The organism is Flavobacterium sp. HJ-32-4 (genome assembly GCF_022532105.1).
In the GTDB taxonomy this organism is placed as follows: Bacteria; Bacteroidota; Bacteroidia; order Flavobacteriales; family Flavobacteriaceae; genus Flavobacterium.
On sequence record NZ_CP092832.1, the window covers coordinates 1 to 57,671 of the forward strand.

Below are 57,671 nucleotides of genomic sequence, written 5' to 3' on the forward strand. Positions count from 1 at the left end.
ATGGAGAAAACTGCTCAATCGGTATGGGAAAACTGTCTTCTTTTCATAAAGGACAATATCCAGGAACAGGCCTACAAAACCTGGTTCGAGCCCATCAAATCGGTTGAGCTGACTGACAATGCATTATACATCCAGGTTCCGAGCAAATTCTTTTACGAATGGCTGGAGGAACACTATGTAAAATTGCTCAAGGTCGCGCTTACCAAAGAACTCGGGAAAAGCGCGAAGTTACTCTATAAAATCAAGATGGAAAACACCTACGGCAACAAACAGCCCTTCACCGAGCAGTTGCCGTCGGCCCACCGTCCACCCGTTAAAGCCCAGGAGGTCGATGCCCCGTTCCGTAACCTCAACCCAGAGGTCAAGAACCCTTTCGTCATCCCAGGCATCCGAAACCTGAAAATCGAATCGCAACTCAACGCCAATTACAGCTTTGAGAACTTCCTCGAAGGCGACTCAAATCGATTGGCGCGTTCCGCCGGTATGGCCGTCGCTAACAAACCGGGCGGCACCTCTTTCAACCCACTGCTGATCTTCGGCGGTGTCGGACTCGGAAAGACGCACCTCGCGCACGCGATCGGCGTCGAAATCAAAGACAAATACCCGGAGAAGACCGTCCTCTACATTTCAGCGGAAGTCTTCACCCAGCAATACATCGATTCGGTTAAGAAAAACAACCGTAACGATTTCATCCACTTTTACCAGCTTATCGACGTCCTGATCATCGATGACGTACAATTCCTGTCGGGCAAAACCGGCACACAGGATGTGTTTTTCCACATCTTCAACTACCTGCACCAGAATGGCAAACAGGTCATCCTGACGTCTGACAAAGCACCCGTCGACATGCAGGACATCGAACAACGCCTGCTGTCGCGTTTCAAATGGGGACTCTCCGCCGAGTTGCACCAACCCGACTATGAGACCCGGATTTCCATCCTGAAGAACATCCTCTACCGTGACGGCGTCGACATGCCCGATGAAATCGTCGAATATGTAGCACGCAACATCAAAACCAACGTGCGCGAACTCGAAGGAGCCATTATCTCCCTCATCGCGCAATCGTCGTTCAATAAAAAGGAAGTCACGCTCGACCTCGCCAAAACGGTGGTCGAAAAGTTTGTCAAGAACGTCAAACGCGAGATTTCAATCGAGTATATCCAGAAGGTCGTATCCGACTACTTCCAACTCGATATCGACACCTTGCAGTCGAAAACCCGCAAGCGCCACGTCGTGCAGGCACGCCAACTCGCCATGTTCTTCGCCAAGAAGTTCACCAAAGCGTCACTCGCCAACATCGGATCGCAAATCGGTGACCGCGACCACGCGACAGTGCTGCACGCCTGTAAAACGGTCGATAACCTCGTCTCTACCGACAAACAATTCAAGAAGTTTGTCGATGACATCCACAAGAAACTGTCGCTCTAATGCCCACCAGGATCTTAATGGTCTGTCTCGGTAATATCTGTCGGTCTCCGCTGGCAGAAGGTATTCTCGCATCCAAGTTACCCCGCGACGAATTCAAAGTCGACTCCGCCGGAACCGGAAGCTACCACGTAGGAAGCCAACCCGACAAACGCTCGATCAATATCGCCCAACAACGCGGACTCGACATCTCGGCCCAACGCGCGCGACAATTCACCGTGGATGATTTCCACCGCTACGACCACATTTTCGTAATGGACCAAAGCAACCTCCGCGATGTGCTGCGCCTGGCCCCGAACGACGAAATGAAACAGAAAGTACGGCTCATTCTCGATGCTATCTTTCCGGGCGAGAACGTGGATGTGCCCGATCCGTATTTCGGACTCGACAACGGCTTCGCGACCGTTTACGATATGCTCGACGAAGCATGTGACGTGATCGCGCAACGACTCCAATCCGGGTCCTGATGAAACCGACCGGACACCTTTACCTCATCCCTACCCTCCTCGGCGACACCCCGCCCGACGATGTGCTGCCCCACACCGTGCGCCGTTCCGTCGAAACCATCGACACCTACATCGTTGAAAACGAGAAGACCGCCCGAAAGTTCATCAAGTCACTGGTACCCGATAAACCACAGCCTTCGCTTCGGTTGTCGACCCTGAACAAACATACCGCCGCCACCGAACACCGCGAAATGCTCGCGCCATGCAGAGAGGGTATCCACGTCGGACTCATGAGCGAAGCGGGCTGCCCCGGGGTAGCTGATCCCGGCGCCGACATCGTCCGGATTGCCCACGAAACGGGTATTAAAGTAGTGCCGCTCGTAGGCCCCTCCTCCCTTCTCATGGCCATCATGGCCTCCGGAATGAACGGTCAGCGGTTCGCCTTCAACGGCTACCTGCCCATCGACAAAGCCGAAAAGAAAGCCGCCCTGCGCCAACTCGAACGCTTGTCGGCCGAAAGAGACCAATCGCAACTCTTCATCGAAACGCCGTACCGCAACAATAAAATGCTCGAAGATATACTCGAAGCCATCCAGCCCTCGACCTACCTTTGCATCGCAGCCGACATCACCCTTCCTACCGAGTACATCCGCACACTCCGCGCCTCCGAATGGCGCCGCGAAAAAGTCGACCTCAACAAACGACCGGCGATCTTCATCCTCCATAAAATGTAAAAACCCGCCCGAAAAGGCAGGTTTTATAGTGTTTGGGCGCGTCCCAACGCGGGACGTACGTCGTTTCGTCAAATGATAAACAGCGTTGGGTCGGGCTTTCCGCTACAAGTCCTCGCGTTACCGATTGCCATCGGCACCGCTGTGGGCTTTCCGCTGCAATCCCTCGCGCGGATCCCCGCAGGGAAACTTATCGGATCACCGGATTTTCCTGGGGCACGATGTGCGAGGTATCGTAACCACCATATCGTTTCAGATAACTCCTTAGTGACGTTCCAAATCCGTCAACAATCCGGCGCTTGCCGTTTGAGCGCAGGTATTTCTTAACTGCTCCCGCACCTACAAGGTGCGCCGCCGCCAACATGCCCGATTCCGTAATGCGAACACCTCCGACAATCTTGCCTTCATAGGCCATGATCTCGTCGCGAAGCAGCCATTTGTTCTTGGCACACAAAGCCGAAAAAGCTTTCTCCTGCAACACCGGATCTTTCAGGAACGAACTCCGGTCGGTAATCCCAATCGACTGCAAAGCGCTCGTACCGAACTGGTATTTGCCCATGAAGCCGTAGCGGTTCACCAGCTTATACTGACCCTGCGATTCCTTATAGGCCAGACTCTCCTTATACCCCACGAACGTACGTCCGGTGGCCAGAAGTGTCGAATTGGAAAGTGGATAATCAGATTGGTCTTCCGACGGGAAATTGCCGCCTAAGCGGTCGCCATCGGTAAAGTAAAACCAGGAAAGGTCGCCCCTGTCGAGAGGCTTAAATCCAGACGCGATGAACGCGACAATGAGGGTAAGGCTTGCGTAATAAATCCATTTCTTCAGCATACTTTGGTTTTCTCCAGGTCTGTCACCCCATGGAATTACTGCGGGGGCAAAGATACAACTATTTCTGAAAACCTGTATACCAGCGAGTTAAGGGAATCCTAAAAATACACCCAATGCCAGTAAGCCCCTTGCGAGCCCTTTATTTCCAAGGCCGGAGCCGGAACCTTAAGCGTGTTGAACAACGAAAAAAGCGTCTTAAGTGTATGCGAACGGGTCGGTATCCGGGTCAAATCGACATCGAGACTTAGGTAAAATTGCCGCATTCGCTGCTTATCCGGAAAAAAGACGGTATTCACCAATCGGTCTTCTCCCGTAATCATCCCCGTCGCGCCATATCCTACCGCCACATTCAGCCAGGCAGGCAGCGCCTCGATCTTCGTAAACGACTTCAGGTTCAAGGATAACCAATAGGTTTGCCCGTTGTAGTCTTTTAGCACCTGCTCTGGCAACGTACTACCCAAGGCATCGGGTCGCGCCCCAGCATAGACTGTTGTATGGAACGAAAACTTCGGGACGATGCGTTGCTCCTTCCACATCAATTCCTGCGACACATAAAGGGCCGTGCCAGCAGCATTCGCCACCACGTCACCCCATGAAGCACCCCATTTGGCCGAGTAGCCATCCATTACCTCAACGGCGGAAAGAAATACAAAACCCAGGGTCGCGCCATAGAGCAACTGGCTTTTCCGGCTCGCCCCACTCCATTGCAACACATCCGAACCGATACGCCCCAAATGGTAGGCTGAGAACACGTGTCCGGCCTTATCCATCTGCAGCCACTCTGCATTATCGTCTATAAAGTGAAAATCCGATCGCGGGTAGTCGGCATACCACACCTGGTTCAGGGCCGCCAAGGTCGCAGCGGCACCCACGGCCTCGGTAATGACAACCGTATTCCGTCGGCCGCTATCGAGACTATCGGCGGGTGTAAGAAACCGCTCGACGGTTCCCTGTCCGAAAAATGGCAACGCCCATAAAGCAATGAGCCATCGACCCCATTTTCCCATTACCGCTTGATGCCCTGGCTATTGATCCAGGCTACGTATTTCCGGCGGTTGACCTCGTGTTGGGCGGGTGTCACCGCAAATTCATGGTACCCAAAACGCTCGACGGAGGCACAGAAATAGAGGTAGTTGTGCTTCTCCGGATGCAATACCGCTTCGATAGCCGAAATGTCGGGCATGGCGATAGGCCCTGGCGGCAACCCGCCGTACATATACATATTATAGGGTGAATCAACGGCCAGATCTTTGTTTAACACCCGTTTGATCACCTGGGCAAAATCCCCTGATTTGCGTTTTACAGCATAGATGACCGTAGGATCCGCCTCGAGTTTCATCCCGATTTTCAGTCGGTTCAGGTAAACACCCGCTACACGAGGCCTTTCGTCCGACTTCACCGTTTCCTTATGTACGATGGCAGCCAAAGCCGATACCTGCAATGGCGTCAGATTCTGCGCCTCGGCAGCCGCCTTGCGGTCGGGCGTCCAGAATTTCTGATACTCCGACAACATGCGGTCGCGGAAGGTGACGGCATCGGTGTTCCAGAAAATCTCATACGAATTGGGCACGAACATACTCAACACATTATCAGGCGTAAACCCGTTCGTATCCAAAAAGGCCGGATCGGTAAACGCCGTCATTAGCGAGGTGCTGTCTGCTTCAATCTGGCCCGCGATGCGTCCGGCAAGGTCTTCGAGCCGCTCCTGGTTGTTGAATGCCAGATGCAGCGGTTTGTTTTGACGGAGCGCCACGACGATTTCGTTGTTGTTCATCCCTTTCGTCAGCAGGAAACGACCGGGTTTGACGTTCCGGTCATATTTCTTAAGCTCGGCTACCGAACGGAATTTATCGAGGTTGTCTACATAAGGTGTCAGCAATTTCACGACGCTTTCAAAATTGCTGCCAGTCGGGATTTCGACGTATAGCTCTTTTTCGTCGAACTTCGTATTGGACGTAAAAATCCGGACATAAAATATACCGGCCACAACGAGCAGCGCCAACAAGAGCACGCCGCCACCGATCAGTAGTTTCTTTTTCATTGGGTATGAATCAATTGGTAAAGTGCCTCATCGCGGTACCGTCCGTTGCGGAGGTTCCACTCGCGCTTCAGGCCGCAGGAGGCGAAGCCAAAAGTAGTAAAAAGCCGAATGCTCGCTTCGTTTTCCGGATCGATATTTGCGTAAAGCTGGTGCAGATGCAGGGTACGGAATGCATAATCGACCAATAACCCAAGCGCTTCCGTCCCGATTCCTTTTCCGCGTCCAGTCGCATCGCTAATCAAAATCCCGACGCCGGCCCGACGGTGCTGCGGATCGAAATCGAACAAATCGATAAGACCGAGCGGTCGTTGTGTCGCTACCTCTTCTATTAAAAGCCGTAGTTGTTTCGCTTCATAAATATCCTGGTGGGCGTTCTCGAGGTACTGCCGGATCAGGAAACGGCTGTAAGGTGTTTGGGTATGGCTGGCTTCCCAGATAGCCGTGTCGTTTTCGACCCGGTAGATGTAGTCAAGGTCTTCAGGCTCCAACGCCCGCAAATGGCAATGCGATCCGGTTAGCATCAGATGTCAATTTGGCCCGAGAATACGAACTTCGCCGGACCGATCAGAAATACATCCTTAAACCCCTTCCCTTCCGGGCGGAATGAAACTTCCAATTGCCCGCCTTCCACCTCAAGCCCCACGCGGTGTGCCGTCGTCTGGCCCGTAGCGTACATGGCAAGTGCCACAGCTGTCGCCCCGGTGCCACATGACAGGGTTTCGTCTTCCACACCCCGCTCGTAGGTGCGGACGGCAAAACGTCCGTCGCCCAAAGCGGCTACAAAGTTGACGTTGCTGCCTTTGGCGCCGTACAGGTCCGAATAGCGGATCGCGGCCCCTTTCGATTTCACATCCAGGTGACGGAGATCGTCGACCATTTCGACATGATGGGGCGAGCCCGTGTCAAGAAATACGTAGTCTTTATTCACTGAAACATCCGCCACATCCTTCATCTGCAGTGACACGATACCGTCGCTGGATCGCCGGGCGTGATGCGGGCCATCCGTCGCGATGAAATAGGCCGTGTCGGTGATGAGTCCGAGTTGTGCGGCGAACGCCACCAGGCAACGTCCTCCGTTTCCGCACATACTGCTTTCGTTTCCATCGGAGTTGTAATATACCATACGGAAATCCGCAGCACCCATTCCTTCCAGCAGGATCAAGCCATCCGCCCCAATTCCGAAACGCCGGTCACACAGTCGGGCGACCGTTGCGACGTCGTCTTTTGGGAAAAAACCCGACCGGTTGTCGATCATGACAAAGTCGTTGCCGGTGCCCTGGTATTTATGGAATTCAATCAGCATAGGAAGGTGGAATCTACCGACAAATTTAATGAAAAGTTAATCCTTGTTAACCACGCGTTAAGTAGCGTTGCGAGAAATCCAAAACTTTATAATTTTAGCTGCGTTTTTAACCCATAACTTATGAAAAGAGTATCTGATTTGTTTTTGGTCGCTCTTTTGAGCGGCGGCGTCACGCTCGGCGCTTATAAACTGCTTTTTGAAAACGGGAACGACCGGAAATCGATCGTGACCACAGCTACTGAAAGCCCGTATCGAGCGGTAGGCCTTTCATCGGAAGCCGTTGATTTTACGGATGCGGCTGACAAGGCGGTTCATACCGTCGTACACGTGAAGAACGTGTCGTATCGCACGGTCACCAACCCGATTATGGAATTCTTCTACGGCTATGGCGGTAACCAGACACAGGAGCAGGTCGGCACCGGCTCGGGTGTTATCATCTCGGAGGACGGCTACATCGTGACGAACAACCACGTCGTGAAGGACGCATCCGACTTGGAGATCACGCTGAATAACAAGAAAGTATACAAAGCGAAACTCATCGGCACCGATTCCAAAATGGATATCGCCCTGTTGAAAATCGACGCCGATGAAAAACTGCCGTATGCGGTGTTTGCCGATTCGGATAACGTGAAAGTGGGCGAATGGGTGCTGGCGGTCGGAAACCCGTACAACCTGAATTCGACCGTGACGGCGGGGATCATCTCGGCAAAAGCCCGTAATCTCGACACCAATGGCATCCAGTCGTTCATCCAGACGGATGCAGCGGTCAACCCGGGCAACAGCGGTGGTGCACTGGTAAATACACACGGCGAACTGATTGGCATTAACACCATGATTTCGTCGATGACGGGTTCATATATCGGTTATTCGTTTGCCGTGCCCTCCAACATCGCCCGTAAGATTATCGAAGACCTGATGGAGTACGGCAATGTCCAACGCGGCGTATTGGGCGTAAACGGTGCTGAAGTCAATGGCCCGTTCTCGAAAGAATACAAACTGAATGTCAGCGAGGGCTTCTACATCGGAAGTGTCGAGAAAAATTCGGGTGCTGAAAAAGCAGGATTGAAAGAAGGGGATGTCATCACGAAAATCGACAACCGCGCCATTACGTCGTTTGCTGACCTTTCGGGTTACATTAACACCAAACGTCCGGATGATAAAGTACAGGTGACCTTCGTCCGCGGAAGCGACACCAAGACCGTGACCGTTGCCCTGACGAAAAACGAGTTCATCAGCAAGCAGTATAAAGGCATCGAATTCGAGAACATCACCGCCACCGATAAAAAGCGTTTCAACATCGGCTATGGCGTGAAGATCACGGATGTTACCAACGCCCGACTGGCCCCGTATGCGCAGGACCTTAAGGGTGGTGTCATCCTACGGATCAACAATACGAAGATCATGGACGTCGAAACCGCTACGAAAATGCTATCAGGCGTCGACGACAATGAAAGCGTGCAAATTGAAATGTTAACGGCAAACGGACAGGTGGTACGTTTTATTCTCTAAATACCTCCTCTCTCCAAAAACAAACCGGCTCGAAAGGGCCGGTTTTTATTTGCAGAAATCGCAACGATAAAAGAATTTTATTGATAAATAAATTTTACGAAAACGTTTGAAATCGATAATTTTGCCGCAAATTGACAACACGGCAACATTATGAGCAACACTTCCGTTTACGAAAGGGAACTTTCCTTACAGGCTGACCGGCGCAGGGCTGGCGTCGAACTCATCAAACTCATCAGCGACGCCTGGTATGACAAGGCCATCGAGATGGTGCTTTTCCGCAACCAGCTAATCGATCGCAGCGTGGGCGACATCATCAACCTGCACGAATATGCCGGTGAATTCGTCGGAAAGCCACTTTCTGTTTTTGACACGGTAGAAATCGCCAAGGCCATTTACGCACTTGACCTGGCTCCTTCCCGACTCGATATCGGTAAATTGACGTATGAGTTCCGTATGGACGAAGACCGCTACAGCAATCCGATGGCGTTCATCATCGACCGCCTTCGTGATTCGAAACAAGGCGGTGACATACAGCCAAAAGACGTGGTGTTGTATGGCTTTGGCCGTATCGGACGGTTGTTGGCGCGCGAACTCATGTCGAAAATGGGGAAAGGGACGCAGTTGCGCCTTCGTGCTATCGTGACACGCGACAAAAACGACGCCGTCACGCTTGAAAAACGTGCCTCCTTACTTCGCAACGACTCGATCCACGGGGATTTTGACGGTTCGGTTGTCGCTGACGCTAAAAACAACGCCCTGATCATAAACGGCACGACCGTTCACATCATTACCGCCGACGCGCCGGAGGAAATCGACTATACGAAATACGGCATCCAGGACGCCTTACTGATTGATAACACCGGTGCCTTTACGACAAAAGAAGCGCTCGAACGCCATATGGCCTCACCTGGCATTTCGAAGGTGCTGTTGACGGCTCCCGGAAAAGGCGTTCCGAATATCGTATACGGCGTGAACCACAACGATTACAAGCCAGACGAAACGGACATTTATTCGGCCGCGTCATGCACGACCAACGCCATTACACCCATCCTGAAAGCGGTTGAGGACACGCTTGGGGTGAAGAAAGGCCACCTTGAAACCATCCATGCCTATACCAACGACCAAAACCTGGTCGATAACATGCACAAGAAATACCGTCGCGGACGTGCTGCGGCGCTGAATATGGTCATCACCGAAACGGGGGCCGGTAGCGCGGTGGCGAAAGCGCTTCCTTCCCTAACCGGAAAACTCACCTCAAATGCGATTCGCGTGCCGGTGCCGAACGGCTCCCTGGTCGTACTCAATCTGGAAGTCGGTAAGAAAACCAGTGTAGAAGAAGTGAATTCCATCATCAAGCGCTATGCACTGGAAGGCGAACTGGTCGAGCAAATCAAATACTCGCTTAGCAATGAGCTCGTGTCGTCGGATATCGTGGGCACCTCGGCGCCGTCGATCTTTGACAGCAACGCGACAATCGTATCGGCCGACGGTAAAAACATCGTGCTGTATGTGTGGTACGACAACGAATACGGCTATAGCCACCAGGTAATGCGTTTGGCGAAGTATATCGCGAAGGTGCGTCGATACACGTATTATTAATGGAGAATTGATAATTGACAATTGATAATCCGTTCTTTAGGGGACGGATTTTTTGTTATAGCGGGAAACCTAAAAGTGTAGAGTAAACGTAAAAAGAAAGGGCCGCCCCAACTGGGACAGCCCTTTTTTATTTCAGTATGAGGATTTATGCCTCTCCTGCCTGTGCAATCAGGTTCAGTGCCGAACCGGCTACAAACCAGCCGATTTGGCCCTCATTGTACGTATGGTTCGCGAGGATGATGTCTTTCGAACCATCCTGGTGCACGAACTCAAGTGTCAACGGTTTGCCCGGTGCGAATTCGGTCAGGTCGAGGAAGTTGATGGTGTCATCTTCCTGGATCTTATCGTAATCCGCTTCGTTGGCGAACGTCAGTGCCAGCATACCCTGTTTCTTCAGGTTGGTTTCGTGGATACGGGCGAACGACTTCACCAATACCGCCTTAACCCCAAGGAAACGCGGTTCCATGGCCGCATGCTCACGTGACGATCCTTCTCCATAGTTGTGGTCGCCCACTACAATCGACGGGATACCCTGTGCTTTGTAGGCACGCTGCACCGCCGGTACCGCTTCATATTGACCTGTCAGTTGGTTCTTCACGCTATTCGCCTTTTGGTTGAATGCATTGACGGCACCAATCAGCATGTTGTTCGAGATATTGTCGAGGTGACCGCGGAAACGCAACCACGGCCCTGCCATTGAGATGTGATCGGTAGTACATTTACCAAACGCCTTGATAAGCAGTTTGGCCCCACTGATGTTCTTGCCGTCCCACGCATCGAAGGGCGCCAGCAGTTGAAGACGTTCAGACGTTGGACTAACCGCTACCTGTACCTTCGATCCGTCTTCCGCCGGAGCCTGATAACCTGGATCGTCTACAGCGAAACCACGTGGCGGCAATTCAGCGCCGGTCGGTTCGTCGAGGCGCACTTCTTCGCCATCTTCGTTGATAAGCGTGTCGGTAAGCGGGTTAAAGGAAAGGTCGCCGGCGATGGCCAGGGCTGTCACCAACTCAGGTGAACCTACGAACGCCAGGGTGTTGGGGTTACCGTCGGCACGCTTCGAAAAGTTCCGGTTGAACGAGTGCACAATCGTGTTGCGCTGCTCCTTCTCGGCTCCTTCACGATCCCACATACCGATACACGGTCCGCAGGCATTGGCAAATACCGTTGCGTTGATTTTGTCGAAGATATCGATGAAACCATCGCGTTCGATTGTATAACGCACTTGCTCAGAACCCGGTGTAATGGTGAACTGCGCTTTTGTTTTCAGTTTTTTATCGGCTACCTGCTGCGCCAATGACGCGGCGCGGGCGATGTCTTCGTAGGACGAGTTCGTACACGACCCGATCAGACCCACTTCAATGCGAAGCGGCCAGTCGTTTTTGATCGCTTCCTCTTTCATTTTGGAAATCGGCGTTGCCAAATCCGGTGTGAAAGGGCCGTTCAGGTGCGGCTCTAGTTCCGACAGGTTGATTTCGATTACCTGGTCGAAGTATTGTTCAGGGTTGGCATATACTTCCGGATCGGCTGTGAGGTAAGGCGCGATGGCGTTGGCCGCATCTGCCACATCCGCACGTCCGGTCGAACGCAGGTAGCGGTCCATCGATTCGTCGTACCCGAACGTTGACGTCGTGGCACCGATTTCAGCGCCCATGTTACAAATCGTTCCTTTTCCGGTACATGACATCGCCGTGGCCCCTTCCCCGAAATATTCTACAACGGCACCTGTCCCCCCTTTTACGGTCAGGATACCGGCTACTTTCAGGATGACGTCTTTAGGAGCGGTCCAGCCTGAGAGTTTACCCGTCAGTTTTACCCCGATCAGTTTCGGAAATTTCAGTTCCCACGCCATACCCGACATCACGTCGACAGCGTCAGCACCGCCAACACCGATTGCGATCATCCCGAGTCCGCCGGCGTTTACCGTATGCGAATCCGTACCAATCATCATCCCGCCCGGAAACGCGTAGTTCTCGAGCACGACCTGGTGGATGATACCAGCACCCGGCTTCCAGAAACCGATACCGTATTTATTGGAGATAGAGGAAAGGAAGTCAAATACTTCGTTGCTTTGTTGTTTTGCCACCGCCAAATCGGTCTTGGCATCGACTTTCGCCTGGATCAGGTGGTCGCAGTGTACGGTTGTAGGTACGGCCACTTTCGGTTTTCCGGCGTGCATAAACTGCAACAACGCCATCTGGGCCGTTGCATCCTGGCAGGCCACACGGTCAGGTGCGAAATCAACGTAGTCTTTGCCGCGTGTGAAGGCGGAAGACGGCATTCCGTCCCACAGGTGGTTATACAGGATTTTCTCAGTAAGGGTGAGCGGACGCCCCACGATTTCACGCGCTTTGTTCACGCGATCCGGCATGTTGGCATACACTTTTCGGATCATTTCAATATCAAATGCCATATAACAGAGTAATTGTTTGTTTGGTAGCGCAAATTTACGGATAATCCACCAACGTTGCACTATTTACAATAAATTACCCCTTCCAGACGATAATTAATGTGAAATCCTTAATTTTGATAGGTATTTTTAAATAAACTCCGCCATTATCTGAAATTATTGCCTAATTGTTAATTTCAGGCTCTTTTTTTGTCGATTTCGGAAAGCGCTATCGATAGAGAGGATGTAGAATTGTTCTAAATTAGCCTTTTAGATGAAAAAGCGATTGATTCGGATTATACTGGCGGTAGCCCTTTTGGGGATGCTCGGAGCGGGTATCTGGTATGCCCAACTCACCAATCGCCACAAGGCTATTGTCAAAACGTGGCTGCTGCAGCACACCGGTATTGCAGATGCTTCCTGGAAGACATCAAATGCCAGCGGCCACTACCGGATGGTGTCGCCCACGTTTCTGGTAGACGGCATCTACAAGTCGATGGAAGGACCGAAAGCGTCCAATTACGTGCAATTGACGCCCGACAGTTCCCTGATCTGGATCACGCGATTCGATGTGAAAGCATTCGATGCCGATTCGGGCGAACGCTTGTCGAATGACTTCATCTGCCACACGAATATTGACTTCAATGATGCGGCGTATTTCTCGTCATTCGGACTCAACGACCGGGTCGGACAGCAGTACCCGCGTATGACGTCATTGTCGCACGGGCTCGAGGACTTTGCATTACCCAAAGGGTTTGGTATTCCGATGAAAGGAAATGAATTGCTGTATGTGACCACGGAAACCCTCAACCACAACGATCCCGACATCCGGAAATGGGTACGGCATGAAATCGACATCGATTACACCCGCGAACGATTGAAGCCTTTGATGAGCCGGACAGTTTTCATCCAGCTACCTTATGACAAAGCCGATCCGTTCAAAGGGCCCCTCGATCCGGGTGCGACGCAGTGCCTTCCGGTCGAAACGAAAAACCACAGCTACACTGATCCAAGCGGACAAACGTACTCTGGGCATTGGGTAATTCCGCCGGGAAAACGCATGTACCGTGCTTCGATTGACGATATGCTACGGTTGAAAGACAGTGCACGTCTTCACGCGGCGGCGCTGCACGTGCATCCGTTTGCGACCCACATGACGCTGCGCGATGTGACAACGGGTAAGACCGTATTCGAGAGTACGATCCGCAACCATCGGAACCGAATTGGGATCGACCGTATTGGAGACTACGTTTCAGAAGCCGGCACGATGCTATATGCCAACCACTCGTATGAACTGGTGTTGGAAACCCATAACACTACGGCTGTCAACCAGGATATGATGGGCAGTGCGTTCCTGTTCTTTTACGATGCGGAACTAGATGGGAAAATCAATACAAAGAAGCGATGATCTTTTCGATCGACATGCCCTCTGCATCGGCCTTGTAATTTTTCACCACCCGGTGACGCAGGATGCCGATGGCCACCGCACGCACATCTTCGATATCGGGCGAAAACTTTCCATTAAAGGCCGCGTTTGCTTTGGCAGCGAGTATAAGATTTTGCGATGCGCGAGGCCCGGCGCCCCAATCAACGTAGTTCCGAACGATATCGGTCGCCATTTTGTTGTCGGGACGGGTCTTACTCACCAATGACACGGCATACTCAATCACATTATCCGCCACCGGGATGCGACGGATCAGGTGTTGGAAGTCGATGATTTCCTGGGCCGAAAACAACGGCTGGATGGATTGGCTTTTGTCGGATGTCGTGCTCTTCACTACCTGCACTTCCTCTTCGAAGGTAGGATAATCGAGTTTTATGGAGAACATGAAACGGTCAAGCTGGGCTTCCGGAAGGGGATACGTTCCTTCCTGCTCGATCGGGTTTTGGGTCGCCAATACGAAGTAGGGCAAATCGAGCTTGTAGTTATGTCCGGCGATGGTTACCGCACGTTCCTGCATCGCCTCCAAAAGGGCCGCCTGTGTTTTAGGTGGCGTACGGTTGATCTCATCCGCTAGGATGATGTTGGCAAAAACAGGGCCCTTGATGAATTTAAACTGGCGGTTTTCGTCGAGTATCTCACTACCGAGGATATCTGACGGCATCAGGTCGGGCGTAAACTGTATCCGCTTGAAATCGAGGCCAAGTGCCTGCGAAATCGTGTTGACCATCAGCGTCTTCGCCAATCCGGGCACACCGACCAACAGCGCGTGTCCACCCGAAAAAATACTGGTCAGGATCTGGTCGACGACCTCCTCCTGCCCTACAATGACTTTTGCGATTTCTTTCTTCAGCGCATTGCGCTTGTCTACCAACTGTTGTATAGCCGTAACGTCAGACATGTCGTTTGGTTTGATTATTTCTTGAGCCAGTTATTCGTGAAGGGGCAATCGCGGAAGTCGCCGTTGACTTTCACGTAAGTGTCCTTTATTTTCTCTGCCATCCACTTCCCTACTTCACGAATCTGTTTCTCCTTAAGGGCGAGTTCTTTGATTTTGAGGTAATCTTTTGCGTAATCCGCCGTATGCGACGGAATGCGGTTGGTGACCATGATCAGTTTCCAGATACGTTGGGTGGTTTCGTCCTGATCCTGGATGGGTTGGGACACCTCACCCGTCTGCAGGCCGGATACCTGACTGTAAAGGGACGGGTCCATTTTCGTCAGTTCGAACTTGGTATCCAGTGTACGTGGGTTTACCAATTGTCCGCCATTCGCACGGGTTTCTTTCTCATCCGATTCACTGCGTGCCGCATCGGCGAAAGAAATCTCGCCCCCGACTATTTTGTTGCGGATGTTGATGGCTTTCTCCTTAGCCTCCTGCATCGCCGCATCGGTGATTTTAGGTGTCAGGAGGATATGGCGAAGGTCGACTTCCTGTCCGCGTATTTTTTCTACCAGGATGATATGGAATCCGTAAATAGTCTCAAACGGTTCCGATATCTCCCCTTCTCCCAAACTGAACGCCACATCCTTAAATTCCTTGATGAAAGGGGTTTTACGGGTCATTTTGTAAAAACCACCATTCGATTTCGAACCTGGATCCTGTGAGTAGAGTACCGCTTTACTGAAAAAGCTTGACTCACCCGCCAGCACCTGTCGTTTGAACTCTTTAAGTCGTTCAATTACTTTCTGTTTTTCGTCTTCCGACACTTTTGGTTTGATGACGATTTGCGCCACCTCGATTTCGTCATTGAAGACCGGCAACTCGTCTTTTGGAATCCGTTTGAAGAAATTACGCACTTCTTCCGGCGTGATCTCGATCTTATCGATGATTTTCTTTGTCATCTCGCTGCTGAGGCGGTTGAGCTTCAGGATTTCGAGAAATTCGGAACGGAAATCGGCCTCAGAGTCTTTTTTGTACAGTTTCACCAGTTTATCGACGGTCGAACCGGGGCCGAGTTGTTCAAGCATGGCCGCGATACGCTCTTCCATTTGGGCGTTGAGTTCGGCGTCACTGACCGTGATACTGTCCTGCGTAGCCTGGTGGGCATACAAACGGTCCTCCATCAGCTTCCCGAGTAACTGGCAATCGGTAATGTCTTTTGCGGATTCGCCGGAAGCGGTGATTTCCACACGTGCCTTATCGATGTCCGAATAGAGAATCAGGTAGCTTCCTACCGTAGCCACGATGCCATCCACTTTCTGGCGTTGCCCGGTCTTTTTGGCTGCCGGCACGGTGTCGCGGATAATCTCCTGCGCCGATACGGTCAAGGATGACAGTACCAGAAAGGCAACCAGCAGTTTAGGGCTTTTTATAAATTTCATACGTTTCATTTTTGATGGCATCATCTGTAATATCCTTTTCTATTTTCTTGATCATATCGAGCTTGCGACGGTTCAATATGACTTCTTTCAATGTGGGTTTCAGGAAGGAATAAGGCGCGATCTCATTCCGATCGACCACATCCCGCACCTTCACCAGGTACACCCCTGTTCCTTCCGCCCGTTGGTAGGAAATGCCCGGCGCGATGAACTCGTTCCGGTTTTCCGGCGTAATGAACGGCAATCGGCGGTAAATTTCGTTCATCTCGACCCAAACGGAATCATTTAACGCCGAATTCTGGAACTGCAACTGATACGTATCCCAGAACTTTTTATCCGATTTCCGAAAATCCAGGAACTTCGAACGGATCTGCCCGAACTTCGGATGGTCCTTCGGCACGTTGATGTACCGCAGCCGCACCAGCATTCCGGTTGCCCGGAAATTATCCCGATTTTCATCGTAATAGGCCTTCAGTTCCGTCTCCGTTACCAGTGTATCTACACTTTGTTGTACCAATTGCTCGAGGTACGCTTTCGTGTAAAGGTCGACTTTATAATCCCGGATCAACCGATTGAACTCCTCTTTCTTCTCCTTACCGACGTTTCGTTCTGCCGCCTCCATCAACAACTTCCCCGCGGCCCAACGGTCGATAAATGCCTTTACCATGGCGACGCTGTCTTTGGGGGATGTACCGGCGGGCATGAGGCCCACAAGGTCCGACGGATACAAATAGGATTTGCCGACACGCGCAATCGCTCCTTTTTTTGCTTCGGGCTTACTACAGGCACAAAACAGCAACAGGAACCCTATAACGGCGGCACGCGTCACTTACGGTTTGATTTCTTTTTTGACACGCGCAAATGCGGCCTGGTCTACCTGTATCGAAAACTCCTTTTTCAGGTTGGTAACCCAATTCTCCTCAAGAAACTGCTGGTAGTCGTTGATGACTTTTCCTTTTGCTTCCTCCAATGTACGGGGTCCGGCCGGAATCGTATCAAGCACCTTCGCGGCAAAGAAGTACGATCCTTTTTTGACCGGTTCCGTTACCTCTTTCTTCATGGTGACATTAGATGGCAACACGTCGCTACCTTCTTCAAACGTACCTTCTGTTACCATGACATTCACCGCCTCTTTCGTGTTCAACGCCGCTTTGATGGCAGCCGCATCTTTCCCTTCCTTAAGCATCTTCTGCGCCTTCTTCAGCACGTCTTCCTTGGTAGAGGAAACCATCATGACTTTCACACGGTTCTTCCACTGGTAGCGGTCTTTGTGAAGGTTATAGAAATCCTTCAGCCCGACTGTGTCCGTTTTCGATTTTTCCCAGATTTCCTTTTCCATAAGGTCGAAAAGCAGCAATCCGTCACGGTACTCGGTCATAACGTCAGCAAACTCGGGGAACTCATTCTCGAGGTTGTCGTTATAATACTTATTCAACTCGCTATCGAGGAAACTTTGGTAATAGGCATCGATTTGACGTGCCAGCGGCTTGATTTCCGCTTTTTCACGTTGTTCGGTTGCAATATGATTGAGGAAGTCGGTTCCGGTCAGTTTGCGGTCGGCAATCGTTACCAACGTTTTGTCATAGGGTTTTGTATCGGTTGGAAGCGCCCATTTGCTTTCATAGATTGCATCCGACACGGCTTTAGCTGTTGCGGTATACACTTTATCGTCACGCTTGATGGCATACTTTTTCCGCAGTTTTTCGTTCATCGATTCGACGATGAGGCGCGAACGGTCGTCGCGTTTGATTTTAGACTCAAGGTCGGTCTTCATCTCGTCAAACGTCTTGACCGGAAAGTTCTCGAGTAATTTAACGATGTGCCATCCGAACGCGGTTTGGAACGGTTCTGACACAGGATGGTCTTTGGTAAGCGAGAAAGCGACGTCTTCAAATTCCTCCGAACTCAATTCACCGGAAGCAAAACGTCCAATCTGGCCGCCTTTGGAAGCCGAAGTCTTGTCGTCGGAAAACTGCTGTGCAAGGGCTTCGAAGTTCTCACCCTGCTTCAATTTCTGGTAGATTTCGTCAATAGTCGTTTTTGCCTTCGCAGCCGCATCTTTGTCGTCGGTAGACGGCTTGCTGATCATGATGTGGGCTACGGAAACCTCTCCCCGGTTATCGCGGATGTCTTCTACTTTGATCAAATGGTAACCGAAGCGCGTCCGGATAATGCCCGAAACCTGTCCTTTTGGCGTTTTATAGGCGCCGGTTTCAAAGGGATATACCATACGGAAGGCAGAGAAATAGCCCAGTTCCCCTTTGTTTTCTTTTGCGCTGGGATCCTGGGAGGATTCCTGTGCCAGTTTTCCGAAGTCTTCGCCGGCGAGCGCGCGTTTACGGATATCCTGAATTTGCTTGTACGCCTTGAGCGTATCGGCCGGTGTGGCGTTCTCATCCACCAGGATAAGTATGTGTGCTGCCTTGATTTCCTTCAGATAGCGATCGTACGCCTCCTGCATCAACTCGTTGGTCACCTTGGAATCGGTAAGGTAGTTTTTGGCGAGTTGGTTTCGATAGGTCTTGAGCTCCGCCTGGTACTTCGGATTGTCCTGGAGGTTCTGGCGATACGCTTTCGTGATCTTCAGTTTGTATCCGATGAAAAGCTCGAGATACTGGTCAAGGTCTTTTTGAGATTCGTCCTTGACGAGATCGAGGTTCTTTTTGTATACCCGGGCGAACTCATCGGTATAGAACGGCTTGCCATCGATGGTAAAGAGCACCTCTTTCTTTACGGACTGTCCGTACGCGGCGAGGCCTGCGCAGAACAGCAATCCTAAGAACAGTTTTTTCATTTCAGGATGCGGGATAAATCAGTTTTGTCAGGCTTTTTGGGCGCGGTGGCATCGGCCGTCCGGACCCGGAAAAGCCGAACAAAATTAACAATTCGGCCCGGCTGTGCAAGATTCCTGCTTAGTATTAACACAATATTAAAAAGATTGACAAAGCGACGGTCGACGCGTCACATTTTTGTCACGATAAACTCGCTCCGTCGGTTCTGCTGGTGTTCGGCTTCGGTACAGTCGACACCGTCGGCGCATCGGTTGACCAGACGGCTTTCGCCAAAGCCTTTCGCGGCCAATCGGAAGGAGGCGATACCGCGTTTTTGCAGCCAGGCCATGGTCGACTTCGCGCGCCGATCCGAAAGTTGCTGGTTGTAGGTTTTGGGCGCACGGCTGTCGGTATGCGACCGGATTTCGATACGCATCAGCGGATATTGCTGCATGAGGTTGTATACTTTCTCCAGTTCCAACGCGGCATCAGGCCGGATATCGGACTTGTCGGTATCGAACTTGATTTCCGGGATATTAAGGACTTTCGCGACGTCGTCGCCCTCTTTAAATCGGCGCTTGCGTTTCTCGAGTTCGAGATTGGCGTCGGTTTTACCCACTTCTTCCGGAATGCTGATTTCGATTTCCTTGGTCTCGAAATGGAGTTTAGTGGCGCGGAGGTAATACTTCTTCCCACATTTCACCTGGAAACTAAAAGCCCCGAACTCGGCGGCGTATTGCTGCGTAATCATGGTAAAATTCTCATCGAACAGCGTGACCTGTGCGTCTACCAGGAAATCACCCGTTTCTGCATCCACCACGTGGCCAGCCAATGCTTGCTCGCAGACAATTTTACGGGTTTCGGTAAACCGGTAAATATCATCCGACCCCATGCCCTTCGGACGATTGGAACTCAGGAAACCGTTTCGGCTTTTGCTGTCGATCATGAACGCGAAATCATCGAAAGGGGTATTCGCCGGTTCGCCGATATTTTCTACTGTGAAATGCCCCTTCTCGTCGGGTGTCGCTACGAAAATATCGAGTCCGCCCAGTCCCGGATGCCCTTCCGAAGCAAAATACAACTCCCCGTCATCTGAAACAAAAGGAAAGGTTTCACGGGCTTCGGTGTTGATGTCCTCTCCTAAATTAATCGGCTCTCCGAACGTTCCATCGCGGTTGATGGCTACCTTGAAAATGTCCGAATCACCTCGCGTGCCCGGTCGGTCGGACGCGAAATAGAGTGTGCGGTCATCAGGCGACAATGCGGGGTGTGCACAACTGAAATCATCACTGTTGAAGGGCAGTTCCTCTATGTCGGTCCACCCAACCCCATCAAACGTCGCTTTGTAAATCTTCAAGAGTGTCGTCTTCTCTTTACTGGTGCCTTTTTCACCGTCCGCAAAATTATTTCGGGTGAAGTACATAGTTTTCTTATCCTTGGCAAAGGCTGCGGTCGACTCGTTGAACTTGGTATTGACGTCCTTGGAGAAGGGTTCGGGCTTAGAGAAACCGCCGTCTACCTTTGCTTTCGCAGAATATAGTTGACTGAAGGCCTCGCCGGTCCATTTCATCTTCCGACTGGCAGGACCGCCGGTGTCGCGTGCAGTCGCGAAAACCAGTTCCTCCCCGAAAAAGGCGGTGCCATAATCCGAGTAGGGCGAGTTGATGCCGGCATTGACGATATTGAACCGACCCGAGTTTCGGGCAATCCGTTTGAGATAGTCTTTCTGTGTAGCGAAAAGTTCGGCGCGTCGGTCGCCATTGACTTTCTGCGAAAACAGCGTCATGATGGAATCGGAGCTGGCATACCGTCCGATCGATTTCAGCGACTGTGCATATCGGAAATAGTACTTCGCGTCGGGTGCGACACCTAAAACGAACAATTGCCGGTACCACTGTGCAGCCTTCGTAAAATCGGCGTTGAAGTAGTAGGAATCGGCCAATTTCTCGAACAATTCAGGCGATTTATAGCCTTTTGCCGCCACTTTCTCATAGAGTTCGATGGCATCGAAATACGAATAATCGTTGTACTTTTTATCCGCTGCGTCGAGGCGCGCGTTTTGGGCGCTCACCACCCCCGACACCAAAACGATCCAAACGAGAAAATGCTTTATCATAATCAAGGACGGAAAAGAAAACCTGGTTTCCGACGTTTCTTTCGTCAAAAACCAGGCCTCTCTATTTCATGTTGTAATTAAAATTCGACGACAATGAACTGACTACGACGGTTCATCTGGTGTTCTGCCTCCGTACATTTTACGCCATCGGCACACTTGTTGACCAATTGGGTCTCGCCGTAACCACGACCTGTAAGGCGTTTCGGGTCGATACCGTTACGCACCAACCAGGCGATGGTTGATTTTGCACGGCGATCGGAAAGGCGTTGGTTGTATTCGTGCGTCTGGCGGCTGTCGGTGTGTGAACGGACATCGATACGCATGGTAGGATATTGGTTCAACACGGCCAGGATTTTCTCCAACTGGAACGCGGCATCCTTCCGGATGTTCCACTTATCGAGGTCGAAGTAAATCGTTGGGATATCGAGTACATCAGGCTGTGCCAAATCCGTTCCTTCTTCGATCTTCACGAAACGTTTCTTGATAGTAAGCGGAAGATAGGTATTTCCGCCATTCTTTGGCAGTTCGAACGGCATTTCGGTGGTTTCGTAATCCACTTTGTCTGCACGCACATAGACTTTCGACTCGCAATCGACCGTTCCCAGGTTATAATAGCCTTTAGCGTCGGTATTGACTGTTTTGATTTTCTCCATTTCGGCATCGAAAAGCGTCACCTGTGCATCGGCTATCGGCTCATTTGAGTCGCTGTCGCGGATGACACCTTCAATCAACTGCTCACAGTTCAGTTTACGCAACTCGGTGAACTTATAGATGTCATCGAATCCTTTTCCACCATCGCGATTCGACGTGAAATATCCGGTTCTGGTTTTGGTGTTGATGATGTAAGCAAAATCGTCACGACGGCTGTTCAGCGGCTGCCCGAGGTTCTGTACGCTACGGAAGGTACCGTCAGACCGCATGCGCGCTACGAAAACGTCGAGTCCACCGAGACCGGGATGTCCATCAGAGGCAAAATACAGTTCACTTTCATCTGACATGAACGGAAACGTCTCACGCCCCGGCGTATTGATCCCAGGTCCGAGGTTGACCGGTGTTCCAAAACTGCCATCGTCGTTAATCGCAACTTTATAGAGATCCGAATCGCCTAGTGAACCAGGCATATCGGATGCGAAATAAAGCGTTTTCTCATCCGGACTCAACGCAGGGTGTGCGGTGCTGTATTCCGGACTGTCGAACGGCAACTCGGTAATATTACCCCACGCTCCGTTAACGAAAGACGCACGGTATAACTTAAGGCGTGTGATTTTGAAACGGTCTGTTCCCTGACGACCCGCGTAATAGTTGTTACGGGTGAAATACATCGTATTGCCGTCTTTCGTGAAAACTGGTGACGCCTCGTGAAACTTTGTATTAATCTCTTTTGAGAATCGATAGGGTTTGCCCGGAATCGAGTCGAAATCACCCTTAGTATCGGCCCCATAGAGGTTGGTAAAGTTCTTGTAGTTCCAACTGTGACGGCGTTTTGAGACGCCTCCCGTATCACGCGCTGTGGCGAATACGAGTTGATTGCCCATCAGCGCTGAACCATAGTCGGAGTATTCGGAGTTGACGCCCGCATCTTCTATATAAAAACGCTTGGAATTCAACTTGATGATCTCCAGATAATTCCGGTTATCCACGAAATTCTTGGCCCTTTGATCGTTGCCGGCGAGCTCGTTGAACTTCTCGAGCATCTTATCGGCCTCTTCGTATTTCCCTGCCGATTTCAGCGCCTGCGAATACCTGTAAAAGTACTCAGGACGCTGGTTCGGGTTCATGGTAAAGAGTTCACGGTAGATGGGTTCCGCTTTTTCGTATTCCGCGTTGAAGAAGTAGGCGTTACCTAGCTTCTGGAACATTTTCTCGTCTTTATATCCCCTGGCTGCGATTCGCTCGTAAATCTTGATTACATCCACATAGGCGTAATCCTCATAGCGATTCTCGCCTTTTTTCAAGGCCGCTTTCTTTTGGGCGAAAGCGCTTCCGGAAAGAAGGCTGAAGGCAATCAGCAGGAATATCGGTCTTAATTTCATGTCTGTGGATTTTGCGTTAGAAGAAACGAGGCGAAATGACACGGTCGTAATTTTTGAATAGTTCGAACCTCAGGAAAATTTCATGTGATCCGGAATTGTAGTTCGCCAGACGCGTTGTTTCCATGTCATACCCATATCCAAGGAACCAGGAATCCGTTATCTGGAAGCCCGCCATCGCACTGAAAGCTGCGTCCCATCGATAGGCCACACCCGCAACAAATCGGTCATTGAACATAAAGTTCCCCGAAAGGTCCACCTGTAACGGCGCTCCGTTCACGATTTTCGTCAACAAAGCGGGCTTGAATTTGATGGTCTCATTAAGGTCAAACACGCGGCCTGCGATAAAGTAAACGTGCATTTTCTCACTGGCTACTGAAGTCGTGTTGTTCTCGTAATGCTTGGTTTCCAACATGTGCGGAATCGAAAGCCCGAAGTAGGTTTGATCGGAATGCCAATAGATACCCGCCCCAATATTCGGAGTAAAGCGATTGTCTACATTTTGAGGCAGTGTCGTCCCCGGGGGAACCGTCAACTTCGTAAAATCAACATTGAGGAGGTTCGCACTGGCTTTCAGACCAAATGACATCTTCCATTCATTACCCGTACGGATAGTGTACGACACATCGGCCGCGATATCGTTCTCCTCCGAAATACCGATTTCATCGTTTACGACCGAAAGGCCGAGTCCGATTTTACTATTCGCAATCGGTGTATGGATGGAAACGTTATTAGTGACAGGCGCCCCATCGAGACCGACCCATTGGGCACGGTGGAGGGCGAAAGCACTTAGTACACCCCTTGAACCTGCATACGCCGGGTTGACGTTCACCGTGTTATACATATACTGTGTATACTGCGGATCCTGTTGGGCGTAGATGCAACCTGTGAGCATCAGGGCAAAAATCACGATTCGTGTTCTCATATGTACGTTGTTTAACCCGGGAGGCCTGTCGACCTCCCGGAATTAAGTTTTTATCGGGTTAAATGTAAGAAACCTGTTTTCTCCCTGCCATTATTTCCGTCCTTATATCTCAGGATATAGAAATATGTTCCTTCTGGCAACGGATCTGAACTGCTGATTGTCACACGTCCGGCGGAGTATCCGCGGAAGGCTTTATCAAGGTTGTTGTAATCCTTGGTTTCATACACCAGGACACCCCAACGGTTGTAGATCTCAATCGAGATATCTGAGTAACAGGTCAGTCCGTCGATCTGCAGGTGTTCGAAGTCGTAACCTGTTGCACCCGGCATACCGCCAATATACACCAAGTTGTTCACGACTACCGTACACGGAGCTACCGGTAGCGGCGTTACGGTTGGGTTGTCAAGGTTGTTATCTGAGCCGTCGGATACGTCAGACACTTCCTCACCATTCGGTCCGATACCTCTGACGCTCGCCTGGTTGACAACCTGGCCGAGTTCGATGTCGGCTTCCGTCAGTATGTAGCTGCCTGTAACCTGAACCGATTCACCCGGCAACAATGTGCCGATAGAAACGGTGCTCTGAATACCCGACGTAGTTGAATCGAAGTCAACAGGTACGGTTGTATCGGTCAGCTCTACGCTTACCAATGTGGTATCACCCGTGTTGGTCACCGTAAACACATAGCTGATAGTTTCTCCAGGCTCTGCATAACTGTTACCATTTTCATCCATGAACGTTCCCTGTTTCACTACCGCAATACTGTTCGTCTGCGTCAGCACCGTGATCGTACAGTTGTCGTCACCGTTGGTCGCGTCGCCGTCGTCAGACAGATCGCTAATTACCGCACCACCAATCGCTGCCACACCGCTAACCGATGCACAGTTGATGACGTTGCCTGCGATCAGGTCTTCGTCGGTTACGTTATAGGACGGCACCGTGAACGTCGCTGTTTGGCCTGGCTCAAGCGTGCTTGGCGAGATCGTCTGGTTGGTGATGCCCAACAAGTCGTCGGTCAGGGTCAGCGTATTCACTGTTACGTTTCCGCTGTTGGTCAGCGTGAACGTGTAGTCGATGTGACCGTTTGCACCATCCGCTACGAACACGGCTGTCTTGATAAGGGTAAGGTCACCCTGTGGCAACAGCGCCACGCAGGTCGGATCGCTGGTACCGATACCGTCGTTGTCGGATACGTCACCCACATCGTCGCTACCTACTACACTCGCCGAGTTACAAATGCTGCCGGAGTTGATCATCGCCTGGGTGATGTCCATATCGAGTGAGAAGTTATACGTAACGCCCGGAGCCAGCGATGCAGTAATGTCTGCACCGTTAATCGCGAGTAATGCATCGTACAATTTCAGGTTCTCAACCGTTGTGTTTCCAGTATTGGTGATTGCAAACGTCCACGTGATGTGCTCGCCTGCTTCGTAGATACCGTCGCCGTCTTCGTCGACTTTAGCACCGGTCTTGATTACTACGATATCACGTACCTGTTGCAGCGGTGTGATGGTTGGATCGCTTTCACCCGTTCCGTCATTATCTGAAATGTCGGTCACTGGAGTTCCACCAGTATCACCTGAAACAGTAGCCGAGTTGACAATCTGGCCAGCATCGATATTTGCTTGGGTGATCGCGTAGTTGTATTCCGCAAGACCCACCTGACCAGGAGCCAATGATGATGGTGTTACGACAAGTCCAACCACGCCGATGGTAGCGTCATTAATCACAAGGTTATCTACTGCGACATCACCGGTATTGGTCACGACGAATGAGTAGTGAACGGTTTCACCTGCATTCGGTACACCGTCGGCATTGCCATCGTTTACAAAGACACCTGCCTTGATCAACTCAAGTGCTGGCTCTGGCGTGTTGCCCACCGTGATAGTTACTGTCGCAGTGGACGTGTCGCCGTCTGCATCAATAATCGTATACGTGAAGCTGTCACCACCGAAGTAGCCTGTATTCGGCGTATACGTAATCGTATCATCGGTCGGATCGGTAGGTGTTCCGTTGTTGTTCAGCGTAGCCGAGCCGTTTGCAGGCTGTGTGGCTACGATGATCGTACCAACATTCGGACCGTCACCACCGAACGTATCGTTCGCGAGTACGTTGATCGCTACTGCAGTATCCTCTGTCGTAGACGCCGTGTCATCGGTTGCTACCGGTTGGTCGTCAACTGGTGTGACTACGATGAATACCGTTGCAGTTGACGAGTCGCCGTCCGCATCCGTGATGGTATACGTGAAGCTATCGTTACCGTTGTAGTTCGGGTTCGGCGTATACGTGAACGTATCATCCGTCGGATCATCCGGCGTACCACCATCGTTCAGTGCCACTGTTCCGTTTGTCGGAGACGATGCAAGGACAATAGCTCCTACTACCGGACCATCACCACCAAACGTATCGTTCGCCAATACTGGGATCAGTATCGCCACATCTTCGTTGGTCGTTACGTTGTCATTAGTAGCAACCGGCACATCATCCACACATGTCACAGAAACTGTAACAGTTGCGGTAGAAACATCACCGTCTGCGTCTGCAATCGTATACGTGAAGGTATCTGTTCCACAGAAGTTGGCAGCCGGCGTATACGTTATCGTATCATCAGCCGGATTCGTCGGTGTTCCGTTTTCGTTCACCACAACCACACCGTTAGCCGGAGGTGTCGCAATTACAATAGCGGTTGCCGAAGGTCCGTCGCCACCGAAGCTGTCGTTCGTCAGAACCGTTACGGTTACCGGAGTATCCTCGTCTGTAGTAGCCGTGTCTGCCACCGCACTTGGGAATTCATCCTCGCAGGTCACATTGACTGTAACAGTAGCTGTCGACGACTGTCCATCCGCATCAAGTATCGTGTACGTGAAGGTATCGGCCGCACCGCAGAAGTTCGCAGCCGGCGTATACGTAATCGTGTCGTCGGTCGGATTGTTCGGCGTGTTGTTGTCGTTCAATACTGCTGTACCGTTCGAAGGCTGTGTCGCCACGATGATGGTTCCAACATTCGGACCGTCACCACCGAAGGTATCGTTCGCCAACACATTGATCGAAATCGCCGTGTCTTCAGGTGTCGTTACCGTATCGTCTACTGCTGTCGGCTGCTCGCCTACGCAGTTCACAGTGACGTTAACCGTAGCGGTAGCTGTATCGCCATTGCTGTCAGCGATGGTGTATGTAAATACATCCAATCCACAGTAATTAGCATTTGGCGTATAAAGGATCGCGTCATCCGTTGGATCGTTTGGTGTGCCCGCGTCATTCACAGCGGCGGTACCATTCAACGGTTGCGTAGCCACCACGATTGGTGTTGCAGACGGACCGTCTCCACCGAAGTCATCATTCGGCAATACACTGATCGTAATCGCCGTATCCTCGTCTGTTGTTACGAAGTCGCCATTTGCAATCGGGAACTCATTGATACAGTTCACCGTAACGGTTACTGTAGTCGTTGAAAGGTCACCATTGCTATCTGCAATCGTATACGTGAACTGATCATCACCACAGTAGTTCCCAGCCGGAGCATACGTGATCGTATCATCGGTTGGGTTGTTCGGCGTTCCATTATCATCCACGGTAGCGGTACCATTCGATGGGGCCGTAGCTATTACAATTGGTGTGGTAGATGGACCGTCGTTGCCGAAGCTATCGTTTACGAGTACGTTGATCACTTTTGGCGTATCCTCATCTGTTACAACAGTATCAGGCTGTGCACTTGGGAACTCGTTCACACAAATGATTGTTACGTTCACTGTAGCCGTTGCTGCGTCACCATCCGCATCCAGTATCGTATACGTGAAGCTGTCTGTACCACAGAAGTTTGCAGCCGGTGTATACGTGATCGCATCGTCAGTAGGATCGTTCGGCGTACCGTTGTCTTCGAGCACTGCAGCACCGTTGGCTGGTTGCGATGCGACGAAGATCGTACCGGTATTTGGACCGTCCGCACCGAACGAATCATTCGCCAACACATTCACTGTAACAGCTTCGTCTTCGTTGGTCTGAGCGTTATCGTTAACTGCAGTCGGTTGCGTGTCCGGAGCGGACTTACATCCAGAAGTTGCAGCCGGATAGTCTACCACAACCGAAACGGTCGGGTTCAACGAGAATACCATAGTAACCTGTGGTCGCGTCAGTTCGAAACCGTCAGCACCTTCTACCCACTCGGTACCGGTGTAGATCCAACCTGGCCAATCGATGGCGTTGTTAGAGCCGTCGACCACCGCACCTGGCCACAACAACTGTCCGCTTAGTGGCAGCCCTGTTTGTGTTGCCACGACGTTGTTCGCACTGTCAACCCACGTTACGGTCAGCGTGTTTGATGTGCTGAAGTTGTCTGGTGTCACGGTGTACGAAACGTATGGCGCGTTGTTCAAACAGAAACTATCTGCTACAACCGTCATCGTTGGTGTTACCACTGTTACGGTTACGACCGCAGTGTCACATACACCTGGATTCGCGATTTCGCAAATCTGGTACGTGAGAGTGTACGTTCCAGCCGGCGTGTTAGGCGCGATGGAAACATCACCATTTGCACTGATCGTCATATTACCGGTAGGATCCGCCACAGTCTCGGTGATGACAACAGTAGCCACTGTTGCACCTGCTCCGTCAAGCGTATCGTTACCCAATACATTCAGTACCGTAACCGCCTGGTTCACACCTGCAATTGGGCCAGCGGTATCATTGACCGCATCGATTGCCGTATCAGGAAGAACAGTAATCGTCACGGTAGCTGTCGAGACATCGCCGTTCGCATCCACAATGGTATACGTAAATGTATCCACACCATTGAAGTTCGCAGCAGGAGTATATACCATCGTATCATCTGCAGGGTTGGCTGGAGTACCGTTGGTATTCACCACCACAGATCCATTCGTTGGAAGCGTTGCCAGAATGATCGAACCGAAGTTCGGTCCGTCACCGCCGAAGGTATCGTTCGCCAATACGTCAATCGCAATCGCTGTATCCTCATTGGTCGTCACAGTGTCATCAGCTGCGATTGGGAGGTCATTGACCGGCACCACATTCGTGATGGTTACCGTAGCTGTAGACGTATCGCCGTTTGAGTCCGTGATCGTATACGTGAAGCTGTCAGGACCGTTGTAGTCGGCCGCTGGTGCATACGTAATTGTATCATCGGTCGGATCGTTCGGTGTGCCGTTGTCGTTGACAGTCGCCGTTCCGTGGAGCGGCTGTGTTGCCACCTGGATAGCGCCTGTTGAAGGACCGTCTCCACCAAACGTATCATTTGCCAATACGTTGATCACCACTGGCGTGTCCTCCTGCGTGCTCGTAGTGTCGTTAGACGCTACCGGCAGTTGGTTGGTTGCCGAGATCACAATCGTTACGATAGCCGTATCGAAATCACCATTGGCATCCGTAATCTGGTACGTAAAGACATCTGTACCTACGTAACCAGCGTTCGGCGTATACGTGATGGTATCATCCACTGGTGAAAGGGTTCCTTGTGTATTGACTACAGCCGTACCGTTTACAGCAGGAACCGTTACGATCACTGCTACGTTACCTGCGCCGTCACCGCCGAAACTGTCGTTCGCCAGGACGTTGATAACGATTCCAGCGTCTTGTGGAGTCGAGGCCGTATCGTCAACTGCATTCGGCACATCCGTTGTGTCAGATGTAATCACGATGTTGACGGTTGCAGTAGCCGTTTGTCCGTCGGCATCCGCGATGGTATACGTGAAGCTGTCATTTCCAAAGAAGTTCGCGTTCGGTGTATACGTGATCGTGTCGTCGGTCGGATCGTTTGGCGTGCCATTTTCGTTAACCGTAGCCGTACCATTAGTTGGCTGTGTTGCAACTACGATAGCAGTGGTTGAAGCACCGTCGCCACCGAAGTTATCGTTAGCCAGCACCGTAACGGTTACAGGTGTGTCTTCCAACGTTGTGGCTGCATCGTTCACCGCCACAGGTGCATCCGTAAGCGGGTTATCCGGTGTAACGGTGATGGTCACAGTTGCCGTAGATGATTGGCCGTCGGCATCCAGGATGGTGTAGGTAAAGCTATCCGGTCCGTTGTAGTTCGGATTCGGTGTATACACGATTGTATCATCCGTCGGGTTATTCGGCGTACCGCCATTGTTAACCGTCGCCGTACCGTTCGTTGGCTGTGTTGCCACGATGATCGGACCAGAGAATGGACCGTCGCCACCGAAGGCGTCATTCACCAATACAGAGATGGTTACGGACGTGTCTTCCGTTACCGTAGCCGTATCGTCAACTGCCACAGGCGCATCTGCTGTGTCGGCGTCTGGAACCACCGTGATAATTACGGTTGCGGTAGACGTTTGTCCGTCGGCATCCGCAATCTGGTACGTCAGGATATCGTTGCCGTGGAAGTTTGGATTCGGCGTATAATCGATGGTGTCATCCGTTGGATCGTTCGGCGTTCCACCGTCATTCACCACAGCCGTACCATTGGTAGGTGCCGTCAGGATTACGATTGGTCCGTTCGAAGGCCCGTCGCCGCCGAAGTCGTCGTTCACCAATACCTGGATATTGAGTGCGACATCTTCTGTTGTGCTGACCACATCGTTGTTGGCATCCGGTGTATCCAGAGTCGGATCGTTCGGTGTCACCGTGATGTTTACGGTAGCGGTAGATGTTTGTCCATCCGCATCCGCAATCGTATAGGTGAAGCTATCCGTACCGCTGAAATTCGCACCTGGCGTATACGTAATCGTATCGTCGGTTGGGTCATTCGGCGTACCGTTTACATTCACAACCGCCACACCGTTCGCAGGAGTAGTCGCGATTGCGATTGCACCTGTTGACGGACCGTCTCCACCGAAGTCATCGTTTACCAGCACGTTGATCGTGATTGGCGTCTCTTCATCGGTTGTAGCCGTATCATTAGCAGCCAATGGCGCGTCGGTTGTAGGAGCATCCGGAGTGATCGTAATGTTCACAGAAGCCGTAGCCGTATTACCGTTACCATCTTCAATTGTGTAATTGAAGGTATCGAAGCCATTGTAATTCGCGTCAGGTGTATACGTTATCGTATCATCCGTAGGATCATTTGGCGTGCCGTTCGTGTTCACTACAGCTGTTCCATGGGTCGGAGTAGACTGCAGTACGATGGCACCAACTGATGGTCCATCAAGACCGAATGTGTCATTCGCCAATACGCTTACAGTAATCGGCGTGTCCTCCAGTGTCGTCACGTTATCATTGATAGCAGACGGCGTATCGGCATTTGGATCGTTTGGCGTCACGGTGATGAAGACTGTTGCAGTAGACAGTTGTCCGTCTGCATCCTCGATCGAATACGTGAAGCTGTCAGGTCCGTTGTAACCGGCTGCCGGGATATACGTGATGAAGTCATCCGTTGGGTTAAACGGCGTTCCGTTAAGATTGACCGTAGCCACACCGTTTGATGGAACCGTTGTTACGAAGATTGCACCGTTCGATGGGCCATCGCCTCCGAAGTTATCGTTGGCCAACACCTGGATGTTCACGTTGTTGCCCTCCGTAACAGTAACAAAGTCATCTACCGCTGTCGGTGCATCGTTCGTCGGGTTGTCTGGCGTGACGGCAATGTTTACAGTCGCTGTAGACGTTTGTCCGTCTGCATCCGCGATTGTATACGTGAACGTATCCGCACCATTGAAGTTCGGAGCCGGTGTATACGTGATCGTATCATCGGTAGGATCGTTTGGCGTTCCACCATCATTCACCACAACGGTACCATTAGATGGAAGTGTCGCGATTACGATTGGTCCGTTGAACGGTCCGTCGCCGCCGAAGTCGTCGTTTGTCAACACATTGATTACGATAGCGGTGTCTTCTGGTGTCGATACGGTATCATCATTTGCATCCGGCGTATCCAGGGTTGGATTATCAGCGGTTACGTTGATTGTTACAGTAGCAGTCGACGTTTGACCGTCAGCATCTGTAATAGTATACGTGAAACTGTCGGTTCCGTTGAAGTCACTGTTCGGAATGTAGGTAATCGTATCGTCCGTAGGATCGTTTGGTGTTCCTTGGTTCAGAACCACTGCGATACCATTTGCAGGGACGGTCGCAATTGCGATCGCACCTGAAGCCGGACCATCACCACCAAACGAGTCATTCGTAAGGACATTGATGTTAATTTGCGTGTCTTCCGCCAACGTCACACTGTCATCCACTGCGTTCGGTGCATCGTTCAACGGATTATCTGCCGTTACATCGATGGTCACAGTCGCTGTAGCTGTTTGTCCGTCAGCATCTGCAATCGTGTACGTGAACGTATCGAATCCATTGAAATTCGGATTCGGCGTATACGTTATGGTATCATCGGTTGGGTCGTTTGGCGTACCATTATCATTAACAGTGGCCGTACCATTGACTGGCGCGGTGGCTATCACAATTGGTCCGTTCGAAGGTCCGTCACCACCGAAGTTATCGTTCACGAGGACGTTAATAGTAACGGCTGTATCCTCTGCAATGGTCACGGCATCGTTTCCAGCTGTTGGGAAGTCCGTAGTAGTCGGATCCGGATTCACCGTCACAGTTACCGTAGTGGTCGAAGTCTGTCCGTCGGCATCCGCGATGGTGTAAGTAAACGTATCGTTTCCATTGAAATTCGGATTCGGCGTATACGTGACGCTATCGTCAGTCGGATTATTTGGTGTGCCGTTGTTGTTGACAACCACTGTGCCGTTAGTAGGTTGTGTCACCTGGATCGCGCCTACACCTGGACCATCGCCGCCGAACGTATCGTTCACAAGCACTGGGATCAGTACAGCAACGTCTTCCGTAGTCGAAACGGTATCCGGCTGCGCTACTGGGAAGTCGGCATTTGGATCGTCCGGTGTTACCGTTACCGTAACGGTCGCCGTAGAGGTTTGTCCGTCCGCATCGCTAATCGTATACGTGAAGGTATCTACACCGTTGAAGTCCGTGTTTGGTGTGTACGTTACCGTATCATCCGTAGGGTCATTCGGTGTTCCGCCATCATTCACTACAACAGTTCCGTTGGCAGGCTGTGTTACCTGGATAGCACCCACACTTGGTCCGTCGCCACCGAACGTATCGTTGACGAGAACGTTGATCAGGATAGGAGTGTTCTCCTGAACAGTCACCACATCGTTGCTGGCGACTGGCGCATCCACAGTTGGATTATCCGCCGTTACCGTGATGGTTACCGTAGCTGTTGACGTTTGTCCGTCGGTATCAGCAATAGTATACGTGAATGTGTCAGTACCGTTAAAGTTTGCGTCAGGTGTATACGTGATGGTATCATCCGCTGAATTGAACGGCGTTCCATTCGTGTTCACAGTTGCCACCCCATTCGATGGTTGTGTAGCTACGACAATAGCACTTGGTGCTGCGCCGTCACCGCCGAAGTTATCATTGGTGAGAACCGATACGGTTACCGAAGTGTCCTCTGCTGTTGTAGCTGTGTCATCGACCGCTACTGGGGCGTCCTGAGTTGGGTTGTCTGGCGTCACTGTTACCGTTACAGTAGCGGTAGACGTTTGTCCGTCCGCATCCGCAATAGTATAGGTGAAGCTATCCACACCATTGAAGTTTGGATTCGGTGTATACGTAATGGTATCGTCAGTTGGGTTATTTGGTGTGCCGTTCGTATTTACGACAGCTGTACCATTCGCCGGGTTCGATGCCAATACAATTGGAGAGGACGAAGGTCCGTCACCACCGAAATTGTCATTCGCTGTTACGTTGATGACAACAGACGTGTCTTCAGCCACAGCCGCCACATCCGCAGAAGCCGTTGGCGTGTCGAATGTTGGGTTGTCTGGAATCACGGTCACAGTCACTGTCGCAGTAGCGGTTTGTCCGTCGCTGTCTGCAATAGTATACGTGAAGGTATCCACTCCGTTGAAGTTTGCGTTAGGCGTATACGTAACGGTATCATCCGTTGGATTAAACGGTGTTCCGTTCGTATTCACAGTCACGGTTCCATTCGCTCCCTGCGTTACAACAATTGGGCCGACACCTGGACCATCACCACCGAATGTATCATTGATCAATACATTGACGTTGACAGGTGTATCCTCATTGGTAACTGCGGTATCGTTCGCAGCGGATGGCTGGTCGATTGCTGGGTTATCCGGAATAACGGTTACAGTCACTGTGGCCGTCGAAGTATCGCCATTCGAATCACGGATGGTGTACTGGAATACATCAGTTCCATTGAAGTTCGGGTTCGGTACGTATATAATGGTGTCATCGGCCGGGTTGTTCGGCGTGCCATTGTTCTCTACAGCCGCCGTTCCATTCGCTGCAGGAGAAGTAATAGCAATCGCGCCCGTTGAAGGACCGTCACCTCCAAAGGTATCGTTGTTCAATACCGGAATACTTACACCAAAGCCCTCTCCTACTGTAGCCGTATCGTTGACAGCTACCGGTACGTCCGCTGTCGGAGCGTCCGGCGCTACGTTGATCGTCACTACAGCCGTATCGGTATCTCCGCTTCCGTCCGCTATCTGGTAGGTCAGCGTATCGGTGCCGTTGAAGTTCGCATTCGGGGTGTAGTCGATCGTATCATCGGTTGGATCGTTCGGTGTGCCGCCATCGTTCACTGTAGCTGTACCGTTTGCAGGGGCTACTGTGATAGTGATGGTTCCTGTGGATGGTCCGTCGCCACCGAAGTTATCGTTGCCAAGAACTACCAGGTTCTGAGGGGTATCCTCATTACCGGCGATGGTATCATCGTTCGCTACTGGTACATCCGCTGTTGGAGCGTCCGGCGCTACGTTAATGGTCACTACAGCCGTATCGGTATCGCCGTTAGCATCCGCTATCTGGTATGTCAGTGTATCGGTACCGTTGAAGTTCGCATTCGGGGTGTAGTCGATCGTATCATCGGTTGGATCGTTCGGTGTGCCGCCATCATTCACTGTAGCCGTTCCGTTTGCAGGGGCTACTGTGATAGTGATGGTTCCTGTCGATGGTCCGTCGCCACCGAAGTTATCGTTGCCAAGTACTACCAGGTTCTGAGGGGTATCCTCATTACCGGCGATGGTATCATCGTTCGCTACTGGTACATCCGCTGTCGGAGCGTCCGGAGCTACGTTAATGGTCACTACAGCCGTATCGGTATCGCCGTTAGCATCCGCTATCTGGTATGTCAGTGTATCGGTACCGTTGAAGTTCGCATTCGGGGTGTAGTCGATCGTATCATCGGTCGGATCGTTCGGTGTGCCGCCATCATTCACTGTAGCTGTACCGTTTGCAGGGGCTACTGTGATGGTAATCGTTCCTGTCGATGGTCCGTCGCCACCGAAGTTATCGTTGCCAAGTACTACCAGGTTCTGAGGGGTATCCTCATTACCGGCGATGGTATCATCGTTCGCTACTGGTACATCCGCTGTTGGAGCGTCCGGCGCTACGTTAATGGTCACTACAGCCGTATCGGTATCTCCGTTGGCATCCGCTATCTGGTATGTCAGTGTATCGGTGCCGTTGAAGTTCGCATTCGGGGTGTAATCGATCGTATCATCGGTCGGATCGTTCGGTGTGCCGCCATCATTCACTGTAGCTGTACCGTTTGCAGGGGCTACTGTGATGGTAATCGTTCCTGTCGAAGGTCCGTCGCCACCGAAGTTATCGTTGCCAAGAACTACCAGGTTCTGAGGGGTATCCTCATTACCGGCGATGGTATCATCGTTCGCTACTGGTACATCCGCTGTCGGAGCGTCCGGCGCTACGTTAATGGTCACTACAGCCGTATCGGTATCGCCGTTAGCATCCGCTATCTGATACGTCAGTGTATCGGTGCCGTTGAAGTTCGCATTCGGGGTGTAGTCGATCGTATCATCGGTCGGATCGTTCGGTGTGCCGCCATCATTCACTGTAGCTGTACCGTTTGCAGGGGCTACTGTGATGGTAATCGTTCCTGTCGAAGGTCCGTCGCCACCGAAGTTATCGTTGCCAAGTACTACCAGGTTCTGAGGGGTATCCTCATTACCGGCGATGGTATCATCGTTCGCTACTGGTACGTCCGCTGTCGGAGCGTCCGGCGCTACGTTAATGGTCACTACAGCCGTATCGGTATCGCCGTTAGCATCCGCTATCTGGTATGTCAGTGTATCGGTGCCGTTGAAGTTCGCATTCGGGGTGTAGTCGATCGTATCATCGGTTGGATCGTTCGGTGTGCCGCCATCATTCACTGTAGCTGTACCGTTTGCAGGGGCTACTGTGATAGTGATGGTTCCTGTCGATGGTCCGTCGCCACCGAAGTTATCGTTGCCAAGTACTACCAGGTTCTGAGGGGTATCCTCATTACCGGCGATGGTATCATCGTTCGCTACTGGTACATCCGCTGTCGGAGCGTCCGGAGCTACGTTAATGGTCACTACAGCCGTATCGGTATCGCCGTTAGCATCCGCTATCTGGTATGTCAGTGTATCGGTACCGTTGAAGTTCGCATTCGGGGTGTAGTCGATCGTATCATCGGTCGGATCGTTCGGTGTGCCGCCATCATTCACTGTAGCTGTACCGTTTGCAGGGGCTACTGTGATGGTAATCGTTCCTGTCGAAGGTCCGTCGCCACCGAAGTTATCGTTGCCAAGTACTACCAGGTTCTGAGGGGTATCCTCATTACCGGCGATGGTATCATCGTTCGCTACTGGTACGTCCGCTGTCGGAGCGTCCGGCGCTACGTTAATCGTCACTACAGCCGTATCGGTATCTCCGTTGGCATCCGCTATCTGGTATGTCAGTGTATCGGTGCCGTTGAAGTTCGCATTCGGGGTGTAATCGATCGTATCATCGGTTGGATCGTTCGGTGTGCCGCCATCATTCACTGTAGCTGTACCGTTTGCAGGGGCTACTGTGATGGTAATCGTTCCTGTCGAAGGTCCGTCGCCACCGAAATTATCGTTGCCAAGTACTACCAGGTTCTGAGGGGTATCCTCATTACCGGCGATGGTATCATCGTTCGCTACTGGTACATCCGCTGTTGGAGCGTCCGGCGCTACGTTAATCGTCACTACAGCCGTATCGGTATCGCCGCTTCCGTCCGCTATCTGGTATGTCAGTGTATCGGTGCCGTTGAAGTTCGCATTCGGGGTGTAATCGATCGTATCATCGGTCGGATCGTTCGGTGTGCCGCCATCATTCACTGTAGCTGTACCGTTTGCAGGGGCTACTGTGATGGTAATCGTTCCTGTCGAAGGTCCGTCGCCACCGAAGTTATCGTTGCCAAGTACTACCAGGTTCTGAGGGGTGTCCTCATTACCGGCGATGGTATCATCGTTCGCTACTGGTACGTCCGCTGTCGGAGCGTCCGGAGCTACGTTAATGGTCACTACAGCCGTATCGGTATCGCCGTTGGCATCCGCTATCTGATAGGTCAGTGTATCGGTGCCGTTGAAGTTCGCATTCGGGGTGTAATCGATCGTATCATCGGTCGGATCGTTCGGTGTGCCGCCATCATTCACTGTAGCTGTACCGTTTGCAGGGGCTACTGTGATAGTGATGGTACCTGTGGATGGTCCGTCGCCACCGAAGTTATCGTTGCCAAGTACTACCAGGTTCTGAGGGGTATCCTCATTACCGGCGATGGTATCATCGTTCGCTACTGGTACGTCCGCTGTCGGAGCGTCCGGCGCTACGTTAATCGTCACTACAGCCGTATCGGTATCGCCGTTAGCATCCGCTATCTGGTATGTCAGTGTATCGGTACCGTTGAAGTTCGCATTCGGGGTGTAATCGATCGTATCATCGGTCGGATCGTTCGGTGTGCCGCCATCATTCACTGTAGCTGTACCGTTTGCAGGGGCTACTGTGATAGTGATGGTACCTGTGGATGGTCCGTCGCCACCGAAGTTATCGTTGCCAAGTACTACCAGGTTCTGAGGGGTATCCTCATTACCGGCGATGGTATCATCGTTCGCTACTGGTACGTCCGCTGTCGGAGCGTCCGGCGCTACGTTAATCGTCACTACAGCCGTATCGGTATCGCCGTTGGCATCCGCTATCTGGTATGTCAGTGTATCGGTACCGTTGAAGTTCGCATTCGGGGTGTAATCGATCGTATCATCGGTTGGATCGTTCGGTGTGCCGCCATCATTCACTGTAGCTGTACCGTTTGCAGGGGCTACTGTGATAGTGATGGTTCCTGTCGATGGTCCGTCGCCACCGAAGTTATCGTTGCCAAGAACTACCAGGTTCTGAGGGGTATCCTCATTACCGGCGATGGTATCATCGTTCGCTACTGGTACGTCCGCTGTCGGAGCGTCCGGCGCTACGTTAATCGTCACTACAGCCGTATCGGTATCGCCGTTGGCGTCCGCTATCTGGTATGTCAGTGTATCGGTGCCGTTGAAGTTCGCATTCGGGGTGTAGTCGATCGTATCATCGGTTGGATCGTTCGGTGTGCCGCCATCGTTCACTGTAGCTGTACCGTTTGCAGGGGCTACTGTGATAGTGATGGTACCTGTGGATGGTCCGTCGCCACCGAAGTTATCGTTGCCAAGTACTACCAGGTTCTGAGGGGTATCCTCATTACCGGCGATGGTATCATCGTTCGCTACTGGTACATCCGCTGTTGGAGCGTCCGGCGCTACGTTAATCGTCACTACAGCCGTATCGGTATCTCCGTTGGCATCCGCTATCTGGTATGTCAGTGTATCGGTGCCGTTGAAGTTCGCATTCGGGGTGTAATCGATCGTATCATCGGTCGGATCGTTCGGTGTGCCGCCATCGTTCACTGTAGCTGTACCGTTTGCAGGGGCTACTGTGATAGTGATGGTACCTGTGGATGGTCCGTCGCCACCGAAATTATCGTTGCCAAGTACTACCAGGTTCTGAGGGGTATCCTCATTACCGGCGATGGTATCATCGTTCGCTACTGGTACATCCGCTGTTGGAGCGTCCGGCGCTACGTTAATCGTCACTACAGCCGTATCGGTATCGCCGTTGGCGTCCGCTATCTGGTATGTCAGTGTATCGGTGCCGTTGAAGTTCGCATTCGGGGTGTAGTCGATCGTATCATCGGTTGGATCGTTCGGTGTGCCGCCATCGTTCACTGTAGCTGTACCGTTTGCAGGGGCTACTGTGATGGTAATCGTTCCTGTCGAAGGTCCGTCGCCACCGAAGTTATCGTTGCCAAGTACTACCAGGTTCTGAGGGGTATCCTCATTACCGGCGATGGTATCATCGTTCGCTACTGGTACATCCGCTGTTGGAGCGTCCGGAGCTACGTTAATGGTCACTACAGCCGTATCGGTATCGCCGTTAGCATCCGCTATCTGATACGTCAGTGTATCGGTGCCGTTGAAGTTCGCATTCGGGGTGTAGTCGATCGTATCATCGGTCGGATCGTTCGGTGTGCCGCCATCATTCACTGTAGCAGATCCGTTTGCAGGGGCTACTGTGATGGTAATCGTTCCTGTCGAAGGTCCGTCGCCACCGAAATTATCGTTGCCAAGTACTACCAGGTTCTGAGGGGTATCCTCATTACCGGCGATGGTATCATCGTTCGCTACTGGTACGTCCGCTGTCGGAGCGTCCGGCGCTACGTTAATCGTCACTACAGCCGTATCGGTATCGCCGTTAGCATCCGCTATCTGATACGTCAGTGTATCGGTGCCGTTGAAGTTCGCATTCGGGGTGTAATCGATCGTATCATCGGTCGGATCGTTCGGTGTGCCGCCATCATTCACTGTAGCTGTACCGTTTGCAGGGGCTACTGTGATGGTAATCGTTCCTGTCGAAGGTCCGTCGCCACCGAAGTTATCGTTGCCAAGTACTACCAGGTTCTGAGGGGTATCCTCATTACCGGCGATGGTATCATCGTTCGCTACTGGTACGTCCGCTGTCGGAGCGTCCGGCGCTACGTTAATCGTCACTACAGCCGTATCGGTATCGCCGTTGGCATCCGCTATCTGATACGTCAGTGTATCGGTGCCGTTGAAGTTCGCATTCGGGGTGTAGTCGATCGTATCATCGGTCGGATCGTTCGGTGTGCCGCCATCATTCACTGTAGCAGATCCGTTTGCAGGGGCTACTGTGATGGTAATCGTTCCTGTCGATGGTCCGTCGCCACCGAAGTTATCGTTGCCAAGTACTACCAGGTTCTGAGGGGTATCCTCATTACCGGCGATGGTATCATCGTTCGCTACTGGTACGTCCGCTGTTGGAGCGTCCGGCGCTACGTTAATCGTCACTACAGCCGTATCGGTATCGCCGTTAGCATCCGCTATCTGATACGTCAGTGTATCGGTGCCGTTGAAGTTCGCATTCGGGGTGTAATCGATCGTATCATCGGTTGGATCGTTCGGTGTGCCGCCATCATTCACTGTAGCTGTACCGTTTGCAGGGGCTACTGTGATGGTAATCGTTCCTGTCGAAGGTCCGTCGCCACCGAAATTATCGTTGCCAAGTACTACCAGGTTCTGAGGGGTATCCTCATTACCGGCGATGGTATCATCGTTCGCTACTGGTACATCCGCTGTTGGAGCGTCCGGCGCTACGTTAATCGTCACTACAGCCGTATCGGTATCGCCGCTTCCGTCCGCTATCTGGTATGTCAGTGTATCGGTGCCGTTGAAGTTCGCATTCGGGGTGTAATCGATCGTATCATCGGTCGGATCGTTCGGTGTGCCGCCATCATTCACTGTAGCTGTACCGTTTGCAGGGGCTACTGTGATGGTAATCGTTCCTGTCGAAGGTCCGTCGCCACCGAAATTATCGTTGCCAAGTACTACCAGGTTCTGAGGGGTGTCCTCATTACCGGCGATGGTATCATCGTTCGCTACTGGTACGTCCGCTGTCGGAGCGTCCGGAGCTACGTTAATGGTCACTACAGCCGTATCGGTATCGCCGTTGGCATCCGCTATCTGATAGGTCAGTGTATCGGTGCCGTTGAAGTTCGCATTCGGGGTGTAATCGATCGTATCATCGGTCGGATCGTTCGGTGTGCCGCCATCATTCACTGTAGCTGTACCGTTTGCAGGGGCTACTGTGATAGTGATGGTACCTGTGGATGGTCCGTCGCCACCGAAGTTATCGTTGCCAAGTACTACCAGGTTCTGAGGGGTATCCTCATTACCGGCGATGGTATCATCGTTCGCTACTGGTACGTCCGCTGTCGGAGCGTCCGGCGCTACGTTAATCGTCACTACAGCCGTATCGGTATCGCCGTTGGCGTCCGCTATCTGGTATGTCAGTGTATCGGTGCCGTTGAAGTTCGCATTCGGGGTGTAGTCGATCGTATCATCGGTTGGATCGTTCGGTGTGCCGCCATCATTCACTGTAGCTGTACCGTTTGCAGGGGCTACTGTGATGGTGATGGTACCTGTGGATGGTCCGTCGCCACCGAAGTTATCGTTGCCAAGTACTACCAGGTTCTGAGGGGTATCCTCATTACCGGCGATGGTATCATCGTTCGCTACTGGTACGTCCGCTGTCGGAGCGTCCGGCGCTACGTTAATCGTCACTACAGCCGTATCGGTATCGCCGTTAGCATCCGCTATCTGGTATGTCAGTGTATCGGTGCCGTTGAAGTTCGCATTCGGGGTGTAATCGATCGTATCATCGGTCGGATCGTTCGGTGTGCCGCCATTGTTCACTGTAGCTGTACCGTTTGCAGGGGCTACTGTGATGGTAATCGTTCCTGTCGAAGGTCCGTCGCCACCGAAGTTATCGTTGCCAAGAACTACCAGGTTCTGAGGGGTATCCTCATTACCGGCGATGGTATCATCGTTCGCTACTGGTACGTCCGCTGTTGGAGCGTCCGGCGCTACGTTAATCGTCACTACAGCCGTATCGGTATCGCCGTTGGCGTCCGCTATCTGGTATGTCAGTGTATCGGTGCCGTTGAAGTTCGCATTCGGGGTGTAGTCGATCGTATCATCGGTTGGATCGTTCGGTGTGCCGCCATCGTTCACTGTAGCTGTACCGTTTGCAGGGGCTACTGTGATAGTGATGGTACCTGTGGATGGTCCGTCGCCACCGAAGTTATCGTTGCCAAGTACTACCAGGTTCTGAGGGGTATCCTCATTACCGGCGATGGTATCATCGTTCGCTACTGGTACATCCGCTGTTGGAGCGTCCGGCGCTACGTTAATCGTCACTACAGCCGTATCGGTATCTCCGTTGGCATCCGCTATCTGGTACGTCAGTGTATCGGTGCCGTTGAAGTTCGCATTCGGGGTGTAGTCGATCGTATCATCGGTCGGATCGTTCGGTGTGCCGCCATCGTTCACTGTAGCTGTACCGTTTGCAGGGGCTACTGTGATAGTGATGGTTCCTGTGGATGGTCCGTCGCCACCGAAATTATCGTTGCCAAGTACTACCAGGTTCTGAGGGGTATCCTCATTACCGGCGATGGTATCATCGTTCGCTACTGGTACATCCGCTGTTGGAGCGTCCGGCGCTACGTTAATCGTCACTACAGCCGTATCGGTATCGCCGTTGGCGTCCGCTATCTGGTATGTCAGTGTATCGGTGCCGTTGAAGTTCGCATTCGGGGTGTAGTCGATCGTATCATCGGTCGGATCGTTCGGTGTGCCGCCATCGTTCACTGTAGCTGTACCGTTTGCAGGGGCTACTGTGATAGTGATGGTTCCTGTCGAAGGTCCGTCGCCACCGAAGTTATCGTTGCCAAGTACTACCAGGTTCTGAGGGGTATCCTCATTACCGGCGATGGTATCATCGTTCGCTACTGGTACATCCGCTGTTGGAGCGTCCGGAGCTACGTTAATGGTCACTACAGCCGTATCGGTATCGCCGTTAGCATCCGCTATCTGATACGTCAGTGTATCGGTACCGTTGAAGTTCGCATTCGGGGTGTAATCGATCGTATCATCGGTCGGATCGTTCGGTGTGCCGCCATCATTCACTGTAGCTGTACCGTTTGCAGGGGCTACTGTGATGGTAATCGTTCCTGTCGAAGGTCCGTCGCCACCGAAATTATCGTTGCCAAGTACTACCAGGTTCTGAGGGGTATCCTCATTACCGGCGATGGTATCATCGTTCGCTACTGGTACGTCCGCTGTCGGAGCGTCCGGCGCTACGTTAATCGTCACTACAGCCGTATCGGTATCGCCGCTGGCGTCCGCTATCTGGTATGTCAGTGTATCGGTGCCGTTGAAGTTCGCATTCGGGGTGTAGTCGATCGTATCATCGGTTGGATCGTTCGGTGTGCCGCCATCGTTCACTGTAGCTGTACCGTTTGCAGGGGCTACTGTGATAGTGATGGTACCTGTGGATGGTCCGTCGCCACCGAAGTTATCGTTGCCAAGTACTACCAGGTTCTGAGGGGTATCCTCATTACCGGCGATGGTATCATCGTTCGCTACTGGTACATCCGCTGTTGGAGCGTCCGGCGCTACGTTAATCGTCACTACAGCCGTATCGGTATCTCCGTTGGCATCCGCTATCTGGTATGTCAGTGTATCGGTGCCGTTGAAGTTCGCATTCGGGGTGTAATCGATCGTATCATCGGTCGGATCGTTCGGTGTGCCGCCATCGTTCACTGTAGCTGTACCGTTTGCAGGGGCTACTGTGATAGTGATGGTACCTGTGGATGGTCCGTCGCCACCGAAATTATCGTTGCCAAGTACTACCAGGTTCTGAGGGGTATCCTCATTACCGGCGATGGTATCATCGTTCGCTACTGGTACATCCGCTGTTGGAGCGTCCGGCGCTACGTTAATCGTCACTACAGCCGTATCGGTATCGCCGTTGGCGTCCGCTATCTGGTATGTCAGTGTATCGGTGCCGTTGAAGTTCGCATTCGGGGTGTAGTCGATCGTATCATCGGTTGGATCGTTCGGTGTGCCGCCATCGTTCACTGTAGCTGTACCGTTTGCAGGGGCTACTGTGATGGTAATCGTTCCTGTCGAAGGTCCGTCGCCACCGAAGTTATCGTTGCCAAGTACTACCAGGTTCTGAGGGGTATCCTCATTACCGGCGATGGTATCATCGTTCGCTACTGGTACATCCGCTGTTGGAGCGTCCGGAGCTACGTTAATGGTCACTACAGCCGTATCGGTATCGCCGTTAGCATCCGCTATCTGATACGTCAGTGTATCGGTGCCGTTGAAGTTCGCATTCGGGGTGTAATCGATCGTATCATCGGTCGGATCGTTCGGTGTGCCGCCATCATTCACTGTAGCTGTACCGTTTGCAGGGGCTACTGTGATGGTAATCGTTCCTGTCGAAGGTCCGTCGCCACCGAAATTATCGTTGCCAAGTACTACCAGGTTCTGAGGGGTATCCTCATTACCGGCGATGGTATCATCGTTCGCTACTGGTACGTCCGCTGTCGGAGCGTCCGGCGCTACGTTAATCGTCACTACAGCCGTATCGGTATCGCCGTTAGCATCCGCTATCTGGTATGTCAGTGTATCGGTGCCGTTGAAGTTCGCATTCGGGGTGTAATCGATCGTATCATCGGTCGGATCGTTCGGTGTGCCGCCATCATTCACTGTAGCCGTTCCGTTTGCAGGGGCTACTGTGATAGTGATGGTACCTGTGGATGGTCCGTCGCCACCGAAGTTATCGTTGCCAAGTACTACCAGGTTCTGAGGGGTATCCTCATTACCGGCGATGGTATCATCGTTCGCTACTGGTACATCCGCTGTTGGAGCGTCCGGAGCTACGTTAATGGTCACTACAGCCGTATCGGTATCGCCGTTAGCATCCGCTATCTGGTACGTCAGTGTATCGGTGCCGTTGAAGTTCGCATTCGGGGTGTAGTCGATCGTATCATCGGTTGGATCGTTCGGTGTGCCGCCATCATTCACTGTAGCTGTACCGTTTGCAGGGGCTACTGTGATAGTGATGGTTCCTGTCGATGGTCCGTCGCCACCGAAGTTATCGTTGCCAAGTACTACCAGGTTCTGAGGGGTATCCTCATTACCGGCGATGGTATCATCGTTCGCTACTGGTACATCCGCTGTCGGAGCGTCCGGCGCTACGTTAATCGTCACTACAGCCGTATCGGTATCGCCGTTAGCATCCGCTATCTGGTATGTCAGTGTATCGGTACCGTTGAAGTTCGCATTCGGGGTGTAATCGATCGTATCATCGGTCGGATCGTTCGGTGTGCCGCCATCATTCACTGTAGCTGTACCGTTTGCAGGGGCTACTGTGATGGTAATCGTTCCTGTCGAAGGTCCGTCGCCACCGAAATTATCGTTGCCAAGTACTACCAGGTTCTGAGGGGTATCCTCATTACCGGCGATGGTATCATCGTTCGCTACTGGTACATCCGCTGTTGGAGCGTCCGGCGCTACGTTAATGGTCACTACAGCCGTATCGGTATCGCCGTTAGCATCCGCTATCTGGTATGTCAGTGTATCGGTACCGTTGAAGTTCGCATTCGGGGTGTAATCGATCGTATCATCGGTTGGATCGTTCGGTGTGCCGCCATCGTTCACTGTAGCTGTACCGTTTGCAGGGGCTACTGTGATGGTAATCGTTCCTGTCGAAGGTCCGTCGCCACCGAAATTATCGTTGCCAAGTACTACCAGGTTCTGAGGGGTATCCTCATTACCGGCGATGGTATCATCGTTCGCTACTGGTACGTCCGCTGTCGGAGCGTCCGGCGCTACGTTAATCGTCACTACAGCCGTATCGGTATCGCCGTTGGCATCCGCTATCTGATACGTCAGTGTATCGGTGCCGTTGAAGTTCGCATTCGGGGTGTAGTCGATCGTATCATCGGTCGGATCGTTCGGTGTGCCGCCATCATTCACTGTAGCAGATCCGTTTGCAGGGGCTACTGTGATGGTAATCGTTCCTGTCGATGGTCCGTCGCCACCGAAGTTATCGTTGCCAAGTACTACCAGGTTCTGAGGGGTATCCTCATTACCGGCGATGGTATCATCGTTCGCTACTGGTACGTCCGCTGTTGGAGCGTCCGGCGCTACGTTAATCGTCACTACAGCCGTATCGGTATCGCCGTTAGCATCCGCTATCTGATACGTCAGTGTATCGGTGCCGTTGAAGTTCGCATTCGGGGTGTAATCGATCGTATCATCGGTTGGATCGTTCGGTGTGCCGCCATCATTCACTGTAGCTGTACCGTTTGCAGGGGCTACTGTGATGGTAATCGTTCCTGTCGAAGGTCCGTCGCCACCGAAATTATCGTTGCCAAGTACTACCAGGTTCTGAGGGGTATCCTCATTACCGGCGATGGTATCATCGTTCGCTACTGGTACATCCGCTGTTGGAGCGTCCGGCGCTACGTTAATCGTCACTACAGCCGTATCGGTATCGCCGCTTCCGTCCGCTATCTGGTATGTCAGTGTATCGGTGCCGTTGAAGTTCGCATTCGGGGTGTAATCGATCGTATCATCGGTCGGATCGTTCGGTGTGCCGCCATCATTCACTGTAGCTGTACCGTTTGCAGGGGCTACTGTGATGGTAATCGTTCCTGTCGAAGGTCCGTCGCCACCGAAATTATCGTTGCCAAGTACTACCAGGTTCTGAGGGGTGTCCTCATTACCGGCGATGGTATCATCGTTCGCTACTGGTACGTCCGCTGTCGGAGCGTCCGGAGCTACGTTAATGGTCACTACAGCCGTATCGGTATCGCCGTTGGCATCCGCTATCTGATAGGTCAGTGTATCGGTGCCGTTGAAGTTCGCATTCGGGGTGTAATCGATCGTATCATCGGTCGGATCGTTCGGTGTGCCGCCATCATTCACTGTAGCTGTACCGTTTGCAGGGGCTACTGTGATAGTGATGGTTCCTGTGGATGGTCCGTCGCCACCGAAGTTATCGTTGCCAAGAACTACCAGGTTCTGAGGGGTATCCTCATTACCGGCGATGGTATCATCGTTCGCTACTGGTACGTCCGCTGTCGGAGCGTCCGGCGCTACGTTAATCGTCACTACAGCCGTATCGGTATCGCCGTTGGCGTCCGCTATCTGGTATGTCAGTGTATCGGTGCCGTTGAAGTTCGCATTCGGGGTGTAGTCGATCGTATCATCGGTTGGATCGTTCGGTGTGCCGCCATCATTCACTGTAGCTGTACCGTTTGCAGGGGCTACTGTGATGGTGATGGTACCTGTGGATGGTCCGTCGCCACCGAAGTTATCGTTGCCAAGTACTACCAGGTTCTGAGGGGTATCCTCATTACCGGCGATGGTATCATCGTTCGCTACTGGTACGTCCGCTGTTGGAGCGTCCGGCGCTACGTTAATGGTCACTACAGCCGTATCGGTATCGCCGTTAGCATCCGCTATCTGGTATGTCAGTGTATCGGTGCCGTTGAAGTTCGCATTCGGGGTGTAATCGATCGTATCATCGGTTGGATCGTTCGGTGTGCCGCCATTGTTCACTGTAGCTGTACCGTTTGCAGGGGCTACTGTGATAGTGATGGTTCCTGTCGATGGTCCGTCGCCACCGAAGTTATCGTTGCCAAGAACTACCAGGTTCTGAGGGGTATCCTCATTACCGGCGATGGTATCATCGTTCGCTACTGGTACGTCCGCTGTCGGAGCGTCCGGAGCTACGTTAATGGTCACTACAGCCGTATCGGTATCGCCGTTGGCATCCGCTATCTGGTATGTCAGTGTATCGGTGCCGTTGAAGTTCGCATTCGGGGTGTAGTCGATCGTATCATCGGTTGGATCGTTCGGTGTGCCGCCATCGTTCACTGTAGCTGTACCGTTTGCAGGGGCTACTGTGATAGTGATGGTACCTGTGGATGGTCCGTCGCCACCGAAGTTATCGTTGCCAAGTACTACCAGGTTCTGAGGGGTATCCTCATTACCGGCGATGGTATCATCGTTCGCTACTGGTACGTCCGCTGTCGGAGCGTCCGGCGCTACGTTAATCGTCACTACAGCCGTATCGGTATCTCCGTTGGCATCCGCTATCTGGTACGTCAGTGTATCGGTGCCGTTGAAGTTCGCATTCGGGGTGTAGTCGATCGTATCATCGGTCGGATCGTTCGGTGTGCCGCCATCGTTCACTGTAGCTGTACCGTTTGCAGGGGCTACTGTGATAGTGATGGTTCCTGTGGATGGTCCGTCGCCACCGAAGTTATCGTTGCCAAGAACTACCAGGTTCTGAGGGGTATCCTCATTACCGGCGATGGTATCATCGTTCGCTACTGGTACATCCGCTGTCGGAGCGTCCGGCGCTACGTTAATCGTCACTACAGCCGTATCGGTATCGCCGTTGGCGTCCGCTATCTGGTATGTCAGTGTATCGGTGCCGTTGAAGTTCGCATTCGGGGTGTAATCGATCGTATCATCGGTCGGATCGTTCGGTGTGCCGCCATCATTCACTGTAGCTGTACCGTTTGCAGGGGCTACTGTGATGGTAATCGTTCCTGTCGAAGGTCCGTCGCCACCGAAGTTATCGTTGCCAAGTACTACCAGGTTCTGAGGGGTATCCTCATTACCGGCGATGGTATCATCGTTCGCTACTGGTACATCCGCTGTTGGAGCGTCCGGCGCTACGTTAATGGTCACTACAGCCGTATCGGTATCGCCGTTAGCATCCGCTATCTGGTATGTCAGTGTATCGGTACCGTTGAAGTTCGCATTCGGGGTGTAATCGATCGTATCATCGGTTGGATCGTTCGGTGTGCCGCCATCGTTCACTGTAGCTGTACCGTTTGCAGGGGCTACTGTGATGGTAATCGTTCCTGTCGAAGGTCCGTCGCCACCGAAATTATCGTTGCCAAGTACTACCAGGTTCTGAGGGGTATCCTCATTACCGGCGATGGTATCATCGTTCGCTACTGGTACGTCCGCTGTCGGAGCGTCCGGCGCTACGTTGATCGTCACTACAGCCGTATCGGTATCTCCGCTTCCGTCCGCTATCTGGTATGTCAGTGTATCGGTGCCGTTGAAGTTCGCATTCGGGGTGTAATCGATCGTATCATCGGTCGGATCGTTCGGTGTGCCGCCATCATTCACTGTAGCTGTACCGTTTGCAGGGGCTACTGTGATGGTAATCGTTCCTGTCGATGGTCCGTCGCCACCGAAATTATCGTTGCCAAGTACTACCAGGTTCTGAGGGGTATCCTCATTACCGGCGATGGTATCATCGTTCGCTACTGGTACATCCGCTGTTGGAGCGTCCGGCGCTACGTTAATGGTCACTACAGCCGTATCGGTATCGCCGTTGGCGTCCGCTATCTGGTATGTCAGTGTATCGGTGCCGTTGAAGTTCGCATTCGGGGTGTAGTCGATCGTATCATCGGTTGGATCGTTCGGTGTGCCGCCATCATTCACTGTAGCTGTACCGTTTGCAGGGGCTACTGTGATGGTAATCGTTCCTGTCGATGGTCCGTCGCCACCGAAGTTATCGTTGCCAAGTACTACCAGGTTCTGAGGGGTATCCTCATTACCGGCGATGGTATCATCGTTCGCTACTGGTACATCCGCTGTTGGAGCGTCCGGAGCTACGTTAATGGTCACTACAGCCGTATCGGTATCGCCGTTAGCATCCGCTATCTGATACGTCAGTGTATCGGTGCCGTTGAAGTTCGCATTCGGGGTGTAGTCGATCGTATCATCGGTCGGATCGTTCGGTGTGCCGCCATCATTCACTGTAGCTGTACCGTTTGCAGGGGCTACTGTGATGGTAATCGTTCCTGTCGAAGGTCCGTCGCCACCGAAGTTATCGTTGCCAAGTACTACCAGGTTCTGAGGGGTATCCTCATTACCGGCGATGGTATCATCGTTCGCTACTGGTACATCCGCTGTTGGAGCGTCCGGAGCTACGTTAATGGTCACTACAGCCGTATCGGTATCGCCGTTAGCATCCGCTATCTGATACGTCAGTGTATCGGTGCCGTTGAAGTTCGCATTCGGGGTGTAATCGATCGTATCATCGGTCGGATCGTTCGGTGTGCCGCCATCATTCACTGTAGCTGTACCGTTTGCAGGGGCTACTGTGATGGTAATCGTTCCTGTCGAAGGTCCGTCGCCACCGAAATTATCGTTGCCAAGTACTACCAGGTTCTGAGGGGTATCCTCATTACCGGCGATGGTATCATCGTTCGCTACTGGTACGTCCGCTGTTGGAGCGTCCGGAGCTACGTTAATGGTCACTACAGCCGTATCGGTATCGCCGTTAGCATCCGCTATCTGGTATGTCAGTGTATCGGTACCGTTGAAGTTCGCATTCGGGGTGTAATCGATCGTATCATCGGTCGGATCGTTCGGTGTGCCACCATCATTCACTGTAGCTGTACCGTTTGCAGGGGCTACTGTGATGATAATCGTTCCTGTCGAAGGTCCGTCGCCACCGAAGTTATCGTTGCCAAGTACTACCAGGTTCTGAGGGGTATCCTCATTACCGGCGATGGTATCATCGTTCGCTACTGGTACGTCCGCTGTCGGAGCGTCCGGCGCTACGTTAATCGTCACTACAGCCGTATCGGTATCGCCGTTGGCATCCGCTATCTGGTATGTCAGTGTATCGGTGCCGTTGAAGTTCGCATTCGGGGTGTAATCGATCGTATCATCGGTCGGATCGTTCGGTGTGCCGCCATCGTTCACTGTAGCTGTACCGTTTGCAGGGGCTACTGTGATGGTAATCGTTCCTGTCGAAGGTCCGTCGCCACCGAAATTATCGTTGCCAAGTACTACCAGGTTCTGAGGGGTATCCTCATTACCGGCGATGGTATCATCGTTCGCTACTGGTACATCCGCTGTCGGAGCGTCCGGCGCTACGTTAATCGTCACTACAGCCGTATCGGTATCGCCGTTAGCATCCGCTATCTGGTATGTCAGTGTATCGGTACCGTTGAAGTTCGCATTCGGGGTGTAATCGATCGTATCATCGGTCGGATCGTTCGGTGTGCCGCCATCATTCACTGTAGCTGTACCGTTTGCAGGGGCTACTGTGATGGTAATCGTTCCTGTCGAAGGTCCGTCGCCACCGAAGTTATCGTTGCCAAGTACTACCAGGTTCTGAGGGGTATCCTCATTACCGGCGATGGTATCATCGTTCGCTACTGGTACGTCCGCTGTCGGAGCGTCCGGCGCTACGTTAATCGTCACTACAGCCGTATCGGTATCTCCGTTGGCATCCGCTATCTGGTATGTCAGTGTATCGGTGCCGTTGAAGTTCGCATTCGGGGTGTAGTCGATCGTATCATCGGTTGGATCGTTCGGTGTGCCGCCATCATTCACTGTAGCTGTACCGTTTGCAGGGGCTACTGTGATGGTAATCGTTCCTGTCGATGGTCCGTCGCCACCGAAGTTATCGTTGCCAAGTACTACCAGGTTCTGAGGGGTATCCTCATTACCGGCGATGGTATCATCGTTCGCTACTGGTACATCCGCTGTTGGAGCGTCCGGAGCTACGTTAATGGTCACTACAGCCGTATCGGTATCGCCGTTAGCATCCGCTATCTGATACGTCAGTGTATCGGTGCCGTTGAAGTTCGCATTCGGGGTGTAATCGATCGTATCATCGGTCGGATCGTTCGGTGTGCCGCCATCATTCACTGTAGCTGTACCGTTTGCAGGGGCTACTGTGATGGTAATCGTTCCTGTCGAAGGTCCGTCGCCACCGAAATTATCGTTGCCAAGTACTACCAGGTTCTGAGGGGTATCCTCATTACCGGCGATGGTATCATCGTTCGCTACTGGTACGTCCGCTGTCGGAGCGTCCGGCGCTACGTTAATCGTCACTACAGCCGTATCGGTATCGCCGTTAGCATCCGCTATCTGATACGTCAGTGTATCGGTGCCGTTGAAGTTCGCATTCGGGGTGTAGTCGATCGTATCATCGGTTGGATCGTTCGGTGTGCCGCCATCATTCACTGTAGCTGTACCGTTTGCAGGGGCTACTGTGATGGTAATCGTTCCTGTCGATGGTCCGTCGCCACCGAAGTTATCGTTGCCAAGTACTACCAGGTTCTGAGGGGTATCCTCATTACCGGCGATGGTATCATCGTTCGCTACTGGTACATCCGCTGTTGGAGCGTCCGGAGCTACGTTAATGGTCACTACAGCCGTATCGGTATCGCCGTTGGCATCCGCTATCTGATACGTCAGTGTATCGGTGCCGTTGAAGTTCGCATTCGGGGTGTAGTCGATCGTATCATCGGTCGGATCGTTCGGTGTGCCGCCATCATTCACTGTAGCTGTACCGTTTGCAGGGGCTACTGTGATGGTAATCGTTCCTGTCGAAGGTCCGTCGCCACCGAAGTTATCGTTGCCAAGTACTACCAGGTTCTGAGGGGTATCCTCATTACCGGCGATGGTATCATCGTTCGCTACTGGTACATCCGCTGTTGGAGCGTCCGGAGCTACGTTAATGGTCACTACAGCCGTATCGGTATCGCCGTTAGCATCCGCTATCTGATACGTCAGTGTATCGGTGCCGTTGAAGTTCGCATTCGGGGTGTAATCGATCGTATCATCGGTCGGATCGTTCGGTGTGCCGCCATCATTCACTGTAGCTGTACCGTTTGCAGGGGCTACTGTGATGGTAATCGTTCCTGTCGAAGGTCCGTCGCCACCGAAATTATCGTTGCCAAGTACTACCAGGTTCTGAGGGGTATCCTCATTACCGGCGATGGTATCATCGTTCGCTACTGGTACGTCCGCTGTTGGAGCGTCCGGAGCTACGTTAATGGTCACTACAGCCGTATCGGTATCGCCGTTAGCATCCGCTATCTGGTATGTCAGTGTATCGGTACCGTTGAAGTTCGCATTCGGGGTGTAATCGATCGTATCATCGGTCGGATCGTTCGGTGTGCCACCATCATTCACTGTAGCTGTACCGTTTGCAGGGGCTACTGTGATGATAATCGTTCCTGTCGAAGGTCCGTCGCCACCGAAGTTATCGTTGCCAAGTACTACCAGGTTCTGAGGGGTATCCTCATTACCGGCGATGGTATCATCGTTCGCTACTGGTACGTCCGCTGTCGGAGCGTCCGGCGCTACGTTAATCGTCACTACAGCCGTATCGGTATCGCCGTTGGCATCCGCTATCTGGTATGTCAGTGTATCGGTGCCGTTGAAGTTCGCATTCGGGGTGTAATCGATCGTATCATCGGTCGGATCGTTCGGTGTGCCGCCATCGTTCACTGTAGCTGTACCGTTTGCAGGGGCTACTGTGATAGTGATGGTACCTGTGGATGGTCCGTCGCCACCGAAGTTATCGTTGCCAAGTACTACCAGGTTCTGAGGGGTATCCTCATTACCGGCGATGGTATCATCGTTCGCTACTGGTACGTCCGCTGTCGGAGCGTCCGGCGCTACGTTAATCGTCACTACAGCCGTATCGGTATCGCCGTTAGCATCCGCTATCTGGTATGTCAGTGTATCGGTACCGTTGAAGTTCGCATTCGGGGTGTAATCGATCGTATCATCGGTCGGATCGTTCGGTGTGCCGCCATCATTCACTGTAGCTGTACCGTTTGCAGGGGCTACTGTGATGGTAATCGTTCCTGTCGAAGGTCCGTCGCCACCGAAGTTATCGTTGCCAAGTACTACCAGGTTCTGAGGGGTATCCTCATTACCGGCGATGGTATCATCGTTCGCTACTGGTACGTCCGCTGTCGGAGCGTCCGGCGCTACGTTAATCGTCACTACAGCCGTATCGGTATCTCCGTTGGCATCCGCTATCTGGTATGTCAGTGTATCGGTGCCGTTGAAGTTCGCATTCGGGGTGTAATCGATCGTATCATCGGTCGGATCGTTCGGTGTGCCGCCATCATTCACTGTAGCTGTACCGTTTGCAGGGGCTACTGTGATGGTAATCGTTCCTGTCGAAGGTCCGTCGCCACCGAAGTTATCGTTGCCAAGAACTACCAGGTTCTGAGGGGTATCCTCATTACCGGCGATGGTATCATCGTTCGCTACCGGTAAATCGTTAACTGAAGTTACATTTAAAGTCAGAATGCCTGTATCAGTATCCGTACCATCGGATACCGTATACTGAATAGCCTGAACCGGGCCATTGAAGTTTGGCGTCGGCACGAATGTATAGCTACCATCCGCATTAATTGTGACACTTCCTTCCGGAATGACTGCTGTATTACCCGCAGGGTAATTGATACCTCCAATTGTAAACTGTGTAATGAAAATCGTATTGAGGTCAATATCGGAATCATTCAGTAGCAGATCGCCAGGAGCTCCGTCCAACACCGTTAATGTTGTATCCTCTGCAGTAGTATTGTTATCATCAACTGCAACCGGAGGTGTATTAACAACCCCAGGCGTCACAAAATCCGTACTGTTTGCCGGAATCGGATCCACTTCAACCCCCGTGATAACCGCTGTATTCGTACGGTTACCCGAAGCGAGCACTGTTACTGTTATCGTGAGCGTTTGGGAACCTCCGTTTGGTAGGTTACCGATATTCCAAACACCAGTAGCAGGATTATACGTTCCTATTGTAGCAACAGACGACTGATACGTATATCCAGACGGCAATACATCGTCAACCTGAACTCCAGTCGAATCACTTGGGCCGTTATTCTGTGCTACAATTGTAAAGGTAATCGTATCACCTGTTGCCGGACTAGGGTTATCAACTGTCTTTGTAACCTGGCGGTCCGCCTGTGGAACCGGAACCGGGGTATTCGAACCTATATTATTTCCTGGAATAGGGTCATTTTCAGTTCCATTGATGGTTGCCGTGTTCGTGTAATTTCCCGAAGCGTTGACAGAAACCGTAATATCAAGTGTTTCAGATGCTCCATTAGCCAAGGTCCCGAGATTCCAAACCCCCGTACCTGGGTTATAAGTACCCGAACTAGCCACGGCAGATACATAGGTATATCCTGTCGGCAATACATCTGTAACCGTGGTATTGGTTGAGTCGCTCAATCCCGCATTCGAAGCTGTCAGGGTAAAGACAATAGTGCTTCCGACATTCGGTGTCGAATTATTCACCGACTTGACTACGCTACGGTCTGCCTGCGGAACCGGAACTGGCGTGCTGCCACCTGTATTGTTGCCCGGAACATCATCCGGTGGTGTAGTCGAAGTAAGGGAAGCGGTGTTGGCATATGTTCCTGAACCAAGTACCGTCGCTACGATATCGAGTGTAGCGCTTGCACCTGCATTCAGGTTACCGATAGTCCATAGACCCGTGCCGCTGTTGTAGCTACCTACCGATGGTGTCGAGCTTACAAAGGCGTAACCTGATGGAAGAAGATCCGTAACCGTTACACCTGTTGCATTCGTGTAACCGGCTGCGTTGGCCGCTGTGATTGTAAAGGTCACATTCGTACCTACGTTTGGTGTCGCATTGTCAACACCTTTGGTAACGGAGATTTCCGAACGTGGTGACGGTGTTGGCGTGCTGCCACCTGTATTGTTGCCCGGAACATCATCCGGTGGTGTAGTCGAAGTAAGGGACGCCGTGTTGGCGTATGTTCCTGAACCAAGTACCGTCGCTACGATATCGAGTGTAGCGCTTGTACCGGCATTCAGGTTACCGATAGTCCATAGACCCGTGCCGCTGTTGTAGCTACCTACCGATGGTGTCGAGCTTACAAAGGCGTAACCTGATGGAAGAAGATCCGTAACCGTTACACCTGTTGCATTCGTATAACCTGTTGCGTTGGCCGCTGTGATTGTAAAGGTCACATTCGTACCTACGTTTGGTGTCGCATTGTCAACACCTTTGGTAACGGAGATTTCCGAACGTGGTGACGGTGTTGGCGTGCTGCCACCTGTATTGTTACCCGGAACATCATCCGGTGGTGTAGTCGAAGTAAGGGAAGCGGTGTTGGCGTATGTTCCTGAACCAAGTACCGTCGCTACGATATCGAGTGTAGCGCTTGTACCTGCATTCAGGTTACCGATAGTCCATAGACCTGTGCCGCTGTTGTAGCTACCTACCGATGGTGTCGAGCTTACAAAGGCGTAACCTGATGGAAGAAGATCCGTCACCGTTACACCTGTTGCATTCGTATAACCTGTTGCGTTGGCCGCTGTGATTGTAAAGGTCACATTCGTACCTACGTTTGGTGTCGCATTGTCAACACCTTTGGTAACGGAGATTTCCGAACGTGGTGACGGTGTTGGCGTGCTGCCACCTGTATTGTTACCCGGAACATCATCCGGTGGTGTAGTCGAAGTAAGGGAAGCGGTGTTGGCATATGTTCCTGAACCAAGTACCGTCGCTACGATATCGAGTGTAGCGCTTGTACCGGCATTCAGGTTACCGATAGTCCATAGACCCGTGCCGCTGTTGTAGCTACCTACCGATGGTGTCGAGCTTACAAAGGCGTAACCTGATGGAAGAAGATCCGTAACCGTTACACCTGTTGCATTCGTATAACCTGTTGCGTTGGCCGCTGTGATTGTAAAGGTCACATTCGTACCTACGTTTGGTGTCGCATTGTCAACACCTTTGGTAACGGAGATTTCCGAACGTGGTGACGGTGTTGGCGTGCTGCCACCTGTATTGTTACCCGGAACATCATCCGGTGGTGTAGTCGAAGTAAGGGAAGCGGTGTTGGCGTATGTTCCTGAACCAAGTACCGTCGCTACGATATCGAGTGTAGCGCTTGTACCTGCATTCAGGTTACCGATAGTCCATAGACCTGTGCCGCTGTTGTAGCTACCTACCGATGGCGTCGAGCTTACAAAGGCGTAACCTGATGGAAGAAGATCCGTCACCGTTACACCTGTTGCATTCGTATAACCTGTTGCGTTGGCCGCTGTGATTGTAAAGGTCACATTCGTACCTACGTTTGGTGTCGCATTGTCAACACCTTTGGTAACGGAGATTTCCGAACGTGGTGACGGTGTTGGCGTGCTGCCACCTGTATTGTTACCCGGAACATCATCCGGTGGTGTAGTCGAAGTAAGGGAAGCGGTGTTGGCATATGTTCCTGAACCAAGTACCGTCGCTACGATATCGAGTGTAGCGCTTGTACCGGCATTCAGGTTACCGATGGTCCATAGACCCGTGCCGCTGTTGTAGCTACCTACCGATGGTGTCGAGCTTACAAAGGCGTAACCTGATGGAAGAAGATCCGTAACCGTTACACCTGTTGCATTCGTGTAACCGGCTGCGTTGGCCGCTGTGATTGTAAAGGTCACATTCGTACCTACGTTTGGTGTCGCATTGTCAACACCTTTGGTAACGGAGATTTCCGAACGTGGAGATGGTGTTGGCGTGCTGCCACCTGTATTGTTGCCCGGAACATCATCCGGTGGTGTAGTCGAAGTAAGGGACGCCGTGTTGGCATATGTTCCTGAACCAAGTACCGTCGCTACGATATCGAGTGTAGCGCTTGCACCTGCATTCAGGTTACCGATGGTCCATAGACCCGTGCCGCTGTTGTAGCTACCTACCGATGGCGTCGAGCTTACAAAGGCGTAACCTGATGGAAGAAGATCCGTAACCGTTACACCTGTTGCATTCGTGTAACCGGCTGCGTTGGCCGCTGTGATTGTAAAGGTCACATTCGTACCTACGTTTGGTGTAGCATTGTCAACACCTTTGGTAACGGAGATTTCCGAACGTGGTGACGGTGTTGGCGTGCTGCCACCTGTATTGTTACCCGGAACATCATCCGGTGGTGTAGTCGAAGTAAGGGAAGCGGTGTTGGCATATGTTCCTGAACCCAGAACAGTCGCTACGATATCGAGTGTAGCGCTTGTACCGGCATTCAGGTTACCGATGGTCCATAGACCCGTGCCGCTGTTGTAGCTACCTACCGATGGCGTCGAGCTTACAAAGGCGTAACCTGATGGAAGAAGATCCGTAACCGTTACACCTGTTGCATTCGTGTAACCGGCTGCGTTGGCCGCTGTGATTGTAAAGGTCACATTCGTACCTACGTTTGGTGTCGCATTGTCAACACCTTTGGTAACGGAGATTTCCGAACGTGGTGACGGTGTTGGCGTGCTGCCACCTGT

General features: G+C 52.1%; 20 protein-coding genes (1 of these 20 running past the window's edge). 6 read left to right on the forward strand and 14 right to left on the reverse strand.

Annotated features, from left to right (window positions below; genetic code table 11):
* From dnaA to MKO97_RS00015, 3 genes are read left to right on the forward strand one after another with little or no spacing between them, the layout of a single operon-like run.
* Window positions 1-1,428 carry a chromosomal replication initiator protein DnaA gene (gene dnaA / locus MKO97_RS00005; protein ID WP_241104024.1) on the forward strand — a complete coding sequence of 476 codons (1,428 nt, stop codon included), beginning with the start codon at window positions 1-3 and terminating at the stop codon, window positions 1,426-1,428.
* Window positions 1,428-1,892: a low molecular weight protein-tyrosine-phosphatase gene (locus tag MKO97_RS00010; protein WP_241104025.1), complete on the forward strand. Its 465-nt coding sequence runs from the start codon at window positions 1,428-1,430 to the stop codon at window positions 1,890-1,892. The genes dnaA and MKO97_RS00010 overlap by 1 nt, the downstream gene beginning before the upstream one ends.
* Window positions 1,892-2,605 carry an SAM-dependent methyltransferase gene (locus MKO97_RS00015; RefSeq protein ID WP_241104026.1) on the forward strand — a complete coding sequence of 238 codons (714 nt, stop codon included), beginning with the start codon at window positions 1,892-1,894 and terminating at the stop codon, window positions 2,603-2,605. Before MKO97_RS00010 ends, MKO97_RS00015 begins: the two co-directional genes overlap by 1 nt.
* A gap of 187 nt (window positions 2,606-2,792) precedes the next feature.
* Here the strand turns inward: MKO97_RS00015 and MKO97_RS00020 are convergent, their stop codons facing one another.
* The 5 genes from MKO97_RS00020 to dapF all read right to left on the reverse strand — a co-directional run bounded on the left by MKO97_RS00020 (window position 2,793) and on the right by dapF (window position 6,778).
* Window positions 2,793-3,434, reverse strand: a complete 642-nt coding sequence (locus tag MKO97_RS00020) for a peptidoglycan-binding protein LysM (RefSeq protein ID WP_241104027.1) — start codon at window positions 3,432-3,434, stop codon at window positions 2,793-2,795.
* A gap of 98 nt (window positions 3,435-3,532) precedes the next feature.
* Window positions 3,533-4,441, reverse strand: a complete 909-nt coding sequence (locus MKO97_RS00025; protein WP_241104028.1) for a DUF2279 domain-containing protein — start codon at window positions 4,439-4,441, stop codon at window positions 3,533-3,535.
* Complete coding sequence (gene mltG, locus MKO97_RS00030; protein WP_241104029.1) at window positions 4,441-5,475, reverse strand: endolytic transglycosylase MltG; 1,035 nt, start codon at window positions 5,473-5,475, stop codon at window positions 4,441-4,443. Before mltG ends, MKO97_RS00025 begins: the two co-directional genes overlap by 1 nt.
* Window positions 5,472-5,996, reverse strand: a complete 525-nt coding sequence (locus MKO97_RS00035; RefSeq protein ID WP_241104030.1) for a GNAT family N-acetyltransferase — start codon at window positions 5,994-5,996, stop codon at window positions 5,472-5,474. Before MKO97_RS00035 ends, mltG begins: the two co-directional genes overlap by 4 nt.
* Window positions 5,996-6,778, reverse strand: coding sequence for a diaminopimelate epimerase (gene dapF / locus MKO97_RS00040; protein WP_241104031.1), 783 nt, complete (start codon window positions 6,776-6,778; stop codon window positions 5,996-5,998). The genes MKO97_RS00035 and dapF overlap by 1 nt, the downstream gene beginning before the upstream one ends.
* Before the next feature lie 120 nt (window positions 6,779-6,898).
* On the opposite strand from dapF, the gene MKO97_RS00045 reads away from it, so the two are divergent.
* Window positions 6,899-8,287, forward strand: a complete 1,389-nt coding sequence (locus tag MKO97_RS00045; protein ID WP_241104032.1) for a trypsin-like peptidase domain-containing protein — start codon at window positions 6,899-6,901, stop codon at window positions 8,285-8,287.
* 150 nt (window positions 8,288-8,437) lie between these two features.
* The gene (locus MKO97_RS00050; protein WP_241104033.1) at window positions 8,438-9,886 is read left to right on the forward strand and encodes a glyceraldehyde-3-phosphate dehydrogenase; all 1,449 of its coding nucleotides are present in this window, start codon (window positions 8,438-8,440) and stop codon (window positions 9,884-9,886) included.
* Window positions 9,887-10,031: 145 nt separating this feature from the next.
* Here MKO97_RS00050 and MKO97_RS00055 read toward each other — a convergent pair whose 3' ends face one another.
* The gene (locus MKO97_RS00055) at window positions 10,032-12,299 is read right to left on the reverse strand and encodes an aconitate hydratase (RefSeq protein ID WP_241104034.1); all 2,268 of its coding nucleotides are present in this window, start codon (window positions 12,297-12,299) and stop codon (window positions 10,032-10,034) included.
* Between the two features lie 250 nt (window positions 12,300-12,549).
* On the opposite strand from MKO97_RS00055, the gene MKO97_RS00060 reads away from it, so the two are divergent.
* Window positions 12,550-13,683, forward strand: coding sequence for a hypothetical protein (locus tag MKO97_RS00060; protein WP_241104035.1), 1,134 nt, complete (start codon window positions 12,550-12,552; stop codon window positions 13,681-13,683).
* On the opposite strand, the gene MKO97_RS00065 is transcribed toward MKO97_RS00060, so the two are convergent.
* The 8 genes from MKO97_RS00065 to MKO97_RS00100 all read right to left on the reverse strand — a co-directional run.
* Window positions 13,664-14,617 carry a MoxR family ATPase gene (locus MKO97_RS00065; RefSeq protein ID WP_241104036.1) on the reverse strand — a complete coding sequence of 318 codons (954 nt, stop codon included), beginning with the start codon at window positions 14,615-14,617 and terminating at the stop codon, window positions 13,664-13,666. The genes MKO97_RS00060 and MKO97_RS00065 overlap by 20 nt on opposite strands.
* Window positions 14,618-14,631: 14 nt before the next feature.
* Window positions 14,632-16,041, reverse strand: coding sequence for a peptidylprolyl isomerase (locus tag MKO97_RS00070; protein WP_241104037.1), 1,410 nt, complete (start codon window positions 16,039-16,041; stop codon window positions 14,632-14,634).
* Window positions 16,019-16,867 (reverse strand): hypothetical protein, encoded by an 849-nt coding sequence (locus MKO97_RS00075; RefSeq protein ID WP_241104038.1) that lies wholly within the window; start codon window positions 16,865-16,867, stop codon window positions 16,019-16,021. Before MKO97_RS00075 ends, MKO97_RS00070 begins: the two co-directional genes overlap by 23 nt.
* A complete protein-coding gene (locus MKO97_RS00080) occupies window positions 16,868-18,832 on the reverse strand; it encodes a peptidylprolyl isomerase (protein WP_241104039.1) in 1,965 nt (654 codons plus the stop codon).
* A gap of 167 nt (window positions 18,833-18,999) precedes the next feature.
* Entirely contained in the window at window positions 19,000-20,925 is a 1,926-nt protein-coding gene (locus MKO97_RS00085; protein ID WP_241104040.1) for an OmpA family protein, read from the reverse strand.
* 77 nt (window positions 20,926-21,002) lie between these two features.
* The gene (locus MKO97_RS00090) at window positions 21,003-22,958 is read right to left on the reverse strand and encodes an OmpA family protein (RefSeq protein WP_241104041.1); all 1,956 of its coding nucleotides are present in this window, start codon (window positions 22,956-22,958) and stop codon (window positions 21,003-21,005) included.
* A 16-nt stretch (window positions 22,959-22,974) separates the two neighbouring features.
* Complete coding sequence (locus tag MKO97_RS00095; protein WP_241104042.1) at window positions 22,975-23,880, reverse strand: type IX secretion system membrane protein PorP/SprF; 906 nt, start codon at window positions 23,878-23,880, stop codon at window positions 22,975-22,977.
* 50 nt (window positions 23,881-23,930) lie between these two features.
* Window positions 23,931-57,671 carry the 3' portion of an Ig-like domain-containing protein gene (locus MKO97_RS00100; RefSeq protein ID WP_241104043.1) on the reverse strand. 8,490 nt of this gene lie beyond the right edge of the window, so the window shows 33,741 of its 42,231 coding nt (coding positions 8,491-42,231); its start codon lies off the right edge, out of view; it ends in the stop codon at window positions 23,931-23,933.

Bases quoted from the DNA above. Each gene is read 5' to 3' on its own strand.
- MKO97_RS00050 (WP_241104033.1), top strand. From the start codon at position 8,438: ATGAGCAACACTTCCGTTTACGAAAGGGAACTTTCCTTACAGGCTGAC.
- MKO97_RS00060 (WP_241104035.1), top strand. From the start codon at position 12,550: ATGAAAAAGCGATTGATTCGGATTATACTGGCGGTAGCCCTTTTGGGG.
- MKO97_RS00095 (WP_241104042.1), bottom strand. From the start codon at position 23,880: ATGAGAACACGAATCGTGATTTTTGCCCTGATGCTCACAGGTTGCATC.
- MKO97_RS00085 (WP_241104040.1), bottom strand. From the start codon at position 20,925: ATGATAAAGCATTTTCTCGTTTGGATCGTTTTGGTGTCGGGGGTGGTG.
- MKO97_RS00080 (WP_241104039.1), bottom strand. From the start codon at position 18,832: ATGAAAAAACTGTTCTTAGGATTGCTGTTCTGCGCAGGCCTCGCCGCG.
- MKO97_RS00020 (WP_241104027.1), bottom strand. From the start codon at position 3,434: ATGCTGAAGAAATGGATTTATTACGCAAGCCTTACCCTCATTGTCGCG.
- MKO97_RS00035 (WP_241104030.1), bottom strand. From the start codon at position 5,996: ATGCTAACCGGATCGCATTGCCATTTGCGGGCGTTGGAGCCTGAAGAC.
- MKO97_RS00025 (WP_241104028.1), bottom strand. From the start codon at position 4,441: ATGGGAAAATGGGGTCGATGGCTCATTGCTTTATGGGCGTTGCCATTT.
- mltG (WP_241104029.1), bottom strand. From the start codon at position 5,475: ATGAAAAAGAAACTACTGATCGGTGGCGGCGTGCTCTTGTTGGCGCTG.
- MKO97_RS00045 (WP_241104032.1), top strand. From the start codon at position 6,899: ATGAAAAGAGTATCTGATTTGTTTTTGGTCGCTCTTTTGAGCGGCGGC.
- MKO97_RS00015 (WP_241104026.1), top strand. From the start codon at position 1,892: ATGAAACCGACCGGACACCTTTACCTCATCCCTACCCTCCTCGGCGAC.
- dapF (WP_241104031.1), bottom strand. From the start codon at position 6,778: ATGCTGATTGAATTCCATAAATACCAGGGCACCGGCAACGACTTTGTC.
- MKO97_RS00070 (WP_241104037.1), bottom strand. From the start codon at position 16,041: ATGAAATTTATAAAAAGCCCTAAACTGCTGGTTGCCTTTCTGGTACTG.
- MKO97_RS00090 (WP_241104041.1), bottom strand. From the start codon at position 22,958: ATGAAATTAAGACCGATATTCCTGCTGATTGCCTTCAGCCTTCTTTCC.
- dnaA (WP_241104024.1), top strand. From the start codon at position 1: ATGGAGAAAACTGCTCAATCGGTATGGGAAAACTGTCTTCTTTTCATA.
- MKO97_RS00065 (WP_241104036.1), bottom strand. From the start codon at position 14,617: ATGTCTGACGTTACGGCTATACAACAGTTGGTAGACAAGCGCAATGCG.
- MKO97_RS00010 (WP_241104025.1), top strand. From the start codon at position 1,428: ATGCCCACCAGGATCTTAATGGTCTGTCTCGGTAATATCTGTCGGTCT.
- MKO97_RS00055 (WP_241104034.1), bottom strand. From the start codon at position 12,299: ATGGCATTTGATATTGAAATGATCCGAAAAGTGTATGCCAACATGCCG.